Origin of the sequence: Phaeovulum sp. (assembly GCF_030684035.1) — a bacterium.
Classification (GTDB): Bacteria; Pseudomonadota; Alphaproteobacteria; order Rhodobacterales; family Rhodobacteraceae; genus UBA6213.
The window spans coordinates 1-55,561 of the sequence record NZ_JAUXPI010000058.1 but is presented as its reverse complement, the minus strand read 5'-3'; the positions used below and the strand labels follow the sequence as shown (position 1 = coordinate 55,561).

Sequence of the window (55,561 nt, the reverse complement as noted above, 5' to 3'; positions counted from 1 at the left end):
ACGAAATGCGAAAACCGGTGGCGGGAAGTCGGTCGAGGTTGGTCAGCTTTTCAAGGTGGCAATAGCCGATCTCGATGCTGGCGCGGTGGCCTTCCCAGACAATCGCCGGATCGGGGTTTTGCGCCCAGCGCTGGCGGGTGTGAAAGAACGGCGCATCCCAGCTCCAGCCATCGGTGCCGGTCACCCGCACGCCGCGCTCCAGCAGCCAGAGCGTTGCGGCGCGGCCCATGCCACAGCCACGGTTGAGGTAATCGGGCTGACCGTAAGCATCGCCCGCGGCGGTGTTGACCACGACGATTTCGAGCGGCGAAAGTGTATGCCCGATGCGGTCCAGCTCTGCCTCGACCTCGGCGGCGGTGACGACATGACCATCGGGCAGATGCCGGAAATCGAGCTTGACGCCGGGCTGAAAGCACCATTCCAGCGGCACTTCATCAATGGTGATGGCGCGCTCGCCGTGGTTCATCGTGGAATGGTGGTGATAGGGCGCGTCAAGATGGGTGCCGTTGTGGGTTTGCATCTGCAGAAGCTCGATCGCCCAGCCCTCGCCGCCGGGAAGCTCGTCGGCGGTCAGTCCGGGGAAGAACTGAAGCACCTGCCCCGGCGTGTCCTTGTGGCCGAGATAGGTGATTTTCGGCTCATAGCCCGGCGGGTCCGAGGCGATGCCGGATTCGAGCGGCACCGACAGGTCGATGATGCGCATGGATGAACCTTTCCTACAGAATTCCAACAGCAATGACGGGGAAGGCGACGACCAGCATCAGGCAGGCAAGCATGATGAGCGCGAAGGGGGCGGCACCGATGAACACATCGCCAAGCGAGATCCGCGGATCGTCGAGCGAGCTTTTGATGACGTAGACCGAAATCCCGAGCGGCGGCGTCAGCAGGCCGATTTCCACCGCCAGCACGGTGATCACCCCGAACCAGATCAGGTCGATGCCGAGTTGCTGCGCGATCGGCAGCACCAGCGGCAGGGTGATTAGCATGATCGAGGATGAATCGAGGATGGTGCCGAGCACGATCAGCACCAGCACGAACACCGCGATAAAGCCGTAGATCCCGAGATCGAGTCCGATGATCCACTGGGTCAGAAATGCAGGCAGGCCCGAGAGCGAGAGCATGCGGCTATACATCGTCGCGGCGATGATGAGAAAACAGATCGAGGCGGTGATGTGCCCGGCTTCAAGTGTCACGCGCCAGAGCGCGCCGAGGTTCATCCGCCGCTTGGCGAAAGCGATGACAATCGCCCCGAGCGCGCCAATCGCGCCTGCCTCGGTCGGGGTGAAGACGCCGCCGTAGATGCCGCCGAGCACAAGCGCTATCAGCGCCACGATCGGCAGCAATTTGGCGCTGGTATCGCCGATCGCGGCAGCGAGGCTGCGCGGTTGCACCGGCGGCGGCGTGGCGCGACCGGTGAAGCCGGGGAACAGCCGCACCATCGCGTAGATGCCAAGGCAGTAAGCCAGCGCCAGAAGCAGACCGGGGCCAATACCGGCAATGAACAGCAGGCCGACGGATTGCTCTGACAATATTCCGTAAAGGATCATCAGCAGGCTGGGCGGGATCAGCATTCCGAGCACCGACGAGCCTGCGACCACGCCGGTGGCGAAACGCGCGGTATGGCCAGCGCGCACCATTTCGGGAACGGCGACCCGGGCGAAGACCGCCGCCGAGGCTATCGAGATGCCGGTTATTGCGGCGAAGATCGCGTTGGCACCGACAGTGGCAATGCCTAGCCCGCCCTGCAACTTGCCGAAGGCGCGGTTGGCTACCTCGAAGGTGTCGCGAGCGATATCGGCACGGCTGACCACCAGCCCCATCAGCACAAAGAGCGGCACCACGCCGAAAAGGTAGCTCGATATGCCTTCGCGTGCCGCGAGCGACAGCACCCGCGCCGCGATCTGCGCATTGTCGCGCAGCATCCAGACGCCGAAAAAGCTGACCAGCGCCAGCGCGATGGCGACATGCATGCCGGTCCAGATCAGTAAAAGGATGCCGACGAGCGAGACAAGGCCGATTTCAACGCCTGTCATTGCGCGGACCACGGGTTTGCGGCGCGGTAGGCAAGCGCCAGGGCGCGCATCACGAACACCGCAAACAGCAACCCGGCCCCCAGCAGCACGATCAGATGCACTGGCCAGATCGGCGCGAGGAATTGCCCGACCGCCCCGACCATTTCGCGGCGGCCATAGCTGCGCTGAAACAGCGGCAGGAAGGCGCTGATCAGCACCCCGATCAGAAACGCCCCGGCACTGTGCAGCGCCGCATCCAGCGCATCGGCAAGGCGCGGACGGTACCGGCGGAGCAGGCTGAGCAGCGCATCCGACCGGGTCAGCTTGTCATGTGAAAGCGTGTTGGCAATTTGCAGGAACACAATCGCCAGAATCGACATCGCGACGATTTCGGGAACCCCCGCAATCGGACGGCCAAAGCCGAACCGGCCAACGATATCGGCGCTGATCAATGCCATGATCCCGAGAATGCAGAGGGTGCCAAGCGCGCTTGCCAGCATGGTCAGCTTGTCCAGAACCGAAGCGGCAAGGTCAAAGGCGCGAACGCCCGTTCGCAGATCAACGAGTCTCGACATGGATTTACCCCCGCGGATGCGCCGGGGCGGGCGCTTGCTCGCCCCGGCGGTCGGCTCAGCGTTGCGACCAGTCGCGCGGCAGCACGACACCGGCGGCCTTGAGCGCCGCGACATAGGCGTTGAGCACCTCGGTTCCGGCGAGACCCTGGGCATCGGCATCTTTCGCCCAGCCACCGGCAACATCGGGCAGTGCCGCCGCCCAGCGGGCTTTTTCAGCATCGCTCAGGTGGGTCGTTTTCGACGGGTCGGTGCCTGCGAGCGTGGTCATCGCCGCGGCCACCCGTGCGCCCTGTTCGGCAAGATAGGCGGTAGTGTAGGCTGCGGCACCCTTGCGCAGGGCATCTTGCACCACAGCGGGTTGCGCGGCGAACCAATCCTTGTTGGCCACCAGCGACCCGGCATATTGCGCGCCGAAATCGGTAATGGTCACATAGGGGGCCACCTCTTGCAGCTTGGCAGGGGCCGCGGCGGTGGGGAACACGATCAGCCCGTCAAACACGCCGGTCTGCATGTCGTTGTAATAGGTGGTCAGGTTGCCCGCCACGCCGACCGCACCGGTGCCTTCAAGCCAGTTCACCGCAGCGCCCGGGGCGGCGATGCGATGGCTCTTGAGGTCATCGAGCGTGGCGACCGGGAAGTTGGTCATCAGCACATAATTGTCGAGTGCGAATCCGCCGCCGAGATATTCCAGCCCGAATTTTTCCCAAGATCCGATCATTCCGGGTACCGAGCCGTGCAGATCGTCCATGACCTGCATGATGAGGTTCGGGTCGGAGGGGCCGAAGGGGGTGTAGTAGGTGACGTTTTGCAGCGGCAGCGAGGTTGGTTCAAACACCGTCGGCACCACGCCGACCTCGGCCAGACCATCTTCCAGCGCCTCAAGCTCGCCACCGACGGCGGCAAGCGTGCCGCCATAGGCCTCGGTCCAGTTGATCGTGTAGCCGGAACCTTGAAGCGCCGCGTTCACGGTGGGAATGTAGGTTTCGGTCAGGTGCTTGACCCAGAGGAAAATCGGCGGATGGCCGTTGATCAGGGTCACGTTGATGGTTTGCGCCTGCGACGATACCGGCAGCGCAAGCGCCACGGCGAAAGCCCCCGCCGCAAGGGTCAGTTGGTACTTCATGGTAACCTCCCGTTGGTGATGCGGGGCCTCCTCGCCCCGTTTCTTCAGTTGTCTTTTCGATGTGCGGCCAGGGCACGAATGCCCGCCGCCGCAAAAACCGTTGCCTCCTCAATGGCCGCGTCCACATCTTCGTCGTGGCAGGCACCCTCGGAAAGATCTCCGGCACGGCCGGTGCGCCCCATCAGCGAAAGCGCGATGGAGACGGCGAAAAGGTATCCGCGCACCGCATCCTTGCGCGCCAGCCCCGGCACCGCGGCACAAAAGAGCGTGATGAACTCCTGCGCGATGCCGTTGTAGTTTTGCGCCGTCAGGCGGCGCGAGCGTTCATCGGTGCCCGCCGCCACATGCACCAGCAGCCGCGCATAGCGCTGCCCGTCGCGGGTGGTGTCATGGCCGAATTCGATGGTCGGACGCAGGAAGGCCGCCAGCAGAGCCGCAAGCGACGGGGTCGGGGTTTCGGCGAGAAGTGCCGCCAGAAGGGCGCGGCGGCGGCCGTTTATCTCGGCGGCGCGGCGTTCGACCACGGTCGCGAAAAGCTGCTCCTTGCTGCCGAAGTAATAGTGCAGAAGCGCCGCGTTCACCCCGGCCGCAGCCGCGATGCCGCGGGTTGTGGTGCCATGAAAACCATTCTCGGAAAACTGCGCCTCGGCCGCGTCAAGCAGGCTTTCGGCGGCGTCTTGCGGCGTATCGAGGACGGCAGCGGTAGTTGGCATGCGGGGCCTTTGGGCAAAAGTTTAATCATGCGCTTGATTAAGACTAACGCGATGCAAAGCGATCTGTCAACAGCACCGGTTTTGCGGTGGCTGACGGGGCTGGGGCGCGCCCGGCGGGGGGGGATCGGGTGGCTGGCGCTTTCAGGTGGCGGGCGCGGTGGCGGCGGTTATGCCGCCTCGAACGCCACCCCCCGGCGCAGGAACTGCGTGGCGCGCGCCGAGACCTGCGCCGGGTCGCCGGTGGTCAGGTTCACGCTGCGGCTGCCGCTGCCCAGCATTTCGGGGCGGCGGGTGAGGTAGTCGGCGAGGCTTTCGGCGACGAGGTTGGCCTGGCTGTAAACCCGCACCTGCGGCCCCAGCGCCTCCTGGAACGTGTGTTCCATCAGCGGGTAGTGGGTACAGCCCAAAATTGCGGCCTCGGGGTGGGGCATCCGGCGTTTCAGCGCTTCGACATGGCTGCGCACCAGCGCCTCGGCAAGAATCTCGTCGCCCTGTTCGATCGCATCAACCACGCCGCCGCAGGGCTGCGCCTCGACATCGACCCCGATCGCGCGAAACGCCAGTTCGCGCTGGAAGGCGCGCGAGGAGACGGTGGCGGGGGTGGCGAAAAGCGCAACGTGTTTTACCGCGACCTCGCGGGGCGGGGAATTATCGCCCCATTGCCTTTCGGTCAGCGCCTCGATCAGCGGCACGAACACGCCAAGCGCGCGTTTGTCGGGCGGCAGCCAGGTTTCCTGCATGCGTTTGAGAGCAACCGCAGAGGCGGTATTGCAGGCGACGATGACCAGATCGCAGCCCTCGGCCCAGAGCCGCTCGACACCGCGACAGGTGAGCTGAAAGATGTCCTCGGCGTCGCGCACGCCGTAGGGGGTATGGGCGTTGTCGCCGTAATAGACGAAGGCGACATCGGGCAGGCGCTTTTGCACCGCATCGAGCACCGTGAGGCCGCCGAGGCCACTATCGAAAACACCAACCGCCATGCTGCCCCCTCTGGCCCGGCAAGCTGCGGGCCTTTGGCCCTTTCTAGGCCGCGGCGCGGCGAAAATCCATGCGCTATTCGGCAGCGCGTTGTTGCGGCGTGCCGCCCGCGCGGAAGGCCGCCAGAAGTGCCACGCGGCGGGCAGCGGCAGCCTTGGCGGCGGCTGCCTTTACCGGGCCGAAACCGCGGATCGAAAGCGGCAGTTCCGCCAGTTCGCGGGCGATGGCGAGGGTGGCGGGGGTGAGCGAAGGCAGCACCTCGGCCATGTCGGATTCGTATTGGGCGATCAGCGCGCGTTCCATGCGCCGTTCGGGGAAACGGCCGAAGGGGTCGAAGGGGGTGCCGCGCAGGGGCTTTAGGCGGGCGAGAAGGCGGAAGGCGGTGCCTATCCACGCGCCGAAGCGGCGCTTCAGCGGGCGGCCATCGGGGCCTTGGCGCGCGAGGAGCGGCGGGGCGAGGTGGTAGCTGAGGCGAAGATCGCCCTCGAATTCGGCGGCGGCCCTGGCAGCGCTGGCGAGATGGAGCCGGGCAACCTCGTATTCGTCCTTGTAGGCGAGGCACTTGTGATAGCCCTTGGCAACCGAGACCCGCAGGCCGTCGGGGGCGCGGGCGACAAGGGCGCGGAAGCGGCCGGCCAGTGCCTGGTTCTGATAGGCGACGAGATGGGCGGCACGGGCCTCGACCGGGTCTGGTTCGGGCGCTGCCGCTGCGGGGGCGATGAGGCGCGCGGCCTGATCGGGGAAAGCAACCGCCCAGCGGCCAAGCTCGAAAGCCTTCTGGTTGGCCTCGGGGCCAGCACCGTTGAGCACGATGGCGCGCGAAATGGCCTGATGGCTGAGCGGGATGAGGCCCTGCTGCCAGGCGGCACCGAGCACCGCCATGTTGGAATAGATCGAATCGCCAAGTGCGGCGCGGGTCAGCTCGGAGGCGTCGAAAAAGGCCACCGCCGCGCCCAACCGTGCCTCAAGCGAAAGCCGCAGGCGGTCGGCGGGCAGGCGGAAATCGCGGTTGCGGGTGAATTCGCCGGTGACGATCTCGTGGCTGTTGACCACCGCGCCGGTGCGCCCGGTCTGCATCAGGCCAAGGGTTTTCGACCCGGCGGTGACCACCAGATCGCCGCCGATCACGCAATCGGCCTCGCCCACCGCCACGCGGATGGCGGAGATATCTTCGGGGCGCGCGGCAAGGCGCAGGTGGATATGCACGGCACCGCCCTTTTGCGCGAGGCCGGCCATTTCCATCATTCCGGCACCCATGCCATCGACATGCGCGGCCATGGCGAGCACCGCGCCAACGGTGACAACGCCGGTGCCGCCGACGCCGGTGATGACCACGTTATGGGTGCCGTTGATGGCGGGAAGCTGCGGTTGCGGCAGATCCGGCAGCGCCACCGCAGCGGTGGCGGCTTTGCGCAACCTAGCCCCCGAAACCGTGACGAACGAGGGGCAGAAGCCCTTGAGGCAGGAGAAGTCCTTGTTGCAGCTTGACTGGTCGATGGCGCGCTTGGTGCCAAAGGGGGTTTCGACCGGCACGATGGAGACACAGTTTGATTGCACCCCGCAATCGCCACAGCCTTCGCAAATGTCGGTGTTGATGAACACCCGGCGGTCGGGGTCGGGAAACTGGCCGCGCTTGCGGCGGCGGCGCTTTTCGGCGGCGCAGGTTTGCACATAGACGATTGCCGAGACGCCGGGGGTTCTGGCGAGGCGTTCCTGCACCGACATGAGGCCCGCACGTTCCACCATTTCGATGTCCGGGGAAAAGCGGGAAAGGTCGAGCTCTTCCTTTTCGTCATAGACGACGACGATGGGGGCCACGCCCATTGCCTGAATTTCGCGGGTGATCTGCTGCGCTGTCAGCCCGCCTTCATTGGCCTGCCCGCCGGTCATGGCCACCGCATCATTGAACAGGATCTTGTAGGTGATGGTGGTTTTCGCAGCCAGCGCCGCGCGGATCGCCTGCACGCCGGAGTGGTTGTAGGTGCCGTCACCAAGGTTCTGGAAGATGTGGGGCCGGGTAGAAAACGGCGCTTCGCCGATCCAGTTCGCGCCCTCGCCGCCCATATGGGTAAAGCCCTCGGTATCGCGGCCCATCCATTGCACCATGTAATGGCAGCCGATGCCCGCATAGGCGCGCGCGCCTTCGGGCAGGCGGGTCGAGGTGTTGTGCGGGCAGCCCGAACAGAACCAGGGCGTGCGGGTGGCGATTTCGGGGGCGTTGTCGGCGCGGCGTACCTCGGCGATGCGGGCAAGGCCTGCCTGCACATCGGCTGTGGCGCGGCCTTCCTCGGTCAGCACCTGACCGATCTTTTCGGCGATCATCACCGGATCGAGCGCGTAGCGGGTGGGAAACAGTTCCTCGCCGGTCAGTGCATGTTTCCAGCCGTAAACGCGGCGTCCGCGGCGGTTGTCGAAAATGGCTTCCTTGACCTGCACCTCGATCAGCTTGCGCTTTTCCTCGACAACGACGATCAGCTCCAGCCCCTCGGCCCATTCGGCAAAGCTTTTCATGTCCATCGGGAAGGTCTGCGCGACCTTCCATGTGGTGACGCCAAGGCGGGTGAGTTCGTCCGGGTCAAGCCCCAGAAGGTCGAAGGCATGCACGAGGTCTAGCCAGTTCTTGCCCGCCGCGACAAAGCCGATTTTCGCGCCGGGTGCCCCGTGCATCCGCTTGTCGATGCGGTTGGCGCGGGCGAAGGCCTCGGCGGCGAAGCGTTTCTGGTCGATCATCCGGGCTTCTTGCGCCACCGGCGTATCGCCAAGCCGGATGTTGAGGCCACCCTCTGGCAGCGGGAAATCGGGCGCGGTAAAGCTGGTGCGGTGGGGGTTGCCATCGACCACGGCGGTCGCTTCGACGGTATCCTTCATGGTCTTGAGGCCGACCCAGACCCCGGCATAACGGGAAAGCGCGTAGCCGTAATGGCCAAGGTCAAGAATTTCCTGCACCCCGGCGGGGGAAAGCACCGGCATGTAGGCATCGACCAGCGCCCAGTCGGACTGGTGCAGCACGGTCGAGGATTCGCCGGTGTGATCATCGCCCATCGCCATCAGCACGCCGCCAAAGGCCGAGGTGCCGGCCATGTTGGCGTGGCGCATGACATCGCCCGAACGGTCAACCCCCGGACCCTTGCCATACCAGAGCGCGAACACGCCCTGATGCCGCCCCTCGCCGCGCAGTTCCGCCTGCTGGGTGCCCCAGATCGCGGTGGCGGCAAGGTCTTCGTTCAGCCCCGGCTGAAAGCGCACCTTGGCTGCGGTGAGTTCGCGCACCGCCCGCGCCATCTGGATATCGACCGCGCCCAGCGGCGAGCCGCGGTAGCCGGTGACATAGCCTGCGGTATTAAGCCCGGCCGCGCGGTCGCGGGCCGACTGTGCCAGCATGAGGCGCACCAGCGCCTGTGTGCCATTCAAGAGCACCGGCGATTTGGTCAGATCGAACCTGTCGGCCAGAGTTATTTCCTGCCTGCCCATCGGGCACCCCCTCCCAGGAAGCCTGCGTATGCCACATTATAGGTCAAAATTGCTGACCTACAAAGCGGAAAACGGATTGATACCTGTTTGTGAAGATTGGCGAAGATAAGTAAGCAATGCTGCGCTATGGTGGCACCTGATAGCAGAAAGTGACCGGAATGGATTGGGACAAGCTCAGAATCTTTCACGCGGTGGCCGATGCCGGGTCGCTGACCCATGCGGGCGACACGCTGCGGCTTTCGCAATCGGCGGTCAGCCGACAGATCCGGGCGCTGGAAGAGAGCCTCGGGACCACCCTGTTTCACCGCCACGCGCGGGGGCTGATTCTCACCGAGCAGGGCGAGTTGCTGTTTGATGCCACCTCGACCATGGCGCGCAAGCTGGAGAGCGCGGCGGCACGCATACGCGACAGCGAATCGGAGGTGTTCGGCGAGCTCAAGGTGACCACGACCATGGGCTTTGGCACGCTCTGGCTGGCACCAAGGCTGATCAAGCTCTATGACCGCTACCCGGACCTGAAGATCGACCTGATGCTGGAGGAACGGGTGCTGGACCTGCCGATGCGGGAAGCTGACGTGGCGATCCGGATGAAAGAGCCGAGCCAGGCAGACCTGATCCGCAAGCGATTGATGAACATCCGCATGCGGCTTTACGCCTCGCCGGAATACCTCGAGCGGTCGGGCACGCCGACGCGGCTGGAGGAGCTTTCGGGACATCGGCTGATCTGCCAGAACCCGGCGACACCGCAGGTGTCCGCCGGGGCCGAGCTTTCCAACAAGCTCCTGTCCTACGACATTCCCTCGTCGTTGACGGTCAACAACTACTTTGGCGTGTTGCAGGCGGTGCTGAACCATATCGGCATCGGCGTGCTACCCGATTATCTGACCGCCGATTTCCCGTTTCTGGTGCGGGTGCTGCCCGAAATCGAGTCGGTCGATGTGCCGGTGTTCCTTGCCTACCCGGAGGAATTGCGCCAATCGCGCCGGGTCGCGGCGTTCCGCGACTTCGTGCAGGAAGAGGTCATCGCCTATCGCCGCCGCCAGAGCGACGTGATCACAACTGCCGATTGAGGTGAGGCATGTTGGCAACGCATGGCCGCCATGTTGCACTCGCAGCAATTTGTGACTTGAACCCTTCGCACCGTGCCCATAAATCGGGCGATGAAGACGGTGGTTTGAGGAAACTCTCATCGGCTTCTACCTCCCTGTTGGACTTGGGCCGAGCTTTTGCTCGGCCTTTTTTTCGTGCCGGGCGCTGGCGGGCGTTGCGGCCATGCGATTCTGCGCTTTCCCGATGCCGGGCGCTCATTTATGACGCGGGCAGCATGCCGAGGGGGCCAAGATGGACGAGCCGAAGATCACGCCTGAGCTGATTGCCGCGCACGGGATGAAACCCGATGAATACGCGCGCCTGCTGGAGATCATCGAGCGGGTGCCGACATTCACCGAGCTTGGCATCTTTTCGGCGATGTGGAACGAACATTGCAGCTACAAATCCTCGAAGAAATGGCTGCGCACGCTGCCCACGACCGGGCCGCAGGTGATTTGCGGGCCGGGCGAAAACGCCGGTGTGGTCGATATCGGCGACGGCCAGGCGGTGATCTTCAAGATGGAGAGCCACAACCACCCGAGCTACATCGAGCCACATCAGGGTGCGGCCACCGGCATCGGCGGCATTCTGCGCGATGTGTTCACCATGGGGGCGCGGCCGATCGCGGCGATGGACAGCCTCAGCTTTGGCCTGCCGAGCCACCCGAAAACCGCGCATCTGGTGAAGGGCGTGGTTGAGGGCATCGGTGCCTATGGCAACGCTTTCGGCGTGCCCAATGTCGGTGGCGAGGTGCGCTTTCACCGCAGCTACAATGGCAACTGTCTGGTCAATGCCTTCGCCGCAGGGCTGGCCGATGCCGACAAGATATTCTATTCCGCCGCCTCGGGGGTCGGCATGCCGGTGGTCTATCTCGGGGCCAAGACCGGGCGCGACGGGGTGGGTGGTGCCACCATGGCCAGCGCCGAGTTCGACGACACGATCGAGGAAAAGCGCCCGACGGTGCAGGTCGGCGACCCCTTCACCGAAAAATGCCTGCTCGAAGCCTGCCTCGAGCTGATGGCCTCGGGAGCGGTCATATCGATTCAGGACATGGGCGCGGCGGGGCTGACCTGCTCGGCGGTGGAAATGGGCGACAAGGGCGGGCTTGGCATCAGGCTCGACCTCGACCGGGTGCCAGTGCGCGAGGTCGGCATGACCGCCTACGAAATGATGCTGTCGGAGTCACAGGAACGCATGCTGATGGTGCTGAAGCCCGAGCGAGAGGCAATGGCGCGGGCGATCTTCGAGAAATGGGATCTGGATTTCGCCATTGTCGGCGAAACCATTGCCGAGGACAGGTTCCTGATTTTGCATGGTAACGAGGTGAAGGCCGATCTGCCGTTGTCGAAACTGTCCTCCAGCGCCCCGGAATACGACCGGCCCTGGGTCGAAACGCCCGCCTCCGCAGCTTTGGGCGAGGTGCCCGCGATTGCACCGATTGCCGCGCTCCGCGCGCTGATCGGCAGCCCGAACTACGCCCACAAGGCCTGGGTCTGGGAACAATACGATTGCCAGGTGGGGGCCGATACCCTGCGCCGCCCAGGCATGGGCGCGGGCGTGGTGCGGGTGCATGGCTCCACCAAGGCGCTGGCCTTCACCTCGGACGTGACGCCGCGCTACGTCAAGGCAAACCCCTTTCAGGGCGGCGCGCAGGCGGTGGCCGAGGCCTGGCGCAACCTCGTCGCGGTCGGCGCGCTGCCGCTGGCCGCGACCGACAACCTCAACTTCGGCAACCCGGAAAAGCCCGCGATCATGGGGCAGCTGGTGGGCGCGGTGAAGGGCATCGGCGCGGCCTGCCGGGCGCTCGATTTCCCGATCGTTTCGGGCAATGTCTCGCTTTACAACGAAACCGACGGTGCCGGGATATTGCCGACCCCGACGATTGGCGGCGTCGGCCTGCTCGCCTCGCTTGACGATCTGATTTCGGGGCTGCCCGGTGCAGGCGATCTGGCGCTGGTGATTGGCCGCACCGAAGGCCACCTCGGGCAAACGGCGCTTTTGGCCGAGGCCTTCGGGATCGAGGCAGGCGATGCGCCGCATGTGGACCTTGTGGCCGAGCGCAAGCACGGCGAATTCCTGCTTGCTAGCCGCAAACTGGTCTCGGCGGCCAGTGACCTTGCCGATGGCGGGCTGGCGCTTGCGGCGTTCGAAATGGCCGAGGCCGCCGGAATTGGCGTCAGCCTGGAGAGCGGCGATATCGGCCAGCTTTTTGGCGAGGATCAGGCGCGCTATCTGGTTGCCTGCACCCCGGCCAATGCCGAAGCACTGGCGGCGGCGGCGGCGCAAGCCGGGGTGCCGCTGGCGCGGGTCGGGCAATTTAGCGGGGCTACGGTCAGCCTTGGCGGTGATGCGGCCCCGCTCGCCGGGCTTTCAGCGCTCTATCGCTCGGCTTTCGCCGAAGCGGTGGCCTGAAAGCGGCGGGGGGCTTTCCGCCCCCCGTTCCCCCCGAGGGTATTTGAACGTTGAAGAAGATCGGCGTCTTTAACGCCCAAATACCCCCGCCGGAGGCCAGCGCGGCAGGCGGGTGCGCGGCGGCACTTGCAGCGCGGCGTGGGTCGCCTTAAATCTGGTCGCAACAGCAAGGAGCCGCGCATGGCCATCGAAGCCCACGACATCGAGACCCTCATCCGCGCCCGCTTTCCCGAAGCGCGGATTACCATCACCGATCTGGCGGGCGACGGGCGGCACTGGTCTGCCGAAGTGGTGGACGCCAGCTTCAAGGGGATGAACCGCGTCGAGCAGCAGCGCGCGGTGTATGCCGCGTTGAAATCGCAGATGGACGGTGCGCATGGCGAGTTGCACGCGCTGGCGCTGACCACCAAGGCGCTTGAGTAGAATTTTTCGCAAAGGAACCAAGATGACCGACGCGCTGACCACGATCCGCGAGACTGTCGCAATGAATGATGTGGTGCTTTACATGAAGGGCACCAAGGAAATGCCGAAATGCGGGTTTTCGAGCCGCATTGCCGGGGTGCTCAATTTCATGGGCGTCAGCTTCAAGGATGTGGACGTGCTGGCGGATGCCGAGGTGCGGCAGGGGATCAAGGACTTTTCCGAATGGCCGACGATTCCGCAGCTATACGTCAAGGGCGAATTTGTCGGCGGCTGCGACATCGTTACCGAGATGACGCTTTCGGGCGAGCTTGACGCGCTGTTTGACGCCAAGGGCATTGCCTACAGCAAGGACGCCGCCGCGAAGATCCGCGAAGCCAACGGCTGAGTGGCGCGGCCGGGTCACTCGCCGTAGGGCACCCAGATATTCTTAACCTGCGTCGCCCGGGCAAGGAACCTTGGGCCCTGCGCGCCCGGTCCCTGCCAATCACGGTTGCGCAGGGTCCATGTGGCTTTGAGGTTTCCGGCACTTTCAGCCTCGACCATGGCACCGCCTTCAGCGCTGCCGCAATACCACATCGCCGCCACGTCATCATGCTGGGCAAGGGTCTTGGCCAGTTCGTCGCGCGCGCCGGTGATGATGTTGACGACACCGCCGGGCAGGTCCGAGGTATCGAAGACCTGATAGAGGTCGGTAGCCGCGAAGGGCATCGACTGGGCGGGAATTGCCACCACCCGGTTGCCCATGGCGATGGCCGGGGCAACGAGGCTGACAAAACCGAGAAGGGGCGCTGCGTTGGGGCAGGCGATGCCCATCACGCCGAAGGGTTCCGGCATGGCAAGGGTGACATGCGCCGACTTGGTCGCATGCACCGCGCCATCAAATTTGTCGGCCTGGGCGGCGTAGTAGAAGAGGCGGCGGATCGAGGCCTCGACCTCGGCAGCGTCGCCCCCGGCGCTTGCAAGGCGCGCGGCAAACTCCGCGGCGCGGGCCGAAAGGTTTTCGGCGATGAAATAGAGCACCTGGGCGCGGTTGTGGCCGGTGGCCTTGCCCCAGCCTGCGGCCTTGTGCGCCGCCTCGACCGCGTTGCGGATATCCTTGCGGTTCCCCAAAGGGGCGAGGCCCAGATGCGTGCTGCCTGCGTTGACCGCGTAGGAATAGCCACCATCGGGGCGCTTCTGCGCGCCGCCGATGTAGATTTTCGCGGTGCGGTCGATGCCCGGGGCAGCAGGGGTGCCCGGCAGCGGCGCGGCATCGAGCCGGGTCGGTGCCGCCTCGGGCTGCGGTTTCGGTTCGGGAAGCTTTAGGTATTCGGCCATCCCCTCGCGCCCGCCCTCGCGGCCAAAGCCGCTTTCGCGCATGCCGCCAAAGCCTGCGCCCGCGTCAAAGAGGTTGGTGGCGTTGACCCAGATCACTCCCGCCTTGACCCGTGCGGCGATATCGAGCGCCAGCGAAATATTCTCGGTCCAGATCGAGGCGGCGAGGCCGTAGCGGGTGTTGTTGGCCAGTTCCACCGCCTCATCAAGCGTGCGGAACGAGGTGAGCGTGGCCACGGGGCCAAAGATTTCCTCGACCGCGACGGGGTTGGCGGGGTGCACCCCGGTCATGAAACCGGGGGCGAAGAAGCTGCCCTTGGCAGGCAGTTGGCATTCGGCCTGGACAAGCTGCGCGCCCGCCGCCTGGCCTTGCGCCACCAGATCGCGAATGCGGGCGAGTTGCACCGGGTGCACGATGGCGCCGATGTCGGTGCATTTGTCCAAGGGGTCGCCGAGGCGGAGTTTGCCGAGCCGCGCGGTGAGGCGGGCGGTAAAATCGGCCTCGGCCGCCTCGGCCACCAATATGCGGCTGCCGGCGCAACAGACCTGGCCCTGATTGAACCAGATCGCATCGACCACGCCTTCAACGGCGGCGTCAAGATCGGCGTCGGCAAAGACGATGAAGGGCGATTTGCCGCCAAGTTCAAGCGTGAGTTTCTTGCCCGTGCCTGCGGTGGCGCGGCGGATGATGCGGCCAACCTCGGTTGAACCGGTGAAGGCGATCTTGTCGACGGGGGCTGCCACCAGCGCCGCGCCGGTTTCGCCATCGCCGGTGACGATGTTGACCACGCCGGGAGGCAGCCCGACTTCGGCACAGATTTCGGCGAAGGCGAGGGCGGAAAGCGGGGTGTATTCGGCGGGTTTGAGCACCACGGTATTGCCGGCGGCAAGCGCGGGGGCGATTTTCCAGGCGAGCATGAGCAGCGGGAAGTTCCACGGGATGATCTGGCCGCAGACACCCACGGGCACCGCATCGGGAAATTCATCGGCCAGCATTTCGGCCCATCCTGCGTGGTGGTAGAAATGCCGCGACACCAGCGGCACGTCGATATCGCGGGCTTCGCGGATTGGTTTTCCGTTATCCAGAACTTCCAGCACAGCCAGAAATCGATCCCGTTTCTGCACATGGCGGGCGAGCGCATACAGCCACTTCGCCCGTTCGTGCCCCGGCAGGGCGGCCCAAGCGGGCTGCGCCGCGCGCGCGGCGGCGACGGCTGCGGCGACATCTGCTGCGGTGCCTTGGGTTACCTCGGCCAGGTTTTCGCCAGTGGCGGGGTTGTCGATCGCAAAGGTCTTGCCCGCTGCGGTGAAGCCGCCATCGATGAAATGGCCGAACCGGCGGCGCGCCTTGAGCCATGCCAGTACCTCGGCTGCCGCCTCGGGGGCTGGGCCGTATTCCATTGTTTCGAGGATATCTTTTACCAAAGCCATGTCATCCCTCAGGCAAGCGCGTGGCGCGACGAGGACGCATAGCGCCCGGTGACGAAATGTTCGAGCTGCCGCTCGATGTCGCCCAGCATTGACGAGGCACCGAGGCGGAACAGGTCGGGGCGCAGCCAGTCGCGCCCCAGTTCCTCCATCATCAGCACCTGCCACGCAAGCGCGTCCTTTGCGGTTTTCATGCCCCCTGCGGGCTTGAAGCCGATCTTGAAGCCGGTGCGCGCGCCATAATCGCGCAGCGCGCGGGCCATGATCAGGCTGACCGGCAGGGTGGCGTTGACACCCTCCTTGCCGGTCGAGGTCTTGATGAAATCGGCACCTGCCTGCATTGCCACCACGCTGGCCTTGTAGACGTTGCGCAGGGTGCGCAATTCGCCGGTGGCGAGGATCGCCTTCATATGCGCCGCCCCCGCTGCCTCGCGCATGGCGGCGATTTCGTCGTGAAGCGCGGCCCATTCGCCGCCGAGCGCGAGGCCGCGCGAAATCACGATGTCAATCTCGGCCGCGCCTTCTTCGACCGAGTAGTGTATCTCGGCGAGGCGGAGTTTCAGCGGCATCAGGCCAGCCGGAAAGCCGGTGGCGACCGAGGCGACCGGAATGCCGGACCCGGCAAGCGCCTTTACCGCCGGGGCGACCATGGTCGGATAGACGCAGACCGCGCCGGTCTGCACCGCCTCAAGGCCGAGCCCGGCGAGAATGTGATCGGCCAGCGGTCGGCGCGCCTTGGCGCAAAGCCGGGCTACGCGGTCGGGCGTGTCGTCACCCGCCAGCGTGGTCAGGTCCATGCAGCGGATCGCGTTGACAAGCCATGCGGCCTGCCATTCCTTCTTCAGGCTGCGCCGCCCGGCAAGGCTTTCGCTGCGGCGCCCTGCCGCGGGGGTGTTTACCGCGACGCGCTCGAACCAGTCGGCTGCGAAGGCGTGGCCCGGGTTGCGCGGAAACTGCGGGGTCTTGGCATCCGGGGTCATGGGCGGGCAGGTTCCTGTTGCTGCGGCCGCTTTCGGCTGGCCATCCACCAAGGCTAGCGCCTTGATGCCGCCGCTTCAACGCATTGTGCGCAAAATCGGAGCCGGGGGTTGCGCCACGACCGCGCCGGGCGCGAGCGAGACCAATTTAGATAGAATGCGACGCATCAGGATTGCATTGCCCGCCCGGCCCGCTATCCCCTTGGTCGGGTGGGGTGCGGGTGGCAGGGGTATGGCGCGCGGTTCTGAGCACGAACCTACCGAGTTCGCGGTCGGGCGGCTGCTGGCCCAGGGCGAGGGCTGGCGCGCGCTGGTGCGCGATCTGGCCGCGCGCTGGCCCGAGGCAGACCCGCTTGATCTGGTAATGGCGCTGGTTGATGCCGCTGCCGCGATCGAGCGGATGTTTGCCCCCGGCAGCCATGCGCAGGAAGGCGCGGTGCATGGCTACCGCTGCGCCGCGCTTTTGTCGCTCGACATTCACGCCATGAACCGGCTCGGGATGCGTTGCGGCAGGGCCGCGGATCTCGCTGCCTATTGGCAGATCGACGGCTATTTCCTGCGACTTTGACTAGCGGCGCGGTCTGCCGCGAAAGGTGCCAAGCCAATCGACGAACCGGCCCCAGATGCCGCGCGCCTTTTTCGCCGCCGCCTCGCCACGGTCTTCAACCCCATCCCAGGCCTCGGCCACGTCCTGTGCCACCGGGTCGAGCATGCGCTCGCGAAATTGCAGCCACATCCGGCGCAACATCAGCGCAACGAGCAAGAGCACGGTCAGCACGACGATATTGACCCAAGGGATGATCCGCACATCGGGGCCTGCCACCGCCTTTACCGCCACCGCATTCGGATAAATCGAGAAGAACGGTATCCGCCAGCCGTAATGGGTGACCGAAACCCACTGCGGGTTGATCTTGTCGGAGCGCAGGTTGCTGGCTTCTGCCTGAAGGTTGGAACTGTCGTATTTGAAATAGGGCGGCCAGATCAGCCCGGTATCCTCGTTGCGATAGACGATCACCTTGTCGTTCGGGCGCGCCGTGGCGATAAAGCGGATGTCGCGGGTATTGGTGCCCTCGGCGGTGCCGGCATCGGGCGAGGCGTAGAACAGCGCATTCGCGCCGACCGTGGTGATGCGGTTGTAGGTTTCGGTAATGCGCACGATATCATGCTGCGGCAGCGTGTAATGCAGGAACAGGAACAGCGTGAGCACCACCGAGAGGCGGAAACCCCATTTGACATAGCGCCACATCGGCACCTCCTATTGCGCGTTCACGATGTAGATGATGACCGCCACCACCGCCATCGGAACGATGTAGACCAGCCAGATCAGCTTGTGCCGAAGGCTCTTTTCGTATTTCGCCATGCCCGCCTCAATGTAGGCCTCGCGGTCGGGTGCATCTTCGGGCGGGGCGGCATCCCATTTCTTTTCCAGCCGCTCGCGCTCGGTCGAGCGGGAATAGAGCGACAGCAGCCAGTAGAGCACCGACAGGCCGATGAGCGCGAAGAATGCCACCCGCAGAAATCCGATCATTTTCGCCCGCCTTTCACCGAGCCCCAGGGCCCGACCATTTCCACCAGATCACGCTGCGGCGCGGGCGCGGCATTGGCCATGTCGGGTTCGGGGCCGAACAGCTCTGCCCGCGCGCCAGCCTTGTCTAGCTGATATTCGCGCCCCAGAAAATCTGCCACATAGGCGCGCTTGGGTTCGGGCCAGGTGGCGTAGAGGCGGTAGAACAGTTCCTTGTGGCAGATGAAAAGCTGGCGCACATCCAGCGGCGCGAGTTCGGCCAAGAGCATGTTCACCAGGTCGCGGTTGGGCCCCTGCGTGGCGCGCATTGTGTAGAAATAGGCAGCGTGGCGGCTATCCATCTGCGGCCATGGCCCGCCCGCCTCGACCCAGCGCAGAAGCGCGGCAAGGCCCTGGAATTCATCGGGAAGCCGCGCGCCCAGGGATTGCGCCACCGCGCGCAAGGCGGCGCGCGTGGTGCCTTCGCCGGTGACAAGGCCAAGCCGGGTTGCCGCCTCGACCAGAATGAAATCCATCTTCTGCCGCAAGATCGCGCCCGAATCGGTGCCGCGCGCACGCACGATGGGTTCGGCGAGGCCGTTGATTTCCAGAAACTTCGCCACCTCGTTGCGCTGGCTGAGGTCATAAAGGTTCTTGATCGGCAGGCTGCCCAGCGCCTCGCGCGGCCCCACCGAAATCGCCGCCGGGTGTTCGACCGAGCGAAAGAGGTATAGCCCGCCGAAATGCGCGGTCCAGAAATCCGGCGTCTCGAAACTGGTAGAGCCAAGCAGCACCGGCTGGCGTGTCACATCGCCGGTTTTCTTGGCGAGACCAATCATTTGCGCGATCAGCACGTCATCCCACCAGGCGTCCGGTTCCTTGCGGAACCGCTCGATCAGGGTGGCAAGCTTCGCCGCCTCGGCCACATGCGCGCCGGTGGTATCGGCCACCACGCTGATGCGGTTGAAATCGAATAGCCGGGCGGGGGTATCAACCTCGTAGACCGAATCCTCCAGTTCCCCCGCCACCGCATCGCGCGCGGTGAGCGAGAATAGCTGCGCCTCGTTGGCCTCGATGAAGCGGGTCAGGATGGAGCGCCAGTTGGAAAACTGCGCGTTGAGCAGGGGGGCGTCCTTTTGCTCGGTCGAAAGCAGGATGAACTGCCGGTTGCAGCCCTTGGGGTTGAGATAAAGCTCATCGCCCAATTCATCGGCGATCTCGGGGGAAAAGCCGGCAAGGTCGATGTGGAATTCGGTGAGGGTGGTGGTGCGGCCGGAGAGTTGCTTCAAGGCGCGGTTGTAGCGCTCGACCAAGGCAGGCGCGTCGATGCGGATCAGGTTGCCGTACATCAGGCCGCGGGTGATGAGGCGTTTCATGGGGTTACCTTACGGTGCCGCAAAGTGCGAAGGGCAGCGCCCGAACCGAGGGGTGGGCGTAAAGCGCCCGCCCCGTGGGGGCGGTTCGGGCGCTGCCCGTGCTGGCGCACGGGCGGAAGGATGATTCGGATTGCGCACCTGCGCGACAATTGCGAGCCGCCTTTCCCAACCGACTCATTTCAATTTCCCCACCTTCGCCGCCAAATAGGAATGCACGTCGCTCAGTGTCTTATCAAACTTGGCGCGAAACTCGTCGCTATCGGAAAGCTTATCGTAAAGCACCCTCTCATCAATCAACTCTGCAAATCCACGCGCGGTGTCGGGGTCATCTTCACGCAGACTGTTGAGCAAGTTGTCGACGCCGAGCGTGAGGTCGATTTCTTGTTTGGTAATCGCCTCAAACTTTGACCTTATGGCAGGTTTCCAGAACGCATCTGTCTCAAGAAACAGGCCATCCAGTTCGTTGCGCGCCTCTCTGATCTGTTTGAGTCGAGTCACGAATGCGGCGTAGAGCCCCTTATCGCTTACGTCATCCGGAACGGTATCAGAATCCAAATCGCCGACGCTAGTTTCCCGATCCGTTACGGGCCTACGCGCCGACAGGACGGCGCTTCGATAGACACCAAGCGCAATAACGAGCCTTTGAACCAAGTCCCTGTTTGCCTGCCATTCATTCTGTTTTTTCCAAGTATTGACACCCAGACACGCCGCTATGGCACCAAGTAATGCAGCAATAGCTACAACCCAATCCGCAATGACACTCCAAATTGCACACATCACCCCCGCCCCTCCAGATACCTTCGCTTCGCCTCTTCCATCCGCCGCATGTCCCGCACCGCCCCTTCAATCGCCGCCTCGTCCGACTTGTCGGCATAGCGGAACTCGCTGTCGGCGTAGCGGTTGATTTCCTGCACCACCATTTCCACCGTGATCGGCGTGCGCAGATCGGCGATCATCGCGCGTTTGGCGTCGTAATCTCGAAACAGGAACAGCTCGGGGTCTTCCATCCAGAGATCGGGCAACTCGAAATCCATCGCCCGCACCTTGACCGCATCGGTGATGTTCTTGACCGCGCGGCCGGTAAAGCGCGGGTCGGCCTCCTGAATGGCCTTCAGATACGCCCCCAATTTGGCCAGCGTATCAAGCCGCCCCAGCCGCCCTTCCACCGCCTGCCACACCGTCACCAGCCCCGCCTCTTGCGGCCGCCCGTGCCGCTCGAAGCTTTCCGCCACCGCACGCCGGATCTCCTGAGCGCCGTAAAGATCGTGCTCGCCCAAGGGGATGGTGTGGTTGCGCCCCAGCAGCAGCGCCAGAATGTCGATGTAATCCTCGCGGCTTTGCGGCCCGTCGACCAGAAACCGCGCCCCGGCCCGCTGGCGCAAGGCATCGTCGACATTCTCGGGGTAGTTCGAGAACATCCCGAACGTGCAATTGCCGCGCACCACGGTGTTGGCCCCGGCAAAGGCCTCCATCAGCACCGCGGTTATTTCCTGCTGGCCGGTGGAGCTTTGCCGATCACCGCGCTTGCCCGCCACCTGATCGATGTCATCGACCGTGCCAAAGCCGATCACCGCCGGGTCCATCACCGAGGTGATGAAGGCCTTGGCGTTCTGCCCCGACTTGCCCTGATAGCTGTCGACATTGTCGATGCTCAGGTTCTGGTAGCGGAACGGGTAGCCCGCCACCTTGCAGTAATCGTTCAGCAATCCCGCCATCATCTGAATGAGCGTGGTCTTGCCGGTGCCCGGCTTGCCGTCGCCCATGAAGGTGAAGATGAAGCCGCCCATTTCGGCAAAAGGGTTCAGGCGGCGGTCGAAATCATAGGCCATCAGCATCTTCGCCAGCCGCATCGACTGGTATTTGGCGATGTGGTTCCCGACCACCTCATTGGGCTTCTTGAACGCCATGCTGAGCGTCGTGCCCTTGGCCTTGCGCGCCGGGGCAAACCCCGCGATCGGAAAATCATCTGCCGCCACCCGCCAGTTGGCACCGGTGAACGCCCCGAGCCGTGGCGCACTTTCGGCGCGCAGCCGCAGCTTTTCCATCAACTGCTCGGCATAGGCCAGCACCACCGCCACCAACCGCGCCTCGTCGCTGGAGAAGGCGGCGATGTCCTGATCCAGCTCCCAAAGCGCGCCGTGCAGCGCGAGGCTGGCGTTGTCGGTCAATATCTCCTCGACCGCCCCAACCTCGACCGTCACCTCGCTAGCCTGCGGTGCCAGCAGAAACGCCGTGGCATTGGCGAAAACCGAGAGCACCGCCAGCGCCTCGGCACTCAGCAACTCGCCAAACTCGCCCGCCTTCGCGCCCGGCAGCCGCGCTTCCAGATTGGCCTTTTTCAGTTCCGCGAGGCCCGTCGCCGTTGCAAATTCCTCGCCCACCGCCAGCGCAATCGCCAACGCCCGGCGCAGCCCTTGCACCACCGCGGCGCGCATCGGCCCCGGCAGATCGTCGCCGCCCACCGCCAGCACCCGCTCGGCCAGCCGCACCCCTTCGGCGCGCGCCACGGAACGCGTCACCAGCCCCGGCGTGGTCGAGCGGAACCGCGGCCGCGCGCCGATGCCGGGCGAGCGTTCCGCCACCGGCTCTATCGCTATCGCCTTCGCCAGCCGCGGCGCGTGGTCAAGCCCGGCGAGCAGTGCCGCCGCCGCGGCATAATGTGCCCGGATCGCCTCTTCCTTCAGCTCCATCTCGTCGCGCGGCATGCTCATCTCGAATTCCCTGCAATTGCTTCAGCAGAAATATCCTCCGGGGGTCCGGGGGTGGAAAACCCCCGGCCTTGCCCCGGCCTAGTTGTAAACCAGCACCCGCCCCTCGCGCCCGACCACGAACTTGCGCACCTCGCGGAACCCTTCGGGGTCCTTTTCGGCCAGCACCTGAAACGGGCGCTGCGGCAGAATGATCGACCGCGCCAGCCGGGTTGCCCCGAGGTCGGCACCGCGCCCGGAAAACGGGTCAAGCCGGAATACCTGGCGCTCGGTCTGGCTGAACCATCCCTTTTCCCATTCTACCCGCTCGCTCTCAAGCTCTTCCACCGCCCAGGCCAGCGCCCAGTCTTCGCCTTCGGGCGCATGCGCCTCTTCCAGCACCTCGCGGATCGGGCCGGTTTGCAGGGTGTAGACGCTCGAATACATCGGGCCAAGGTGGATGCGGCGCAGGCGTTTGGGGTGCAGGTCGTCAAAGTCTGCATCGAACCCGCCCGCGATGGTGACCAGCTTCAGCCCGCCCAGCGATTGCGCCAGAAGATGTGCCTGCACCTGCGGCCAGCGCCCCTGATCGAGCGGCAGCGCACGCCTGCCGCTGTCTTCGGCTTCCAGCAGATAGACCACCGGCACGTTGAGCTGGCTGTCATAAACCGCCCAGTGCAGAAGGTAGCTGCGCCGCCCTTTCGGCAGGTCGGCCAGCCATTGCGCGGTCGGGTGCATTTGCGGCCAGTAGAGCCCGCCCTTGGCCAGCGTCTCGTAATAAAGCCGCTGGCTCAATGCATATTGCAGCCTGGTGGGTATTTCGCGGGCACCGACAATCTGGCGGATCATCTCGTCCTTGATCTCGGCCACCGCCGCAATGCCGCGCAGATGCAGCGCCGCCTGCGCCGCGTCATTCGCCATGCTCGCCAGTTCCTGATAAATCGGAAAACCGCTTTCGTGCAGATCGATCGTCAGGTGCTTGGCCAGAAGCCCGTCGACACGCCCCGAAACCAGGTATTTGAGCGATAGCGCCCGGAAGCTGGCCGATATTGCGTTCACATAGCCCGCGAGCACGCCGGTATCGCGGCGGCTCAGGGATCGGTCAGCCTCCATCGCACCGGCCACCGACACCAAGAGCCGGGTGATGCGGTCGAACTTGGCAAAGTAGCGCCGCGCGGCAAGGTCATCATCCAGCCGCTTGTGGTCGCGGGTCAGGTTTGCTTCAGCCACCATAAAGGTTCTTGTCGTGTTTTTCGACGATCGCGGCGAAGCGGCGGGCAAAGCGTTCGTCGGCTTTCGCCTTTTGCTCCAGCACCTTGCGGGCGAAGACCATGTGGCCTTCGTGGGCTTCCAGCATTTCGGCCATACGCTGGTTGGTGGCGGCGCCAATGCCCGCCATCGCGGTCTGCGCCTCCTGGTCGGTCTGCACGCCGATTTCGTTGATGCGGTGTGCCACGTCCTGCTGCTGCGCGGTTTTCAGCGATTTGGTCAGCGCGTCATAGAGCACCACGCGCTGCTTGGTATCGGTGGCGAGCTTGTTGATCAGCACCATTTGCGTCGCGGCCTGATTTTGCAGGCTATCCACCCAGGTCTTGCCCTTTTCGATGTAGCGCTCCAGCGTCTGGCTTTTGGCGAGCTTCACCTGCTCGTCCTGCACCAAGGCGTTGTGGCGCACGTTGAGGTCGGCCAGTTCGCTCTCCAACCGCGTGCGCGCCGCCGCGTCCTGTTCCACCGCGATCTTGTTTTCCAATTCGATGATCTTCGGGTCGAGCGCCTCAATCTCGGCGCGCACCGATTCCAGCGCCGCCACGGTGGCCTCGCGATCGGCAAGCGTGTCGGTCAGGTTGGTTTCGACGCGTGCCTTTTGGGTGTTCAGTTCCGCAAGCTGGCCTTCCAGCAGCCGCACGATCACATCGGATTTGCCGATCAGGTCTTGCAGTTTGGCGTCGATGCTGGCGGTGCGCAGCCGCTCTTGCCGCATCGCTTCCGATTTTCCACGCGCGAAGACGCCAACGAAGCTTTCCCAACCGGTCTTGGTGCGCATCTGGTCGAAATCGCGCGAAAACCCGGCGGTCACATCGTCAAGGCCCATGATAAGCTCGGCGATATTGGCGTTCATCAGGTCGGCATGCGCCTGCACATCGGTCAGCGTGGCGTTTTCGATGTCAAGCGTGATGTCCTGCCCGGCCTCGGCCTTGACCCTTGCCGCCTCGATCCGCGCGGTCAGCGCGGCCATGCGGGCCTGGGTTTCGGCCACCTGCTTCTGGCTTTCCTCGATCTGCGCCTCAAAACTCGGCATCGGTGCCTCCAATGTTAACGACCTTCACAATCTGGTGCGCGTCGCATCGCATTTCCAGATCTGCCCGGTGAAAAGCTAGCGAAATCCGGCCCCGCCCGCTACCGCTTTCGGTTGCGGGGGGCGGGCAGCGGCGCTAGCGTTTCAACATGGACCAAACTGCCGCCATTTACGCCGAAATCGCCGCGCGCCGCGAAAGCCTGATCGCGCTGACGCAAGAACTGATCCGGATCCCGACACTCAATCCGCCGGGGCAGCACTACCGCGAGATTTGCGACTACCTCGCCGCAAGGCTGGAGCCGCAGGGCTTTGCCGTTTCGATGGTGCGCGCGGAGGGGGCACCGGGCGACAGCGAACAATTTCCCCGCTGGAACCTGATCGCGCGGCGTGAGGGCGGCGGGCCGGGCGATTGCGTGCATTTCAACAGCCATCATGATGTGGTCGAAGTGGGCCACGGCTGGAGCCGCGACCCGTTTGGCGGCGAGCTGGACGGCGGGCGCATTTACGGCCGCGGTGCCTGCGACATGAAGGGCGGGCTTGCCGCCAGCATCATCGCCGCCGAGGCGTTCCTTGCCGCCTGCCCCGGCTTTCGCGGTGCAATCGAGATATCGGCCACGGCGGATGAGGAATCGGGCGGCTTTGGCGGCGTCGCCTATCTGGCCGAGCGGGGCTGGTTCGCGCCCGAGCGGGTGCAGCATGTCATCATTCCCGAGCCCCTGCACAAGGACCGCATCTGCCTTGGCCATCGCGGCGTCTGGTGGGCCGAGATCGAGACCAAGGGGCGGATCGCGCATGGCTCGATGCCATTCCTGGGTGATTCGGCCATTCGCCACATGGGCGCGGTGCTGGAAGAGATCGAGGCGACGCTTTACCCGCTTCTGGCGGGCAAGCACACGGCAATGCCGGTGATCCCCGAAGGTGCCAGGCAATCGACGCTCAACATCAACTCGATACACGGCGGGCAGGCAGAGCCGCCCGCAGGCAATACCGGGCTGCCCGCGCCTTGCGTTGCAGACCGCTGCCGGATCATCATCGACCGCCGCTTTCTGATCGAGGAGGACGTGGCCGAGGTGAAGCGCGAGGTGACGGCACTGCTGGAGCGGGTCAAGGCGGCGCGGCCGACATTCGCCTATGAGGTGCGCGACATGTTCGAGGTGCAGCCGAGCATGACCGACCGCGAAGCGCCGATTGTGCGCAGCACCGCCGCGGCAATCGCGCGCGTGCTGGGGCGCGAGGCGCAATATGTGGTTTCCCCCGGCACCTATGACCAGAAACACATCGACCGCATCGGGCGGCTGAAAAACTGCATCGCCTATGGGCCGGGCGTGCTCGACCTTGCGCATCAGCCCGACGAATGGGTGGGGGTGGATGACATGGCCGACAGCGCGCGGGTGATGGCGCTGGTGCTGGCGGAGTTGTTGGCGCAGTGAGTGCAGCAACTGCCGTTCCGCAGGTGGAAATTTCTTTTCGAAGGCGGGCCCTTGGTGCATTGGGCTTGATTGGCGGGGGGTTCGGGGCAATCATGCGGCCGACCGAAGACGCGCCTGCGCACTCGGGTCAGACAAGGAGACATACATGAAGAGCTTGTTCAAACCGGCGTTTGCGGCGCTGCTTGTGAGCACCGGAATGGCTTGGGCCGCGCCCGATGCGATTACCGTGGGCATGGTGCTGGAGCCGCCAAACCTCGACCCGACTGCGGGGGCCGCAGCGGCGATTGATGAGGTGGTCTATGCAAACGTGTTCGAAGGCCTGACCCGATTTGGGGCTGACGGCGCGGTGCTTCCAGGGCTGGCCGAGGCCTGGGAAGTTTCGGCGGATGGCAGGATCTGGACCTTCTTTCTGCGTTCGGACGTGAAATTCCACGACGGCACCACGTTTGATGCCTATGACGTAGAGTTCAGTCTCAACCGCGCCCGCGCCGAAGACAGCACCAACGCGCAAAAGCCGCTGTTCGCCGGAATTGACCTGGTTGAAGTGTTCGAGCTGGGCAACATCGTGATTACCCTGAAAGAGCCGGATGGTGCTTTCCCGTGGAAAATGGCCTGGGGCGATGCGGTGATCGTGGCACCCGAAAGTGCCGCGACGCTGGCCACCAATCCGGTCGGCACCGGGCCCTTCGTGTTTTCCGAATGGGTGCAGGGCGATCATGTGACCTTGACCGCCAACGAAGACTACTGGGGGGGCAAGCCGGCCCTTGCGCGCGCCACATTCCGGTTCATCTCGGACCCGACGGCGGCATTTGCCGCGATGATGGCGGGCGATGTCGATGCCTTCCCGAACTTCCCCGCGCCGGAAACGCTGCCGCTTCTGGCCGCCGATCCGCGCTTCAAGGTGATCGTCGGCTCGACCGAGGGCGAAACCATTCTGGCGATGAACAACAAGGTCGCGCCGCTCGACAATGTGAAGCTGCGCGAGGCGATTGCCCATGCGATCAACCGGCAAGACATCATCGACGGCGCGATGTTCGGCTATGGCACGCCGATTGGCACGCATTTTGCCCCGCACAACCCCGACTATGTCGATCTGACCGGACTTTCGGCCTATAACCAGGAAATGGCGAAAAAGATCCTCGCCGACGCAGGCCTGAGCGGCATCAAGTTGCGGCTGGCGCTGCCGCCGCCCACCTATGCGCGGCGCGGTGGCGAAATCATCGCGGCGCAGTTGCGCGCCGTGGGGATCGAGACCGAGATCAGCAACCTCGAATGGGCGCAGTGGCTGGAACAGGTGTTCCGTGGCAAGGACTTTGACCTGACCATCGTCAGCCATACCGAGCCGATGGATATCGATATCTATTCGCGGCCTGACTATTATTTCCAATACGCGCGGCCCGAATTCGTGGCGCTCATCGACAAGCTCAAAGGCACCACTGACGCCACTGCGCGTTCGGAATTGCTGCGTCAGGCGCAGGAGATGATCGCCAAGGACTATGTCAACGGCTATCTGTTCCAGTTGGCCAAGACCGGCGTCGCCAATGCCAAGCTCGTCGGGCTTTGGGAGAATTCGCCGACCCAGGCGAATGATCTGACCGCCGTGCACTGGGTCGATTGAGCCCCGGCTTCGGAACGAAATGCGCCGCTCCCCACGCGGGGGGCGGCGTTTTCAATCGCGGTGGTTTCAGCCGCTGGTTGCCGGGGTCGGTGCCGGGGTAGCCGCGGCGGCGGCAAGGGCCGCAGCCTCTGCGGCCGCATTGGCGGCAACCATTTCAGCGTCGGCCTCGATTGCCGCAGTGTCGGAGGCAGCGACCAGATAGCCGGTGGAAAGCTCGACCACCGGACCTTCCATCGCAAGGCTTTCCGCGGGTGTGCGCACCTTCACCCGCATGCCCAGCTGCGATTCGTCGAAGAGGTCAATGATGTCCTGATTGAACAGCCGGATGCAGCCCGCCGAAGTGGCCTTGCCGATTGACGAAGGGTCCATGGTGCCGTGGATGCGATACATCGTATCCTTGCCGTCGCGGTAGAGGTAGAGGGCGCGCGCGCCCAGCGGGTTGTCGAGCCCGCCGGGCAGGCCGCCCGCAAGCGCCGCGTAGGTTTCAGGTTCCTGGCGGACCATGTTGGCGGTGGGGGTCCAGGAAGGGTATTCCTCGCGCCGCAGCACGGTTGCGCTGCCGCGAAAACCGCGCCCTTCGCGGCCCACGGCAATGCCGAAGCGCATCGCCCTGCCCGGTTCATAAATGTGGTAGAGAAACCGCGCATAGGGATCGACGACAAGCGAGCCGACCGGCTCGGTGCCTGTATAATCGACCCACTGGCGGCGGTTGCGCTGGTTCAGATAGCCGGGATTGACCGCCGGAATGACCCGTTCACCATCTTGCCGGGGGGCGTATTCGGGCGGCACCAAAGGCGCGAAAGCGGTTTCCTGCCCGGCACAGGCGGCGACAGCAAAGCCAAGGCAAAGCGAAAGCGCGCCGCGCCGGGAGATATTTTCAGGGTAGAACACACTGGCTCCTGCGATTGCGGGAATTGCACACGAATCCTGCCCCTTGCCGAGGCCGTGCGCGCATCTGGGCCTGTCGGTCGTGATCACGTCAAGCCCCCCTGCGTGGCAACGTCGGGGCGAAACGCCGGATTCAGCCTGCAACCGGGGTACGGAATGCGCATGCGCTGGCAACTGTTGCAGCTTTGCGCCACGCCGAAGGCCCGGAGCGGCTCTGGACCCCGGCGGGCGCAAGGGCTAGCCTGCGGTAAACGGGAGGGAAGATGGCGCGATACCTGCTCCGGCGACTGCTTTCGCTTGCGGCCAGTCTGGTTGCAGCGAGCCTGGTTATTTTCGCGGTCATCGAGGTGGTGCCGGGTGACCCCGCCGCCTACATGCTAGGCATGAACGCCGCCCCCGATACGGTGGCGGCGCTGCGCGAAAGCCTTGGGCTGAACGTGTCGCTGCCGGCGCGCTATGCAAACTGGCTGGGCGGCATGCTGGTGGGCGATTTCGGCATTTCCTACACCTACAAGGTGCCGGTGGCCGATCTGGTGGCGGACCGGCTGCTGATCTCATTGCCGCTGGCGGGGCTGGCGCTCGTGCTTTCCACCGCAATCGCGCTGCCGATCGGCCTTCTGGCGGCGGCGCGGCGCGGGCGCTGGCCAGATTACGCGGTGATGGGCGGCACGCAGCTGGGAATCGCGGTGCCGAACTTCTGGTTCGCGATGCTGCTGGTGCTCGCCTTCGCGCTGCATTGGCGGATTTTTCCGGCAGGCGGCTTTCCCGGCTGGGATGCACCGCTGATGGCGCTGCGCGCCCTTGCCCTTCCCGCTGTGGCGCTGGCGCTGCCGCAAGCGGCAATATTGGCGCGGGTGCTGCGTTCGGCGCTGATCGAGACGCTGGGGCAGGATTATATCCGCACCGCGCGCGCCAAGGGGCTGACCGGCGCGCAGGCGCTGACCCGCCACGCGCTGCGCAATGCGATGATCCCGGTGCTGACGATTCTGGGGATGCAGTTTTCCTTCCTGCTGGCGGGGGCGATCATCATCGAGAACGTGTTCTACATTCCCGGCCTCGGGCGGCTGATCTTTCAGGCGATTACCCAGCGCGACCTGATCGTGGTGGAATCGGTGGTGATGATTCTTGTTTTCGCGGTGATTCTTGTGACCTTTCTGACCGATCTTGCCTATGCCGCCGTGGACCCAAGGCTGAGGACGCGCGGATGAGGCCGGGGCTTGCCATCGGCATCGTTCTGGCGGGCGTCGCACTGGCCGCTGCGCTGACCTCGCTGGTCTGGACGCCCTATGACGTGACCGAGCTTGTGATCTCGCAAAAGCTGCAGGCACCGTCTGCCTTGCATTGGCTTGGCACCGACCATTTCGGCCGCGACATTGCGGCGATGCTGATGGTGGGGGCGCGCACTTCGCTGGCGGTGGCGCTGGTGGCGGTGGGCATCGGCATGGGAATTGGCGTGCCGCTGGGGCTGCTGGCGGCGTCGAAGCCCGGTTGGGCGGATGAGCTGACGATGCGCGGCAATGATCTGATCTTTGCCTTCCCTTCTCTGGTCATCGCGATTCTCATTACCGCCGTTTTCGGCCCCTCGGCGGTCAACGCCATCATCGCCATCGGCATTTTCAACATTCCGGTATTTGCCCGCGTCACCCGTGGCGGCGCGCTCAGCCTCTGGACGCTCGATTACATCCGCTCGGCGCAGGTCGCGGGCAAGGGGCGGGCGCGGATTTCGCTGGAACATGTTCTGCCCAACATCGCCAACCTGTTGATCGTGCAGGGCACGATCCAGTTTTCGCTGGGGATTCTGGCGGAAGCGGGCTTGAGCTACGTTGGCCTTGGCGCGCAGCCGCCGTTGCCAAGCTGGGGGCGGATGCTGGCCGAAGCGCAGACGATGGTGACGCTGGCCCCGCATGTTGCCATATTCCCCGGCCTTGCCATTGTCGCCACGGTGCTGGGCCTCAACCTTCTGGGCGACGGGCTGCGCGACGCGCTCGACCCAAGGCTGAGGCACGCGAGATGAGCTTGCTTTCGGTCACCGACCTTTCGGTTTCGATCAACGGCACGCCGCTTTTGGAAAAGGTGAGCTTTGCGCTGCAACCTGGCGAGATTTTCGGGCTGGTGGGCGAAAGCGGTTCGGGCAAGTCGCTGACCGCGCTGGCGTTGATGGGGCTGCTACCGGAGGGGGCAGTGACCACAGGGCACGCCGAGCTGGAAGGGCTGGACCTGCTCAACCAGACCGAAAGGGCGATGTGCGGCCTGCGCGGCAACCGCATCGGCATGATCTTTCAGGAACCGATGACGGCGCTCAACCCGCTGATGACGATCGGCGACCAGGTGGCGGAAACGCTGATGGTGCACCGTGCCCTGCCCCGCGCCGAGGCACTGGCGATTGCGCGCGAAAAGCTTGACCGCGTAGGTCTGCCCGAGCCGCGTTTTGGCTTGGGGCTTTTCCCGCACGAGCTTTCGGGCGGGCAGCGGCAACGGGTGGCAATTGCGCTTGCCATCGCGCTGAAGCCCGCGCTGTTGATTGCCGACGAGCCGACCACGGCACTTGATGTCATGACGCAGGCGCAGATTTTGGCGCTGCTGCGCGGTCTGGTCGAGGATGAGGGCATGGGCTTGTTGCTCATCACCCACGATCTGGCCGTGGTTGCGGGCCTGGCAAACACCACATCGGTCATGCAGACCGGGCGGATTGTCGAACAGGGGCCGACCGAAGCGCTGTTCCGCGCCCGCAAACACCCCTATACCGCAGCACTTTTTGCCGCCTCGGCGCATCAGCCCACGCGGATTGACATCGGCCTGTCGGTGCCGCTTCTGGAGGTGGATCGCGCCCTGCGCGCCTATACGCTCGCGCGGCCCTCGGCCTTTGCGCCGCGCCCGGTGCTGCACGCAGTCGATGGGGTTTCCTTCACCCTGCACCAGCGCGAGAGCCTTGGGCTGGTGGGTTCATCGGGTTGCGGAAAATCGACGCTGACCCGGGCGATACTGGGGCTCGACAGCCTCCAGGGCGGCGAGATCAGGCTTTCTGGCACCCGCGTCGGGCCAAAGCTGCCGAACGCGCTGCGCGCCGGGATGCAGGTGGTGTTTCAAGACCCCTATGGCAGTTTCAACCCGCGCTGGCGGGTGGACCGGCTGGTCGCCGAGCCATTCCATCTGCTGCCAAAGGCCCCCGCCGACTGGCGCGAGCGGGTGGCGGAGGCTTTGGTCGAGGTTGGCCTGCACCCCGACGACCGGCGCAAGTATATTCACGAGTTCTCCGGCGGCCAGCGCCAGCGCATTGCCATTGCCCGCGCGCTGATTACCCGACCCGATCTGATTGTGCTCGACGAGGCGGTGAGCGCACTGGATGTGCGGATCCGGGCGCAGGTGCTTGACCTTCTGGCCAGTTTGCGCAGAAGCCACGGGCTTGCCTATCTGTTCATCAGCCACGATCTGAGCGTGGTGCGCGCCATTACCGACCGGGTGCTGGTGATGGAGGCGGGCCGGATTGTCGAGGAAGGTCCGACAGAGGCGCTTTTTGCCGCGCCGCAGCACGAGGTAACCCGCCGCCTTGTCGCGGCGACGCCGCAAATACCCGCCGCATGGATGGAGCCGCAGACATGACCGTGACCGCCCTCTGGTTCGACCCGACCGAGATGCTGATCGGCGGCAGGTGGCTGAAACCGGCGGCGCATTTGCCGGTGGAGAACCCTTCGACCGGCGAACTGGTGGCCGAGATCGCGCGCGGCGGCGATTGGGAGATCGACGCGGCGGTGGCCGCCGCCGAGGCGGCGCTGGCGGGCGACTGGGGGCGGCTGAGCGCGACCGAGCGGGGGCGCATTCTGGCGCGGATCGGGCAGATGGTGCTGTCACGCGCCGACGCCCTGGCCGAAATCGAGGCGCAGGACGTGGGCAAGCCGCTCAAGCAGGCGCGCGCCGATGCGGTGGCACTGGCGCGCTACATGGAATTTTACGCCGGTGCCGCCGACAAGGTTATGGGCGAAACCATCCCCTATCTGCCCGGCTACACGGTTTATACCCTGCGCGAGCCGCATGGGGTAACCGGGCATATCGTGCCCTGGAACTACCCGATGCAGATCATCGGGCGCTCGGTCGGGGCGGCGCTGGCGATGGGCAACGCGGCGGTGTTGAAACCTGCCGAAGAGGCGAGCCTGACCGCGCTGGCTTTTGCGCGGATCGCGATGGAGGCGGGGTTGCCCGCCGGCGCGCTGAACGTGGTGCCGGGCCTTGGCGAAGAGGCGGGGGCGGCGCTGACCGCGCATCCTCGGGTGCGGCACCTTTCGTTTACCGGTTCGGTGGGGGTCGGTTCGCTGGTACAGGCGGCGGCGGCGCGCAACATCGTGCCGGTGACGCTGGAGCTGGGGGGCAAGTCTCCGCAACTGGTGTTTGCCGATGCCGATCTGGAAAAGGCGCTGCCCTTCCTCGTGAACGCGGGCATCCAGAACGCCGGGCAGACCTGTTCGGCCGCCTCGCGGATACTGGTGGAACGGTCGCGCTACGCCGAAGTGGTCGAGGCGATGGCGGCGCGCTACCGGGCCTTGCGCGTTGGCCCGGCAATGGCCGACCACGACCTCGGGCCGCTGATTTCGGCGCGGCAAAAGGCGGTGGTCGAGGGTTATTTCGCAGCGGGGTCAGACCTTACCGTAGCCGCCGAGGGGCGGATTGTGGCGGAGGCACCGGCGGGCGGGCATTATGTAGCGCCGCGGCTTCTGGCCGATGTGCGCCCCGGCCACCGGCTGGCACAGGAGGAAATATTCGGCCCGGCGCAGGTGGTGATTGCCTTCGACGACGAGGCCGAAGCGCTGGCGATTGCCAATGGCACCGAATTCGGGCTGGTGGCGAGCGTCTGGAGTGAGAACGGCGCGCGGCAGATGCGGCTGGCCAAGGGTCTGCGCGCCGGGCAGGTTTTCCTCAACAATTACGGGGCCGGGGGCGGGGTAGAACTGCCGTTCGGCGGGGTCGGCAAATCGGGGCATGGCCGCGAGAAGGGCTTCGAGGCGCTCTACGGGTTTTCGGTGCTGAAAACGGTTGCGGCGAGCCACGGCTAGGGGCCGGGACCGAGGGCCGGGGAAGCGAGGCTCCGGTGGAGCCTCGCCCGGCCCGATTGCCTGACGGCGCAAGCCGGTAGGCAAGGGGTTATCCGTCGGCTCAGGGTGCTGCCAGATCGGGCAAGAACAATCTCGCCGAAAGCCGAGAGGCTAGCCCGTTGCCCGCCATGCGCCGCGATCACACGGAGCGGGTAATTCCGCCATCCACCCGCAGGTTCTGCCCGGTGATGTAGCCCGCTGCGTCGGATGCGAGAAAGCTGATGACGCCGGCGATTTCCGCCGTGGTGCCATAGCGGCCCATCGGGATTTGCGCGCGCCTTTCGGGCTTTTCCGGCAGGCTGTCGATATAGCCCGGCAGCACGTTGTTGATGCGGATGTTTTCGGCCGCGTAACGGTCGGCGAAAAGTTTGGCAAAAGCTGCAAGCCCGGCGCGCGCCACCCCGGATGTGGGGAAAAGCGGGTCGGGCTCAAACGCCGCGAAGGTGGAAATGTTGATGATGACCCCGCCCTTTTGCGCCTGCATGATCGGGGTGACCAGCCGGATCGGGCGCACGGCGGAAAGGAAATAGACCTCTATCCCCCGGTGCCAGTCGGCATCGGTAAGATCGAGTATCGGGGCTTTCGGCCCGTGGCCCGCGCTGTTCACCAGCACATCGATACGGCCCCATTTTGCCATTGCGGCATCGACCACGCGGGCAACATCTTCGGCCGACTGGTTGGAACCGGTCACGCCAACGCCGCCAAGCGCGGTTGCCAGCGCCTCGCCCTTGCCCGACGAAGACAGGATCGCGACCCTGAAGCCGTCTGCCGCAAGGCGACGTGCCGCCGCCGCGCCCATGCCGCTGCCGCCCGCCGTGATCAGTGCTACCTTGTCCATCGCCCGCTCCTGCTGCAAACCTCTGGCATTGATGGCAGCCCGGGCGGGCGGGTGCAACATCGCGCTTGCGCTTGCCGCGCCACTGGGCAGGCTGGGGCAGCAGCAGTGAGCGGAGGAACCATGCGGCTTTCAGGCAAGACGGCGATCGTGACCGGGGCAGGCTCGGGTTTTGGCGCGGGCATCGCGCGGCGCTTTGCCGCCGAGGGCGCGCGGGTGATGCTGGCCGATATCAACCTTGCCGCTGCCGAGACGGTGGCGGCAGAATGCGGCGGGCGGGCACAGGCGGTGGACGTGAGCCTTGATGCGAGCGTGGCCGCAATGGCGCAGGCCGCAATGGCAGCCTGGGGAAAGATCGACATTCTGGTGAACAACGCCGGGATTACCCATTTGCCGCAGCCGATGGAGGCGGTGGCCGAGGCCGAGTTCGACCGGATACTGGCGGTCAACGCCAAATCGGTTTACCTCACCGCGCGCCATATCGTGCCGGCGATGAAGGCGGCGCGGGCGGGGTGCATTCTCAATGTTGCATCCACCGCAGGGGTTTCGCCGCGCCCGAGGCTGAGCTGGTACAACGCCTCGAAGGGCTGGATGATTACCGCGACCAAGGCGATGGCGGTGGAACTGGCACCCTTTGGTGTGCGGGTGAATGCGATCAACCCGGTAGCCGGCGAGACGCCGCTGCTGAAAAGCTTCATGGGCGAGGATACGCCCCAGATCAGGGCGAAGTTTCTGGCGACAATCCCCTTGGGGCGGTTTTCGACGCCCGAGGATATGGCCAATGCGGCGCTTTACCTTTGTTCGGACGAGGCGAGCATGGTGACCGGGGTGGCGATGGAAGTGGATGGCGGGCGCTGCATCTGAGGCAGCCGGGGGCTGCGCGCCCCCGGACCCCGCGGGATATTTTTCTCTGAAGCAGGGACGGGTAACATGAAACCGGGCAAGCGCAATCTGATCACCGATGTCGAGGGGCTGCTGGTGGGCAATGCCGAAAACACCCAGGTGCGGACCGGGGCTACGGTGCTTTTGGGCGCGCGGTCTTTCGTGGCGGCGGTGCAGGTGATGGGCGGCGCGCCGGGAACCCGGGAGACCGACCTTCTGGCACCCGACAAGCTGGTGCAGGAGGTCGATGCGCTGGTGCTTTCAGGCGGCTCGGCCTTTGGGCTTGATGCTGCCTCGGGGGTGGCCGACGGGCTGCGCGCGGTGGGGCGCGGGTTCGAGGTGGGCGGCATGCGCGTGCCGATCGTGCCGGGGGCGATCTTGTTCGACTTGCTCAATGGCGGCGACAAGGCCTGGGACGAAAACCCCTACAAGCGGCTGGGGCGCGAGGCTTTGGCGGCGGCGGCAGAGGAGTTTGCCCTTGGTTCGGCGGGGGCCGGGTCTGGCGCGATGACGGGAAGCTGGAAAGGCGGCCTGGGGTCCGCCTCGCTGGTGCTCGACTGCGGCATCACCGTGGGCGCGCTGGTCGCGGTGAACGCGCTGGGCAGCGTGACCGTGGGCGAGGGGCCGGAGTTCTGGGCGGCACCCTGGGAGATGGGCGCGGAGTTTGGCGGGCGGGGGCAGGCCCAGCGGTTCGATCCGGGCCATGAGCCGAGCCCGCTGAAACGGATGGGCGAGGCCACCACGATTGCCATTGTTGCCACCGATGCGGCGCTTACCCAGGCCCAGGCACAGCGCATGGCAACAGCGGCGCACGACGGCATGGCGCGGGCGATCGTGCCAAGCCACACCCCGTTTGATGGCGATCTGGTCTTTGCAGTGGCGACCGGCGCGAGGCCGCTGACCGATCCGATGGTGCAACCCTTCGTGCTTGGCCACGCGGCCGCAACCTGCCTTGCGCGGGCGATTGCGCGGGCGGTTTACGAGGCGCGCCCGATGCCGGGAGATTTGCAGCCTGCGTGGAAATCCCGCTTCGCGCACTGAAACTTCATTGCCCGAACAGACCGGAGGCTGAGGCCGAAAGGCCTCAGAGAGGCGCAGCCCCCCGGCCTCAGCCGATCAGCGCGCCGAGCAGCGGCGAGGTGCCTTCGAGCCCCTCGATCACGTCGAAGTGGTGGCGCGCGGGTTCCACCCGCAGCGGGCAGGCCCAGGCAGCAGCGAGCGCCCCGGCCTGCGCCAGAAATGCCGGGCGTTCGGCACCGCCGACCCAGATCCGCACATCGGTGTTTGCGCGGCGCGGCAGATAGACCGGGCTTTCGGCGGCAACCTCGGCGGCATCGAGCCGCAGCTCGGCCTGCATGGCGGTCAGCATCAAGGGCGCAAGGTCGGCCACGGGCGAGACCGGCACCACGCGGGCAAGGCGCGCGGCGAGGGGTGCGGGCAACACCCCTTCGCAAGCCATGCGCGCGGCAAGGTGGCCACCCGCCGAATGGCCCGCGAGGTGAATTGGTCCGGCAACCCGTGCCGCGAGCATCGCCACCGCCTGTGCCACCTCGGCGGTGATCGCCGCAATCCGGGCTTCGGGGGCAAGCGTGTAGGCAGGAAGCGCGCAGGCAAAGCCTGCCGCGAGCGCCCCGGCGGCGAGGTGCGAGAAATCTTCGGGGCCAAAACGCAGCCAGTAGCCACCGTGCACAAAGACCACGAGGCCGCGCGGAGTGCCTTTGGGCCGGTAGAGATCGGCCCAGTTTCGCGCGCCCCGGCCATAGGCCAGCCTTTCGGGCGGATGCACCGCGCGGAAGGCGGCGGCTTTGGCGGCCCAGCGCGGCGCATAGGCATCGCCACCCGGAATGAAGGCGGAATTCGTGTAGGCAGTATCCATATCCATGCCGCTTTCCCCTGCTGTCGGGTCGCCCGTTTGCTGGACAACCGCGCTTGCCCGTGCTTTTGCTCTGGCAAGCCACCGCCCCGGGAGGAAACCATGCTCGACACCGCCACCGACCTCAAGAGCCTCTTGCAAGACCCGAGCTTGCTCGCCACCCGCGCCTTTGTCGCAGGCGAGTGGATCGATGCAGACGACGGCACGACATTTCCGGTTACCAACCCGGCGCGCGGCGATGTCATTTGCCATGTGCCGAATCTGGGGCGCACCGAGACCGCCCGCGCCATTGCCGCCGCCAATCTGGCAATGAAGGAATGGGCGGCGCGCACCGGCAAGGAGCGCGCCGGAGTGATGCGCAAGTGGTTCGATCTGATGATGGCGAACCAGAACGACCTTGGGCTGATCCTGACTGCCGAAATGGGCAAGCCGCTGGCCGAGGCGAAGGGCGAGGTTGCCTATGGCGCGGGCTTCATCGAATGGTTCGGCGAGGAGGCGAAGCGGGTTTACGGCGAGACCATTCCCGGGCATCTGCGCGACAAGCGCATCACCGTCATCAAGCAGCCGATCGGGGTGGTCGGTTCGATCACGCCCTGGAACTTTCCGAACGCGATGATCACCCGCAAATGCGGCCCCGCGCTGGCGGTGGGCTGTGGCTTTGTCGCCCGGCCCGCAGCGGAAACGCCGCTGTCGGCGCTGGCATTGGCGGTTCTGGGCGAGCGGGCCGGGCTGCCAAAGGGCATCTTCGCGGTCATCACCTCGAAGCGCTCCTCGGACATTGGCAAGGAATTCTGCGAAAATCCGCTGGTGCGCAAGCTGACCTTTACCGGTTCCACCGAAGTCGGGCGGATCCTGCTGCGCCAGGCCGCCGATCAGGTGATGAAATGCTCGATGGAGCTTGGCGGCAACGCGCCCTTCATCGTGTTCGATGATGCCGATCTGGATGCGGCGGTGCTGGGTGCGATGGCGTCGAAGTTTCGCAACAACGGCCAGACTTGCGTCTGCGCCAACCGCATCTATGTGCAGGCAGGCGTCTATGACGCCTTCGCGGCAAAGCTGCGCGCGGCGGTGGCTAAAACGCGCGTTGGCGACGGGCTGCGCGATACCGTCGATTTCGGCCCGCTGGTGAACATGGCGGCGGTGGAAAAGGTCGAGGAACACATCGCCGATGCGATGGCCAAGGGTGCGCAGGTTGAGCTTGGCGGGCACCGGCACGCGCTGGGCGGCAATTTCTTCGAGCCGACGATTCTGACCGGCGTCACCGACCAGATGATAGTGACCAACGAAGAAACCTTTGGCCCGCTGGCCCCCTTGTTCCGCTTCGACACCGAAGAGGAAGTGATCGCCAAGGCGAATGCCACCATCTTCGGCCTTGCCTCCTACTTCTATGCCCGCGACATCGGGCGGGTAACGCGGGTGCAGGAGGCGCTGGAATACGGCATCGTCGGGGTCAACACCGGGATCATCTCGACCGAGGTTGCGCCGTTCGGCGGGGTCAAGCAATCGGGCCTCGGGCGCGAGGGCAGCCGCCACGGCATGGAAGACTACCTTGAAATGAAATACATCTGCCTGAGCATCTGATAGGGCACGTCTTCGCGACAGTGCCTGAACCGAATGGCCCGGGCGATGGCCCGGGCCTCTTGCATTCCTTGCTTCGCCTCAGCGGCGTTTGCCGCCCTTCTTGCCGCCCTTTTCCTCGTCGTCCTCGGCGTCGGTTTCGGCGTCGGGCAGGTTGAAGAAACTGTCGGCGTTCGAGAAATCGCGCGGTGCGGCGTATTCATCTTCGACGACACGCGTCACCGCCTCGATCCCCGCAAGGCGGGCGCTGGTGCCCATGTTCAGCGAGGTTTCGGTGGAGACAAGCTTGCGCCGCTCGTCATCGGACATGAGGCCACCCTCGGCGGCTTTCTTTTTCGCCGCTTTCTGCACTTCGGCGTCAAGCTCGGTCTGGCGGCAAAGTCCCAGCGCCACCGGGTCGATCGGGGTGATGTTGCCGATGTTCCAGTGCGAGCGGTCGCGGATGGAAGCGATCGTCGGCTTGGTGGTCCCGACCAGCCGCGCGATCTGCGCGTCAGCCAGTTCCGGGTGGAATTTCACCAGCCAATAGATTGCCGCAGGGCGGTCTTGCCTTTTGGAAAGCGGCGTGTAGCGGGGCCCACGGCGCTTTTCTTCGCCCACGGCCGAGGCGTTGAATTTCAGTTTCAGCACATGCGCGGGGTCGGCTTCGCCCCTGGCGATTTCCGCGGCATCAAGCTGGCTTGAAGAGACCGGGTCAAAGCCCTTGACGCCGGTTGCCACATCGCCATCGGCGATGCCTTGCACCTCCAGTTCGTGCATGCCGCAGAAATCGGCGATCTGCTTGAAGGTGAGCGTGGTATTGTCCACCAGCCAGACGGCGGTTGCCTTGCTCATCAGGGGCCGTGTCATCGGATCTCTCCTTTACAAATCTTTCCCGGGCCGGGAAAACGGCTGCGGCCTTGGCCGCCATTCCATTCTTCGGGGGAATTGACGCCCCTATACCCCCGATCCTGACGCGAGAAAAGCAAGAAATGCGCTACGCGATTGCCCTTCTGGCCCTGCTGGCTGCTACCCCTGGCCTTGCCGAAGGCGAGCGGGCGGGCGATTTTGACTATTATGTGCTCTCGCTTTCCTGGTCACCCAACTGGTGCGCGCTCGAGGGCGATGCGCGAGGCGATGACCAATGCGATGCGCGGCACGATTTCAGCTTCACGCTGCACGGGCTCTGGCCGCAATTTGAAACCGGCTGGCCAAGCTGGTGCCGCAGCGTGGAACGCGACCCGACGCGCAGCGAAACCGCAGCAATGGCCGACATCATGGGGGGCAGCGGCCTGGCGTGGTACCAGTGGCAAAAGCATGGCCGCTGCGCAGGTTTTTCTGCGCAGCAATTTTATGCTGTGGCGCGGCAAGCCTATGAAAGCATGGTAATTCCGGAGGTGTTCCGCAATCTGAACCGCGATGTGCGACTGCCCGCGCTGGCGGTGGAGGAGGCGTTTCTGGAGGCGAACCCGAAGCTGGAACGCAACATGATCACCATCACCTGCGACCGGGGGGCAATTCAGGAAGCGCGCATCTGCCTGACGAAAGATCTGACACCCCGCCCCTGCGTCGCCGATACCGCGCGCGATTGCCGGATGCCGAACGCGCTGATGGAAGCGGTGCGCTAGCTGCCTTCGCGGTGGGCCCCGGCGAGAAGGATCGCCATGTCGTCATCTCCGATCCGGTCGAGCATGACCGTCGTCCACCCCATGCGGCCCCAGCCGCCAGAAACCGGCGCGACGACGCTTTCGAGCCTTTCTGAATGCAATTCCTGTTCGTCTCGCGTGAGCTTGAGATTTGCGCTGCACCCGTCAGCCGCCAAAGTAGCGAAAATGATCCGCACCCGAAAGGCGTGCCGATCCATGTGCGCCCGCTCGACAACGCCGGGCAGCGCCAGAGCCATCTGGCGGAACGCCGCGGGCGTCATCCGACCTTCAGCACGATCTTGCCGATATGCGCGCCGCTTTCCATCCGCGCATGCGCCAGCGCTGCCTCGGCAAGCGGGAACTCCGAATCGTGCACCACCCGCACCGCGCCCGCTTCGATCAGGGGCCAGAGGTGAGTGCGCAGCGCGCGCGCGATCTCGGCCTTGGCGGCATCGCTTTGGGGCCGCAGCGTCGAGCCGGTCAGTGTCAGGCGGCGCAGCATGATTTGCGAAAAGTTGATCTCGGCCTTGGGGCCTTGCAGAAAGGCGATGTTCACCAGCCGCCCTTCGTCAGCCAAGGCCTTGATGTTCCGGTCAATGTAGCTGCCGCCCACCATATCGAGAATGAGGTTGGCACCACCCTGCCCACGCAGAACGCTCCCAAAATCCGCATCGCGGTAGTTGATGGCGGTGGCACCGAGCGCCTCGCAGGCCGCGCATTTCTCGGGCGATCCGGCGGTGGCGAACACCCGCGCGCCCAGTGCCCGCGCCACCTGGATCGCCATTGTGCCAATGCCGGAGCTGCCACCGTGCACCAGGAACCGCTCGCCCGCGCGCAAGCGACCGCGCATCACTACATTCGACCAGACGGTGAAGGCGGTTTCCGGCAGGCAGGCGGCATCGCGGAGCGAGGTGCCGCGCGGCACCGGCAACGCGTGCGCGGCGGGGCAGACTGCATATTCCGCGTAGCCACCGCCGGGCAGAAGGGCGCAGAGCGCATCGCCCTCGGCCCAACCGGCAACCCCCGGCCCGACCGCCGCCACATGGCCCGCGCCTTCAAGCCCCGGCAGGGTCGAGGCACCTGGCGGCGGCGCATAGGCACCGGCGCGCTGCAAGACGTCGGGGCGGTTCACCCCGGCATAGGCGAGCTTGATGACAATCTCGCCGTGCCCCGGCACGGGTGTTGGGCGCTGGCAGAGCCGCAACACCTCGGGCCCGCCCGGCGAGGCGATTTCGACGGCGCGCATCATGGCCGCTGCCTTTGCGGCGCATGGATGCCCGCAAGCAAGTCTTTCATTCCCGGCAACTCGATCACGCGGCCCTTGATCTTTTCAAACCGCAAGATGCCCTCGATTCGCCTCTCGATGAACTCGAACGTGTCGCGCTTGCCCTCCGAGGTGTCGCCCATCCAGTAAAGCACGGTGGCGGAATACACGCCCGAAAGTGTCATTCGCTTGGAATACCAGTTGAAATCGTCGCTGGCATCGCCCAGCGCCCGCCAGATCGCGTCGGCGGTGCCCCAGATCAGCGCCGCCCCGGTGGCGGCGTTCTGTGGCAGCGCAAAGACCGCCGCGGCGCGGCGCACATTCTCGGGATCGGCGACCTCAAGCCGAAGCCGGAGCGCAAGTGCCACCCGGTCGCGGTAGCGCCGCGCGGCAAGATCGGTTTCGGCCAGCCGCGCCAGCATCGCGGCATCGCCGGCGCGGTGGTAGGCAACCGCCAGATCGACCGCGCCGCGCGGGCAGATCAGCCGCGCCAAAGCCGGGTCAAACCCGACCGCTTCCACCGCGGCCTTGAACGCCGGCGCTGACCAGCCGTCAAACGGCACATAGGGCAGGATCGCCGCCAGAAGCTCGGCGGTTGCCGCACCCACATCAAGGGCAGAGTTCTTCATCGCATTCCCCGTTGCGCCCCGGCGGTGGACAAACCGCGCGCCCGCTGCTATAGGACCGCTTCCTGCAAATGCATGCAACTCAAACCTAGGAAGGTGGTGACAACCACATGCAGGTCAGCGTTCGCGACAACAACGTCGAACAGGCGCTTCGTGCTCTGAAGAAGAAACTTCAGCGCGAGGGGGTTTTTCGGGAAATGAAGCTCAAGCAACATTTCGAGAAGCCCTCGGTCAAGCGTGCCCGCGAGCAAGCCGAAGCGATTCGGCGTGCACGCAAACTGGCGCGCAAGAAGGCCCAGCGTGAAGGCGGTCTCTAGGCACCTGGAACAGCTGGCGGGGCAACCCGCAACGATCAGCCCCCGCTCCGGCGGGGGTTTTTCTTTGCCCGCTTGGGCGCGCTCCGCGGGGGATATTTCTTTCTGAAGCAGATGCTTCAGGTCAAATATCCCCGCCGGAGGCCAGCATCAGATCGGCAGCGCGGTGGTCTTGAACACCGTGCGCAACGCAAAGCTGGATTGCATCTGCGCCACGCCGGGCAGGCGGGCAAGATAGGCACGGTGGATGCGCGCGAAATCTTCGGTGTCTTCCGCGACCACCTTCAAGAGGTAGTCGGCGCTGCCCGCCATCAGGTGGCATTCGAGCACATCGGGGATTTTGCGCACCTCGCGCTCAAAAGCGTCCAGTACCTCGTCAGCCTGCCCGGAAAGGGTGATTTCCACGAAGACCGTGGTCGGAAAGCCGAGGCGGCGGGCATCGAGCAGCGCCACATAATCACGAATGTAGCCCTCGGCCTCAAGCCGCTGCACGCGGCGATGGCAGGCAGAGGCGGAGAGGTTCACCCGCTCCGAAAGCTCGGCATTGGTCATCCGGCCTTGCCTCTGCAGGGCCGCGAGGATCCGGCGGTCTGTCGCGTCAATTGTCATTTCGGCGCAGGTTTCTTCGATCAGGATGGCATTTTGGCGAAGATACCATTCAATTGCTGCGCTTGCACCACCGTTTTTTGCAAAGCAATTGCGCCGCTTCTGGCCCATCATGTCGGCAGGCGTCACATGAGGATTCTGCCATGAAGATCGGTTGCCCCAAGGAAATCAAGCCGCAGGAGTTTCGCGTTGGCATCACGCCGAACGCGGCGCACGAGGCGGTGCTGCACGGCCACGAGGTGCTGATCGAGACCGGTGCCGGAATGGGATCGGGCTTCGCCGATGCCGATTATGTCGCGGCGGGCGCGAAGATCGCGGCGAGTGCCGAGGCGGTCTTTGCCGCCGCAGAGATGATCGTGAAGGTCAAGGAACCGCAACCGGCGGAACGCGCGCGGCTCCGGCAGGGGCAGGTGCTGTTCACCTATCTGCATCTTGCGCCCGATCCGGCGCAGACCGCCGATCTGCTGAAATCGGGGGCCACCTGCATTGCCTATGAGACGGTCACCGATCGCATGGGCGGGTTGCCGCTTCTGGCACCGATGTCGGAAGTGGCGGGGCGGCTTGCGCCGCAGGTGGGCGCATGGACGCTGCAAAAAGCCAATGGCGGGCGCGGCGTGCTTTTGGGTGGCGTGCCCGGCGTGGCACCGGCAAAGGTGGTGGTGATCGGCGGCGGCGTGGTAGGAACCCACGCGGCGCGGGTGGCGGCGGGAATGGGTGCCGATGTCACCGTGCTCGACCGGTCGCTGCCGCGGCTTCGCTACCTTGACGACGTGTTCGGCCGCGATTTCAAGACCGCCTATGCCAGCGCCGGGAACATCGCCGACCTTATCGTCGAGGCCGACATGGTAATTGGCGCGGTGCTGGTACCGGGGGCCGCGGCACCGAAACTGATCAGCCGGGCGCAGTTGAAAACCATGAAGCCGGGTTCGGCGCTGGTTGATGTTGCCATCGATCAGGGTGGCTGCTTTGAAACCAGCCACGCCACCACCCACCAGGACCCGATCTACGAGGTTGACGGCGTACTGCACTATTGCGTCGCCAACATGCCGGGCGCGGTGGCGCGCACCTCGACGCTGGCGCTTGGCAACGCGACCCTGCCCTTCATGCTGGCACTGGCCGACAAGGGCTGGAAGCAAGCCTGCGCCGATGATGCGCATCTACTGGCGGGGCTGAACGTGCACGCGGGCAAGCTGACCTATGCCGCTGTCGGCGAAGCGCTGGGCCTGCCCTTCATCACGCCGCAGGCCGCGTTGGCGATGTGACGCGGAAAGGCCCGGCCGCAAGGACCGGGCCTTTTCCTTCGGCGCTACTTTTGCAGCGCGTCGCGGATTTCGATCAGCACGTCAAGCTGGCTCGGACCGCTTGGCGCAGCCGCCGCCGCGGCCTCTTTCCTTATTGCCGCGTCTTTCACCCGGTTGACCATCTTCACCAACAGGAACACCACGAAGGCGATGATCAGGAAATTGATCACTGCGGTAAGGAACGCGCCATAGGCAAAGACCGGCGCGCCGGCATCGCGTGCGGCGGCAAGGCTGCTGAATTCACCTTCGCCAAAGTTCACGAACAGGTTGGAAAAATCCATGCCGCCGGTTACCAGCCCGATGATCGGATTGATGAGATCGGCGACGAGCGACGTGACGATGGCGGTGAGAGCCGCGCCGATGATGATACCAACGGCCATATCCATGACATTGCCCTTGGCGATGAAGTCTCTGAATTCCTTGATCATGAACTGTCCCCAGCCGTTGCCGCGCCCTTCGTGGGCGCTGTGCCAAAGCTACCACAGCAATGTGCGATTTCCAGCCTTTCACAGCGGGGAATTCGTGCCTAGTTTCCCCCTGAACAACAGGAGCACCCGATGACTGACCTTTCTGCCTTTGCCATCACCCGCCGCTGGTCGCCACGCACGCCAGGCGCGATACAGCTTTATTCGCTGCCGACGCCGAACGGAGTCAAGGTGGCGATCGCGCTCGAGGAAATGGGCCTTCCCTATGACGCGCATCTGGTAAACTTCGCCACCAACGACCAGATGAGCCCGGAATTCCTCTCGCTCAACCCCAACAACAAGATCCCGGCGATTATCGACCCCGAAGGGCCAAATGGCGCGCCGCTCGCGCTGTTTGAAAGCGGTGCGATCCTGATTTATCTTGCCGAAAAGTCGGGCAAGCTCATGCCCACCGCGAACCGGTATGAGGTGCTGCAATGGCTGATGTTCCAGATGGGCGGCATCGGGCCGATGTTCGGGCAGCTGGGCTACTTCCACACCTTCGCGGGAAAGGAAATCGAGGACCCGCGCCCGAAAGAACGGTATCGGGCCGAAACCGAGCGGCTGTTGAAGGTGCTTGACGGTGCGCTTTCGGGGCGCGACTGGATTGCGGGCGACTACAGCATTGCCGATGTTTCCATTGCACCCTGGCTTCGTACGCTGCGCGATTTCTACAAGGCCACCGAAATAACCGGCTGGGACAAGCTGAAGAACGTGCCCTCCTATCTTGACCGGTTCCTTGCCCGCCCCGCCGTGCAGCGCGGGCTGGTGCAGCCGCTGCGCCCCTGAAATGCTGCGTCAATGCTGCGTCAATGCTGCGCTTCGCTGCGCAGCATTTCTGCTGCCTTCTCGGCAATCATGATGGTCGGCGCGTTGGTGTTGCCGCCGGGAACGCGCGGCATCACCGAGGCGTCGATCACCCGAAGGCCCGCAATTCCGCGCAGGCGCAGCGCCGGGTCAACCACGGCCATCTCGTCGCCGCCGATGCGGCAGGTGCCGACGGGATGGTAGATGGTATCGGAACGCGCGCGGATGTCGGCCTCCAGCGCCGCTTCGCTTCCGTCGTGCGGATAAAGCCTCGGGCCGCGCCAGGGTGCCAGGGGCGAGGCATCGAGAATTTGCTCCAGCTTGCGCGCGGCGCGCAGCAGCAGCGCCATGTCGCGCGGGTCGCTGAGATAGCCGGGGTCGATGCGCGGCGCCCGCGCCGGGTTGGCCGACTGTAGCCCGACCGTGCCGCGACTGAACGGGCGCAGCGCGCAGATATGCGCCGAATAGCCATCGGCCAGGTGCAGGCGGCGCATGTGCTGATCGACAATGCCGATGACGAAGTGAATTTGCAGATCGGGGCGCGCCAGCCCCGGCTCGGAGCAGATGAACGCCCCGCCCTCGGCCATCGGCGAGGCAAAGAGCCCCTCGCCCGAGCCGCGCCATTTCCACGCTGCCCGCGCCAGCCGCGCCAGTCCCGCCGGATTGAGCCCGACCACATCCGGGCGCAGCGAGCGGTGGCTGATGATGTAGTCGAGATGGTCCTGCAGGTTGGCACCGACGCCGGGCAACGCATGCGTGACCGGCAGGCGGTGCGCCCTGAGTTCGTCCTCGGGGCCAATGCCCGAGAGCAGCAGCAGTTGCGGCGAGCCAAAGGCTCCGGCCGAAAGGATCACCTCGCGCCGCGCCGCGATGCGGCGCTGCACAAAGGCCCGCCGCACCAGCACCCCAGTCGCGCGCCCGCCTTCAACCAGAACCTTTTCCACCCGCGCATGGGTCAGGATGGTCAAGTTCGGCCGTCGCATCACGGGGTGCAGGTACGCCGCCGCCGCTGAACAGCGTTCGCCCTTGCGCGCGCCGTGGTGAAACTGGGTCACCTGATAAAGCCCGGCACCCTCCTGCCGGGGACCGTTGAAGTCTTCGTTGCGCGGCACATGCGAGGCTTCGCAAGCATCGACAAAGGCACGGGAAATGCGGCGCGGCGCATTCTGATCGGCGACCTGCAAAGGCCCGTCGCCGCCATGCAGCGCATCGGCACCCCAGGCGTTGCCTTCGGCCTTGCGGAAATAGGGCAGGCACGAGGCCCAATCCCAGCCCTCGGCGCCAAGCTCGGCCCATTCGTCGTAATCCGCCGGGTGGCCGCGCGTGTAAAGCATGGCATTGATCGCCGAGGAACCGCCGAGCGCCTTGCCGCGCGGCTGAAACCCGCGCCGCCCTTTCAATCCAGCTTGCCGAATGGTGCGAAATGCCCAGTTGTGAATCGGCGGCCGCCCCGCAACCATTGCCGCCACCAGCGCCGGGGCGCGCACGAAGATGTCGTTCCCCTTGCCACCCGCTTCGATCAGGCAGACCGAAACCCTTGAATCTTCCGAAAGGCGGGCCGCCAGCACTGACCCCGCCGAACCGCCGCCGACAATGACGTAATCAAAAACCACCGGCCCCCTCCCAGTATGGGCGGAGCGTCGTGCTTTCGTTGCATCAAGGCAAGCGTCAGCGCGCCGCACTAGCTGCGCAGCGCGCCACCTGTGGCTTTTGTGACCTTTTCGATAATGCGCGCCGAAACCGCCTCGATCTCGGCCTCGGTCAGGGTCTTGTCGCGGGGTTGCAAGCGCACCGAAAGTGCGATCGATTTCTTGCCCGCGCCCATCTGCGCCTCGGCCTTGTCGCCGGTGAACTGGTCGAACACCCGTACCGATTCGATCAAGCCCTTGTCGGCTCCGGCGGCGGCGTTGACCGCCACCAGCGCTTCCACGCGCGCATCGACGACAAAGGCAAAATCGCGTTCGACAGCTTGCAGATCGGAAAGCTCCAACGCAGGGCGGGTGGGGGTTTTGAGTTTCGGGAAAGGCACCTTTTCAGCGTAAAGCGTGAAGGCGACCGCAGGCCCCTTTACCCCCATGTCGCGCAACACGCGCGGGTGTACCTCGCCAAAGGCACAAAGGGTGTTTGGCCCGAGTGCCATCGCGCCCGAGCGGCCAGGGTGCCACCAGACGGGCAGCTTGCGGGTGATCTGCATGCGGGTCGGCGCGCCAACCGCCGCCAGCACCGCCTCGGCATCGGCCTTGGCATCGTAAAGATCAACCGGGCGGCGCGAACCGAAGGCATCGCGCGGGGCCGAGGCACCGACCAGAAGCGCGGTGGCCTGCAACTGTTGCTCGCCCGGCTCGCCGCCGCTGAAGGCGGGACCGACCTCGAACAGCGCGAGATCGGCAAAACCGCGCGCCTGATTGCGGGCGGCGGCGGCCAGCAGGCCCGGCAGCAGGTCGGGGCGCAGATGGGTCATTTCCGACGAGATCGGGTTTTCGATCAGGCAGGCATCCTGCCCGCCGCCAAAGAGCCGCGCAGAGGCCGCATCAATGAAGCTGTAGCTGACGCATTCGTTGTAGCCCAGGGCCGCCAGCATCCGCCGCGCCGCCTTTTCGCGCATCTGCATCGGGGTCAGGATCGGCTTTGGCACGCCGGTGGTTTCGCGCGCCAGCGGACGCCCCTTGAGCTTGGTCAGCGAGGCGATGCGCGCCACTTCCTCGACCAGATCGGCCTCGCCCAGCACATCCGGGCGCCAGCTTGGGGGCGTGACCATGTTGCCTTCGATGACAAAGCCCAGCGCCTCCAGCGTGGCGCGCTGTGTTGCCTCGGGAATTTCCATCCCCACAAGGCTTTGCACCCGCGCGGGGTCAAGCTTGTAGGCGCGGCGGGTATCGGGCACCGCACCATCCATGGCAATGTCGCTGGCCTCGCCGCCGCAAAGCTCGAGCACCATTTGCGTTGCCAGTTCCAGCCCCGGCAGGGTGAAGGCGGGGTCCACGCCGCGCTCGAAACGGTAGCGCGCATCAGAGCTGATCTTCAACGCGCGACCGGTGGCGGCAATGGTGATCGGGTCCCAATAGGCGGACTCAACGAACACATCGCGCGTGGCCTCGGTGCAGCCAGAATGCTCGCCCCCCATGATCCCGGCAAGGCTTTCGGGCTGTTCGTCATCGGAAATCAGCATCATGCCGGGGCGGAGCGTGTAGGCCCTGCCATCAAGCGCCAGCAGCTCCTCGCCGCCCTTGGCGGGGGCAATGTGCAGGCCGCCCTTCACCTTGGCGGCGTCGAACACATGCAGGGGCCGGTTCAGGTCATAGGTGAAGAAGTTGGTGATATCGACCAGCGCCGAGATCGGGCGCAGGCCGATTGCCAGCAGCCGCTGTTGCAGCCATTGCGGGCTGGGGCCGTTGCTGACACCGCGGATAAGGCGGCCGGTGAACAGCGGGCAGCCCTTGGCCTTCAGCGCGGGGTCGATGGTAACCGAAATCGGGCAAGGAAAGCCGCCCGGCACGGGTTCGATTTCGAGCGGTTTCAGCAGCCCGAGGCCGCGCGCTGCCAGATCGCGCGCGATGCCGCGAATGCCAAGCGCATCGGGGCGGTTGGGGGTAATCTTGATGTCGATCACCGGGTCCACCACCTCGGGGCGGTGTTCGGCCAGCCAGTCGGTGAATTTCTGCCCGATGTGGCCGCCTTCCAGCTCGATGATGCCGGTGTGCTCGTCGGAAAGCTCAAGCTCGCGTTCCGAGGCCATCATGCCGTGGCTTTCGACGCCCCTTATCTTGCCGACGCCCAAGGTCACGTCGATGCCCGGCACATAGTCGCCGGGTTTGCAGAGCACCACGGTAATGCCCGCCCGTGCATTGGGCGCGCCGCAGACGATCTGCTTCAGCCCCTCGTCGGTTTCCACGATGCAGACCCGCAGCCTGTCCGCCTCGGGGTGCTGGATGGCCGACTGGACACGCGCGAGGGTGAAGGGGGCGAGCTTCGCGGCGGGGTTCGTGACCGCCTCGACCTCAAGGCCAAGATCGGTCAGGGCATAGGTGATTTCGTCGAGCGTGGCCTCGGTTTCGAGGTGATCGCGCAGCCAGGAGAGGGTGAGTTTCATGTCAGGCACTCCAACGGCACGGGGTGCCGGGGGGAAGAATAAGTCGCATCGCATGGCTCGGAAATGAGGGCAGCGCCCGAACCGAGGGGTGGGCGTGAAGCGCCCGCCCCGTGGGGGCGGTTCGGGCGCTGCCCGGTCTGGCGACCGGGCGGAAGGGGGGTGCGGGGGGTCATCGGGCTTCTCGCCTCGCCCAGGCGTGACATCGGCGCGCTATTTAATATAGTTCTGGGTCTCATTGTTCTTCCTGACCCTCTAACAAATTGGCAATTTCGAAGAGACGTTTCTGGTACGCCTCCGTTTTTCTGTTTAGATACCAATAGCGGGCAGCCGCGACTGAAATAACAATGAATACTCCTCTCCAATCGTTAACATAGACATTGAACAAGAAGCCCGCAACAATCACCGCGATCGTCGTAAAACCTGCGGTCAGCATTGCAGACGTAACTGCATTGGCGCCTTCGAACGAGGCTAATTCCGGATTTTCTTTCTTTAGTACTTGCCGGGCTATTTCTAATGATTTCGAGAAATCGCTCATCGACTTGACCCTACAGGCCCAGACGACAGATCGTCGACCGCAAACCAATAATGTTGTAGCCAGAAGCGCAGCATTCTCATAACTCGATCCCTGTGTGCTGAGATATCTTCTTTTTTAAGAATCCCATCGCCAAGGCCTTTACAATCTCGACAGTTGCGCTTCCGCCGGTGTCACGCACCGCATCCTTGGTCCTCGACCAGATACCGTCATCCCTGACTGCATCAAGAAAATCATGACCCTGCGATGTCATGCGAAATACACCTGCCTCGGCAATGCCGCCAGTGAAGCATACCAAGTAGCCTAAATCGCAAAGTAAATGGATATGATATTGACGGGAGTTTCTTTCGGGCGGCTCACCGGAAATTTTCGAAATTGGAAACTGCCATTCGTCAGAACTCTCGAACTCGAATAGAAGTTTGCGAATAAGATCATCATCCCGTTTCACCTGCTCAACCCCCCATGCACCGTCGGCACATCCCCTGCGGCAAACCCATAATGCCTTAGCCACCGCAGGTCGCTCTCAAAGAAAGCCCGCAAGTCGGGGATGCCGTATTTCAGCATTGCCAGCCGGTCTATCCCCATGCCAAAGGCAAAGCCCTGCCACTCAGTCGGGTCGACCCCGGCGGCGGTCAGCACCTTGGGGTGGACCATGCCCGACCCCAGCACCTCCAGCCAGCCCGACCCCTCGCCGATGCGCAACTGGCCATTCACCCAGCTGCACTGGATGTCGACCTCGGCCGAAGGTTCGGTGAAGGGGAAGTGCGAGGCGCGGAAGCGGGTGCGCACCTTGGTCTCGAAAAAGGCGCTGAAGAACTCTTCCAGCGTCCATTTGAGGTTGGCCATCGAAATGTCGCGGCCTATCGCCAGCCCCTCGATCTGGTGGAACATCGGCGCGTGGGTCTGGTCCATGTCCATGCGGTAGACGCGGCCCGGCGCGATCACCCGGATCGGCGCGCCCTGCGCCTGCATGGCGCGGATCTGCACCGGGCTGGTGTGGGTGCGCAGCACATGCGGCGGGCGCGGATCATCCGCCGCGCGCGCCATGAAGAAGGTGTCGTGTTCCTGCCGCGCCGGGTGCTCGGGCGCGATGTTGAGCGCGTCGAAGTTGAAGAAATCGGATTCCACCTGCGGCCCCTCGGCCACCGCAAAGCCCATGTCGGCGAAGATCGCGGTGACTTCCTCCATCACCTGTGAAACCGGGTGGATGGTGCCGGTGCGGCGTGGCCGCGCGGGCAAGGTGACATCGAGCCATTCGGCGCTGAGCCGCGCATCAAGCGCCGCATCGGCCAGCCCCGCCTTGCGGGCGCGCAGCGCTGCGTCGATCTCGTCCTTGAGCACATTGAGCCGCGCCCCCGCCGCCTGCCGCGCCTCGGGTGCCATGCCGCCAAGTTCGCGCATCAGAAGGCTGATCTCGCCTTTCTTGCCCAGCGCCGCCAGCCGAAGCTCCTCGAGCGCGCCCTCATCCGCCGCCGCCGCGATGCCAGCCAGATACTTGCCCTTCAGCGCCTGAAGATCGGACATGATACTCTCCTAGATTTCGCGCCTTCGTGCTAGCGGCGGGGCGGCGTGAATGCAAGCGCACCCAAATGAAAACCCCGCGCCGGGCCATTGGCCAGCGCGGGGTTCTATTCGTTCCGAAACGGGAATTACGCGGCCAGCGCGGCTTTCGCTTGCGTGACGATGGTGCCAAAAGCCTCGGGTTCGTGCACGGCCAGATCGGCCAGCACCTTGCGGTCAACCGCGATGCCCGCCTTTTCCAGCGCGTTGATGAAGCGCGAATAGGTCATTTCGGCATCGAAGGCGCGCACCCCGGCGTTGATCCGCTGAATCCACAGCGCGCGGAAACTGCGCTTGCGGGCCTTGCGGTCGCGGGTGGCGTATTGCATCGCCTTGTCAACCGCCTGGGTCGCGGTTTTGAAGTTGCGCGAGCGGGCGCTGTAGTAGCCGGCGGCGGCCTTGATGACTTTCTTGTGGCGGGCGTGCGTGACGACGCCGGATTTAACGCGAGACATGGTGCATTCTCCTCAGCGGTCGTAGGGCATGTATTTCTTGACGATCTTCGCATCGGCAGCGCACAGCAGCATGGTGCCGGTCGCGTTGCGAATGAAGTCCGTCGAGCGTTTGATCATGCCGTGACGCTTACCGGCGACGCCAGCCTTGACGCGCCCCGAGGCAGTCATGCTGAACCGCTTCTTGGCAGCGGATTTGGTCTTCATCTTGGGCATTTTCATCTCCTCTTGCGAGTGTGTGAACACGCGACTCGGCATGCCACTTGGGCCGGACGCGCGGGATTGAAGTGGGGCCTATACGCGGGCGGGCGGCGCTTGGCAAGGGGGGCTAGTTCAGAAGCCTTGCAAAAACCTGCGCGAAAACATTGGGGATCTGCGAGGCGGTGTAGCCGCCGGGTTTGGTCACGATCGCCACCAACACCAGCGCCCCGCCAAGCACCAGCCCCACGGCGGCGGCGCGGGGCGCGCGGCTGTCGCTGAAGGCGGCAACGATCGACGGGATCGAAAGGGCGGCAATCATCAGCCCGATTACCAGAAGCAGATCACTGTCCATGTGCCGCACCCCTGCAAGCAATGGGCAAACCTACTCCGGATCGGCGCTGAAAATCAATCTTTCGTCGCAAGGCGCGACCCGCAGGATGTTGGTGGTACCCTGCACGTTGAAGGGCACGCCCGCGATGACCACGATCTTGCCGGTTTCGTCGGCAAAGCCGAAATCGCGCGCGGCGCGGGCGGCGTTTACCACCGCCATCTTGAAGCGCTCGACCTTGTCGCAGCGCACCGTGTGCACACCCCAGGTCAGGCAAAGCACCCCAAGCGTGGCCGGTACCGGTGACAGCGCCACAATCGGCACGCGCGGGCGTTCGCGCGCAACCAGCGCCACGGTCTTGCCCGACTGCGTGTAGCAGCAGATTGCCTTGATGTCGGTGGTTTCGGCAATTTCGCGCGCCGCCGCCACGATCGCGTCGGCAACGGTGCGGCGGTCGGCCTTGCGGCTCGCCTCGATCACCTCGCGGTATGTCGGATCGCTTTCAACCGATATCGCCACCGCGTTCATCGTTGCCACCGCCTCGACAGGGTAGCGCCCGGCAGCGCTTTCGGCGGAAAGCATCACCGCGTCGGCACCCTCGTAAATCGCGGTTGCAACGTCGGAAACCTCGGCGCGCGTCGGCATCGGGCTTTCGATCATGCTCTCAAGCATCTGCGTTGCGACGATCACCGGCTTGGCGACGGTCCGGCAGGCGCGTACCAGCCGCTTCTGGATCGGCGGCACGGAATGCACCGGCAACTCGACCCCAAGATCGCCGCGTGCAACCATGATGCCATCGGAAACCGCGAGGATCTCGGTGAAGGCCGCGACCGCGGAAGGCTTTTCGATCTTCGAGAGGATCGCGGCGCGGCCACGCGCCAGCGCGCGCGCCTCGATAACGTCTTCTGGGCGCTGCACGAAGGAAAGCGCCAGCCAGTCCACCCCCATCTCGCAGGCGAATTCGAGATCGGAGCGGTCTTTCTCGGAAAGCGCCGCTACCGGCAGCACCACGTCGGGCACGTTCACGCCCTTGCGGTTGGAAATCGTGCCGCCGGTGGTCACGGTACAATCGGCAAAATCGGGGCCGCAGGCATTCACCCGCAGGCGGATCTTGCCATCGTTCACCAACAGGCGCGCGCCGGGGGTGAGGGCTGCGAAGATCTCGGGGTGGGGCAGGCTTACCCTGTGGCCATCGCCCTCGGCAGGGTCGAGATCAAAGCGGAAGGGGTTGCCCTCCTCCAGATCGACCGCGCCATTGGCAAACACGCCAACGCGCAGCTTTGGCCCCTGAAGGTCGGCCAGAATGGCGATCGGGCGGCCGGTATCGGCTTCGATCTGGCGGATGATATCGCGCCGCGCGCGTTGATCAGCCTGGCTGCCGTGGCTCATGTTCAGCCGGAACACATCGGCCCCGGCCTCGAACAATGCGCGGATCGTGGCATAGTCACTGGATGCGGGGCCGAGCGTGGCCACGATCTTCACATTGCGAAGGCGTCTCATGCTGCCTCGGTCTCCGGGCTTTGGGGTTCACTCTTGGGGTCGGCGGTGGTAATGGCGCAATTCGCGCGACAAGGCAACAGGGCTGGTGTTTGCGCTACCACTTGTAAGTATCGGGCAAAAAGGCAAACGGCGCATGACTGAAACCGCCTACCACATTCTCGGGGAAGAGCGCCCGGGGCGCTGGCTGGTAAGCTGCGATCATGCCTCGAACCGGGTGCCGGACTGGTTGGGCGGCGGCAGCCTTGGCATCGCGCCCGAAGACATGGCCCGCCACATCGCCTATGACGTTGGCGCAGCGGGAGTGACGCGGCGGCTCGCCGAAAGGCTTGATGCACCCGCAATTCTCTCGGATTTTTCGCGCCTGGTGATCGACCCGAACCGGGGCGAGGGCGACCCGACCCTGCTGATGCGGCTTTACGATGGCACGATCATTCCGGCCAACCGGCACGCCGACGCGGCAGAGCTTGAAAAGCGGATGGCGGCACTTTACCGCCCCTATCACGCCGCCTATGCCGAACTGGCCGCGCGGCGGCCCGACACGGTGATCTGTGCAGTGCACAGCTTTACCCCCTGCCTGCGCGGACGCGCGCGTCGGCCCTGGCCGGTCGGCATCCTCTATTCGCACCGCGACACGCGCCTTGCGCTGCCGCTGATAGCGGCACTCGCCGCCGAGGGGCTGAACGTGGGCGACAACGAACCCTACAGCGGCCATCTCGACGGCGACGCGATCGACCGCCACGCGCTGGCCCCAGGCCGCCCCAACGTGCTGATCGAGCTGCGCAACGACCTGATCGCGCATGAGGATGGCCAGATCGCCTGGGCCGAGCGGCTGGCACCGGTTCTGGAGCGGGTGCTGGCGGCAAGCGGGCTTTAGATCGCCGCCTTGCGCGCTTCCTCAAGGTAAATCTCGCGCAGGCAGGCAGCAACTGAGCGCGCATTGTGCACTCACAGTCGCGTTGGCGCTTGTGAGCTGGTTCCGGAAATCGGAACAGCCGGGATAGCTGGATTTTCCGTGCAACAGCGGCATGTTGCGGCGAGCAAGGAGAAGACCTTGGCAAGACGACCACGGCGGAACCACTGCCCGGCATTCAAGGCGAAGGTGGCGGTGGCCGCGATCAAGGGCGGGAAGACGCTGATCGAGTTGGCGCAGGATTTCGACATTCATCCGAACCAGATCAAGCAGTGGGGTAGTGCCCCATTTGGTGGTGTATGAGCGCCAACCCTCGGAGAGGCTCGGTCTCGATCAGGCGGCCACGGCGGGCAGCCTATGGTTGGGAGTATCCGTGATGCGGGCGAGGGATTCCAGCCCCATGTAGCGCCGCGCC

53 protein-coding genes and 1 pseudogene (1 of these 54 cut by a window edge) are annotated in these 55,561 nt (G+C 64.9%); 20 read left to right on the top strand and 34 right to left on the bottom strand.

Annotated features, from left to right (window positions below):
- The 7 genes from Q8J98_RS13225 to Q8J98_RS13195 form a co-directional block, all read right to left on the bottom strand.
- On the bottom strand, positions 1-703 hold the 5' portion of the coding sequence (locus tag Q8J98_RS13225) for a cyclase family protein (protein WP_305294782.1). Its footprint begins 68 nt before the window's first position; only the first 703 of its 771 coding nucleotides appear in the window; it begins with the start codon at positions 701-703; the stop codon falls past the left edge of the window.
- Positions 704-716: 13 nt separating this feature from the next.
- Positions 717-2,033 carry a TRAP transporter large permease gene (locus tag Q8J98_RS13220; RefSeq protein ID WP_305294781.1) on the bottom strand — a complete coding sequence of 439 codons (1,317 nt, stop codon included), beginning with the start codon at positions 2,031-2,033 and terminating at the stop codon, positions 717-719.
- Positions 2,030-2,587, bottom strand: a complete 558-nt coding sequence (locus Q8J98_RS13215; protein WP_305294780.1) for a TRAP transporter small permease — start codon at positions 2,585-2,587, stop codon at positions 2,030-2,032. The genes Q8J98_RS13220 and Q8J98_RS13215 overlap by 4 nt, the downstream gene beginning before the upstream one ends.
- Positions 2,588-2,642: 55 nt before the next feature.
- Positions 2,643-3,710, bottom strand: coding sequence for a C4-dicarboxylate TRAP transporter substrate-binding protein (locus tag Q8J98_RS13210; RefSeq protein WP_305183696.1), 1,068 nt, complete (start codon positions 3,708-3,710; stop codon positions 2,643-2,645).
- A 44-nt stretch (positions 3,711-3,754) separates the two neighbouring features.
- Complete coding sequence (locus Q8J98_RS13205; protein ID WP_305294778.1) at positions 3,755-4,423, bottom strand: TetR/AcrR family transcriptional regulator; 669 nt, start codon at positions 4,421-4,423, stop codon at positions 3,755-3,757.
- 167 nt (positions 4,424-4,590) lie between these two features.
- A complete protein-coding gene (locus Q8J98_RS13200; RefSeq protein WP_305294777.1) occupies positions 4,591-5,403 on the bottom strand; it encodes a glutamate racemase in 813 nt (270 codons plus the stop codon).
- Positions 5,404-5,476: 73 nt separating this feature from the next.
- Entirely contained in the window at positions 5,477-8,872 is a 3,396-nt protein-coding gene (locus Q8J98_RS13195) for an indolepyruvate ferredoxin oxidoreductase family protein (RefSeq protein ID WP_305294776.1), read from the bottom strand.
- Positions 8,873-9,030: 158 nt separating this feature from the next.
- Here Q8J98_RS13195 and Q8J98_RS13190 point away from each other — a divergent pair, with 158 nt between their 5' ends.
- The 4 genes from Q8J98_RS13190 (at position 9,031) to grxD (ending at position 13,181) form a co-directional block, all read left to right on the top strand.
- Complete coding sequence (locus Q8J98_RS13190; protein ID WP_305294775.1) at positions 9,031-9,942, top strand: LysR family transcriptional regulator; 912 nt, start codon at positions 9,031-9,033, stop codon at positions 9,940-9,942.
- 271 nt (positions 9,943-10,213) lie between these two features.
- On the top strand, positions 10,214-12,373 hold the full coding sequence (gene purL, locus Q8J98_RS13185) for a phosphoribosylformylglycinamidine synthase subunit PurL (protein ID WP_305294774.1): 2,160 nt from the start codon (positions 10,214-10,216) through the stop codon (positions 12,371-12,373).
- A 180-nt stretch (positions 12,374-12,553) separates the two neighbouring features.
- Entirely contained in the window at positions 12,554-12,796 is a 243-nt protein-coding gene (locus tag Q8J98_RS13180; protein WP_305183690.1) for a BolA/IbaG family iron-sulfur metabolism protein, read from the top strand.
- Between the two features lie 22 nt (positions 12,797-12,818).
- A complete protein-coding gene (gene grxD / locus Q8J98_RS13175; RefSeq protein WP_305294773.1) occupies positions 12,819-13,181 on the top strand; it encodes a Grx4 family monothiol glutaredoxin in 363 nt (120 codons plus the stop codon).
- A 14-nt stretch (positions 13,182-13,195) separates the two neighbouring features.
- On the opposite strand, the gene Q8J98_RS13170 is transcribed toward grxD, so the two are convergent.
- Positions 13,196-15,541 carry an aldehyde dehydrogenase family protein gene (locus Q8J98_RS13170; protein WP_305294772.1) on the bottom strand — a complete coding sequence of 782 codons (2,346 nt, stop codon included), beginning with the start codon at positions 15,539-15,541 and terminating at the stop codon, positions 13,196-13,198.
- A gap of 8 nt (positions 15,542-15,549) precedes the next feature.
- Positions 15,550-16,518, bottom strand: a complete 969-nt coding sequence (gene deoC / locus Q8J98_RS13165) for a deoxyribose-phosphate aldolase (RefSeq protein ID WP_305294770.1) — start codon at positions 16,516-16,518, stop codon at positions 15,550-15,552.
- A gap of 229 nt (positions 16,519-16,747) precedes the next feature.
- Here deoC and Q8J98_RS13160 point away from each other — a divergent pair, with 229 nt between their 5' ends.
- On the top strand, positions 16,748-17,083 hold the full coding sequence (locus Q8J98_RS13160; protein ID WP_305294768.1) for a hypothetical protein: 336 nt from the start codon (positions 16,748-16,750) through the stop codon (positions 17,081-17,083).
- Here the strand turns inward: Q8J98_RS13160 and Q8J98_RS13155 are convergent, their stop codons facing one another.
- From Q8J98_RS13155 to Q8J98_RS13125, 7 genes are all read right to left on the bottom strand, one after another.
- Positions 17,084-17,761: a DUF1523 family protein gene (locus tag Q8J98_RS13155; RefSeq protein WP_305294766.1), complete on the bottom strand. Its 678-nt coding sequence runs from the start codon at positions 17,759-17,761 to the stop codon at positions 17,084-17,086.
- A gap of 9 nt (positions 17,762-17,770) precedes the next feature.
- Complete coding sequence (locus Q8J98_RS13150; protein ID WP_305294765.1) at positions 17,771-18,043, bottom strand: hypothetical protein; 273 nt, start codon at positions 18,041-18,043, stop codon at positions 17,771-17,773.
- Entirely contained in the window at positions 18,040-19,395 is a 1,356-nt protein-coding gene (locus Q8J98_RS13145) for a DUF6638 family protein (RefSeq protein WP_305294764.1), read from the bottom strand. Before Q8J98_RS13145 ends, Q8J98_RS13150 begins: the two co-directional genes overlap by 4 nt.
- A gap of 174 nt (positions 19,396-19,569) precedes the next feature.
- Entirely contained in the window at positions 19,570-20,172 is a 603-nt protein-coding gene (locus Q8J98_RS13140) for a hypothetical protein (protein WP_305294763.1), read from the bottom strand.
- Positions 20,172-22,106 carry an ATP-binding protein gene (locus Q8J98_RS13135; protein WP_305294762.1) on the bottom strand — a complete coding sequence of 645 codons (1,935 nt, stop codon included), beginning with the start codon at positions 22,104-22,106 and terminating at the stop codon, positions 20,172-20,174. The genes Q8J98_RS13140 and Q8J98_RS13135 overlap by 1 nt, the downstream gene beginning before the upstream one ends.
- Before the next feature lie 78 nt (positions 22,107-22,184).
- Positions 22,185-23,315, bottom strand: a complete 1,131-nt coding sequence (locus Q8J98_RS13130; RefSeq protein WP_305294761.1) for a hypothetical protein — start codon at positions 23,313-23,315, stop codon at positions 22,185-22,187.
- Positions 23,305-24,381 carry a hypothetical protein gene (locus Q8J98_RS13125; protein WP_305183679.1) on the bottom strand — a complete coding sequence of 359 codons (1,077 nt, stop codon included), beginning with the start codon at positions 24,379-24,381 and terminating at the stop codon, positions 23,305-23,307. The genes Q8J98_RS13130 and Q8J98_RS13125 overlap by 11 nt, the downstream gene beginning before the upstream one ends.
- Positions 24,382-24,527: 146 nt before the next feature.
- Here Q8J98_RS13125 and Q8J98_RS13120 point away from each other — a divergent pair, with 146 nt between their 5' ends.
- Both Q8J98_RS13120 and Q8J98_RS13115 read left to right on the top strand, forming a co-directional pair.
- On the top strand, positions 24,528-25,808 hold the full coding sequence (locus Q8J98_RS13120) for an acetylornithine deacetylase/succinyl-diaminopimelate desuccinylase family protein (protein ID WP_305294759.1): 1,281 nt from the start codon (positions 24,528-24,530) through the stop codon (positions 25,806-25,808).
- A gap of 145 nt (positions 25,809-25,953) precedes the next feature.
- A complete protein-coding gene (locus Q8J98_RS13115; RefSeq protein ID WP_305294758.1) occupies positions 25,954-27,426 on the top strand; it encodes an ABC transporter substrate-binding protein in 1,473 nt (490 codons plus the stop codon).
- Positions 27,427-27,492: 66 nt separating this feature from the next.
- Here Q8J98_RS13115 and Q8J98_RS13110 read toward each other — a convergent pair whose 3' ends face one another.
- Positions 27,493-28,317, bottom strand: coding sequence for a L,D-transpeptidase (locus Q8J98_RS13110; protein ID WP_305294757.1), 825 nt, complete (start codon positions 28,315-28,317; stop codon positions 27,493-27,495).
- 260 nt (positions 28,318-28,577) lie between these two features.
- Here Q8J98_RS13110 and Q8J98_RS13105 point away from each other — a divergent pair, with 260 nt between their 5' ends.
- The 4 genes from Q8J98_RS13105 to Q8J98_RS13090 are packed head-to-tail and all read left to right on the top strand — an operon-like array spanning position 28,578 to position 33,359.
- Positions 28,578-29,522 (top strand): ABC transporter permease, encoded by a 945-nt coding sequence (locus Q8J98_RS13105; RefSeq protein WP_305183675.1) that lies wholly within the window; start codon positions 28,578-28,580, stop codon positions 29,520-29,522.
- Entirely contained in the window at positions 29,519-30,328 is an 810-nt protein-coding gene (locus Q8J98_RS13100) for an ABC transporter permease (RefSeq protein ID WP_305294756.1), read from the top strand. Before Q8J98_RS13105 ends, Q8J98_RS13100 begins: the two co-directional genes overlap by 4 nt.
- Positions 30,325-31,914 carry an ABC transporter ATP-binding protein gene (locus tag Q8J98_RS13095; RefSeq protein ID WP_305294755.1) on the top strand — a complete coding sequence of 530 codons (1,590 nt, stop codon included), beginning with the start codon at positions 30,325-30,327 and terminating at the stop codon, positions 31,912-31,914. The genes Q8J98_RS13100 and Q8J98_RS13095 overlap by 4 nt, the downstream gene beginning before the upstream one ends.
- A complete protein-coding gene (locus Q8J98_RS13090; protein WP_305294753.1) occupies positions 31,911-33,359 on the top strand; it encodes an aldehyde dehydrogenase family protein in 1,449 nt (482 codons plus the stop codon). The genes Q8J98_RS13095 and Q8J98_RS13090 overlap by 4 nt, the downstream gene beginning before the upstream one ends.
- A 178-nt stretch (positions 33,360-33,537) precedes the next feature.
- Here Q8J98_RS13090 and Q8J98_RS13085 read toward each other — a convergent pair whose 3' ends face one another.
- Positions 33,538-34,236: an SDR family oxidoreductase gene (locus Q8J98_RS13085; RefSeq protein WP_305294752.1), complete on the bottom strand. Its 699-nt coding sequence runs from the start codon at positions 34,234-34,236 to the stop codon at positions 33,538-33,540.
- 120 nt (positions 34,237-34,356) lie between these two features.
- On the opposite strand from Q8J98_RS13085, the gene Q8J98_RS13080 reads away from it, so the two are divergent.
- Together Q8J98_RS13080 and Q8J98_RS13075 are read left to right on the top strand one after the other, a co-directional pair.
- Positions 34,357-35,097 carry a glucose 1-dehydrogenase gene (locus Q8J98_RS13080; protein WP_305294832.1) on the top strand — a complete coding sequence of 247 codons (741 nt, stop codon included), beginning with the start codon at positions 34,357-34,359 and terminating at the stop codon, positions 35,095-35,097.
- Between the two features lie 66 nt (positions 35,098-35,163).
- Positions 35,164-36,156 carry a P1 family peptidase gene (locus Q8J98_RS13075; protein ID WP_305294751.1) on the top strand — a complete coding sequence of 331 codons (993 nt, stop codon included), beginning with the start codon at positions 35,164-35,166 and terminating at the stop codon, positions 36,154-36,156.
- Between the two features lie 67 nt (positions 36,157-36,223).
- Here the strand turns inward: Q8J98_RS13075 and Q8J98_RS13070 are convergent, their stop codons facing one another.
- Positions 36,224-36,997: an alpha/beta hydrolase gene (locus tag Q8J98_RS13070; protein ID WP_305294750.1), complete on the bottom strand. Its 774-nt coding sequence runs from the start codon at positions 36,995-36,997 to the stop codon at positions 36,224-36,226.
- A gap of 93 nt (positions 36,998-37,090) precedes the next feature.
- Here Q8J98_RS13070 and Q8J98_RS13065 point away from each other — a divergent pair, with 93 nt between their 5' ends.
- Entirely contained in the window at positions 37,091-38,569 is a 1,479-nt protein-coding gene (locus Q8J98_RS13065) for an NAD-dependent succinate-semialdehyde dehydrogenase (RefSeq protein ID WP_305294749.1), read from the top strand.
- A 78-nt stretch (positions 38,570-38,647) separates the two neighbouring features.
- Here Q8J98_RS13065 and Q8J98_RS13060 read toward each other — a convergent pair whose 3' ends face one another.
- Complete coding sequence (locus Q8J98_RS13060; RefSeq protein WP_305294747.1) at positions 38,648-39,415, bottom strand: DUF1013 domain-containing protein; 768 nt, start codon at positions 39,413-39,415, stop codon at positions 38,648-38,650.
- Positions 39,416-39,537: 122 nt separating this feature from the next.
- Between Q8J98_RS13060 and Q8J98_RS13055 the strand changes: the two genes are divergently transcribed.
- Positions 39,538-40,173 carry a ribonuclease T2 gene (locus tag Q8J98_RS13055; protein WP_305294746.1) on the top strand — a complete coding sequence of 212 codons (636 nt, stop codon included), beginning with the start codon at positions 39,538-39,540 and terminating at the stop codon, positions 40,171-40,173.
- Here the strand turns inward: Q8J98_RS13055 and Q8J98_RS13050 are convergent.
- From Q8J98_RS13050 to Q8J98_RS13040, 3 genes are read right to left on the bottom strand one after another with little or no spacing between them, the layout of a single operon-like run.
- Positions 40,170-40,472, bottom strand: a complete 303-nt coding sequence (locus tag Q8J98_RS13050; RefSeq protein WP_305294745.1) for an MmcQ/YjbR family DNA-binding protein — start codon at positions 40,470-40,472, stop codon at positions 40,170-40,172. The two genes, Q8J98_RS13055 and Q8J98_RS13050, sit on opposite strands and share 4 nt — an antisense overlap.
- Entirely contained in the window at positions 40,469-41,437 is a 969-nt protein-coding gene (locus Q8J98_RS13045) for an NAD(P)H-quinone oxidoreductase (RefSeq protein WP_305294831.1), read from the bottom strand. Before Q8J98_RS13045 ends, Q8J98_RS13050 begins: the two co-directional genes overlap by 4 nt.
- Positions 41,437-42,084, bottom strand: a complete 648-nt coding sequence (locus Q8J98_RS13040) for a COQ9 family protein (protein WP_305294744.1) — start codon at positions 42,082-42,084, stop codon at positions 41,437-41,439. Before Q8J98_RS13040 ends, Q8J98_RS13045 begins: the two co-directional genes overlap by 1 nt.
- A gap of 107 nt (positions 42,085-42,191) precedes the next feature.
- Here Q8J98_RS13040 and rpsU point away from each other — a divergent pair, with 107 nt between their 5' ends.
- Entirely contained in the window at positions 42,192-42,398 is a 207-nt protein-coding gene (rpsU, locus tag Q8J98_RS13035) for a 30S ribosomal protein S21 (RefSeq protein ID WP_305183662.1), read from the top strand.
- 147 nt (positions 42,399-42,545) lie between these two features.
- On the opposite strand, the gene Q8J98_RS13030 is transcribed toward rpsU, so the two are convergent.
- On the bottom strand, positions 42,546-43,004 hold the full coding sequence (locus Q8J98_RS13030; protein ID WP_305294743.1) for an Lrp/AsnC family transcriptional regulator: 459 nt from the start codon (positions 43,002-43,004) through the stop codon (positions 42,546-42,548).
- A 140-nt stretch (positions 43,005-43,144) separates the two neighbouring features.
- Between Q8J98_RS13030 and ald the strand changes: the two genes are divergently transcribed.
- Positions 43,145-44,263, top strand: coding sequence for an alanine dehydrogenase (ald, locus tag Q8J98_RS13025; RefSeq protein WP_305294742.1), 1,119 nt, complete (start codon positions 43,145-43,147; stop codon positions 44,261-44,263).
- A 44-nt stretch (positions 44,264-44,307) separates the two neighbouring features.
- Here the strand turns inward: ald and mscL are convergent, their stop codons facing one another.
- Positions 44,308-44,730 (bottom strand): large conductance mechanosensitive channel protein MscL, encoded by a 423-nt coding sequence (mscL, locus tag Q8J98_RS13020; protein WP_305294741.1) that lies wholly within the window; start codon positions 44,728-44,730, stop codon positions 44,308-44,310.
- 129 nt (positions 44,731-44,859) lie between these two features.
- On the opposite strand from mscL, the gene Q8J98_RS13015 reads away from it, so the two are divergent.
- On the top strand, positions 44,860-45,555 hold the full coding sequence (locus Q8J98_RS13015) for a glutathione S-transferase N-terminal domain-containing protein (RefSeq protein ID WP_305294740.1): 696 nt from the start codon (positions 44,860-44,862) through the stop codon (positions 45,553-45,555).
- A gap of 20 nt (positions 45,556-45,575) precedes the next feature.
- On the opposite strand, the gene Q8J98_RS13010 is transcribed toward Q8J98_RS13015, so the two are convergent.
- The 9 genes from Q8J98_RS13010 to pyk all read right to left on the bottom strand — a co-directional run bounded on the left by Q8J98_RS13010 (position 45,576) and on the right by pyk (position 54,236).
- Positions 45,576-47,186, bottom strand: a complete 1,611-nt coding sequence (locus Q8J98_RS13010) for a GMC family oxidoreductase (protein WP_305294739.1) — start codon at positions 47,184-47,186, stop codon at positions 45,576-45,578.
- Between the two features lie 68 nt (positions 47,187-47,254).
- Positions 47,255-49,663, bottom strand: coding sequence for a phenylalanine--tRNA ligase subunit beta (gene pheT / locus Q8J98_RS13005; RefSeq protein WP_305294738.1), 2,409 nt, complete (start codon positions 49,661-49,663; stop codon positions 47,255-47,257).
- A 232-nt stretch (positions 49,664-49,895) separates the two neighbouring features.
- On the bottom strand, positions 49,896-50,198 hold the full coding sequence (locus tag Q8J98_RS13000) for a hypothetical protein (RefSeq protein ID WP_305294737.1): 303 nt from the start codon (positions 50,196-50,198) through the stop codon (positions 49,896-49,898).
- A 76-nt stretch (positions 50,199-50,274) separates the two neighbouring features.
- Positions 50,275-50,643, bottom strand: coding sequence for a DUF2513 domain-containing protein (locus Q8J98_RS12995; RefSeq protein WP_305294736.1), 369 nt, complete (start codon positions 50,641-50,643; stop codon positions 50,275-50,277).
- The gene (pheS, locus tag Q8J98_RS12990; RefSeq protein WP_305294734.1) at positions 50,640-51,719 is read right to left on the bottom strand and encodes a phenylalanine--tRNA ligase subunit alpha; all 1,080 of its coding nucleotides are present in this window, start codon (positions 51,717-51,719) and stop codon (positions 50,640-50,642) included. The genes Q8J98_RS12995 and pheS overlap by 4 nt, the downstream gene beginning before the upstream one ends.
- A gap of 125 nt (positions 51,720-51,844) precedes the next feature.
- Positions 51,845-52,210 carry a 50S ribosomal protein L20 gene (gene rplT / locus Q8J98_RS12985; protein WP_305294733.1) on the bottom strand — a complete coding sequence of 122 codons (366 nt, stop codon included), beginning with the start codon at positions 52,208-52,210 and terminating at the stop codon, positions 51,845-51,847.
- Between the two features lie 12 nt (positions 52,211-52,222).
- Positions 52,223-52,423 (bottom strand): 50S ribosomal protein L35, encoded by a 201-nt coding sequence (gene rpmI / locus Q8J98_RS12980; RefSeq protein ID WP_305183652.1) that lies wholly within the window; start codon positions 52,421-52,423, stop codon positions 52,223-52,225.
- 112 nt (positions 52,424-52,535) lie between these two features.
- Positions 52,536-52,760: a hypothetical protein gene (locus tag Q8J98_RS12975; RefSeq protein ID WP_305294732.1), complete on the bottom strand. Its 225-nt coding sequence runs from the start codon at positions 52,758-52,760 to the stop codon at positions 52,536-52,538.
- A 30-nt stretch (positions 52,761-52,790) separates the two neighbouring features.
- Positions 52,791-54,236 (bottom strand): pyruvate kinase, encoded by a 1,446-nt coding sequence (gene pyk, locus Q8J98_RS12970; RefSeq protein WP_305294731.1) that lies wholly within the window; start codon positions 54,234-54,236, stop codon positions 52,791-52,793.
- Between the two features lie 133 nt (positions 54,237-54,369).
- Between pyk and Q8J98_RS12965 the strand changes: the two genes are divergently transcribed.
- On the top strand, positions 54,370-55,110 hold the full coding sequence (locus tag Q8J98_RS12965) for an N-formylglutamate amidohydrolase (protein ID WP_305294730.1): 741 nt from the start codon (positions 54,370-54,372) through the stop codon (positions 55,108-55,110).
- A 177-nt stretch (positions 55,111-55,287) separates the two neighbouring features.
- A pseudogene (locus Q8J98_RS12960) lies at positions 55,288-55,422 on the top strand (IS3 family transposase); the annotation flags it as partial.
- Between the last annotated feature and the right edge of the window lie 139 nt (positions 55,423-55,561).

Coding starts and splice junctions, on each gene's coding strand:
- Q8J98_RS12965 (WP_305294730.1), top strand. CDS start 54,370: ATGACTGAAACCGCCTACCACATTCTCGGGGAAGAGCGCCCGGGGCGC.
- Q8J98_RS13045 (WP_305294831.1), bottom strand. CDS start 41,437: ATGCGCGCCGTCGAAATCGCCTCGCCGGGCGGGCCCGAGGTGTTGCGG.
- Q8J98_RS13195 (WP_305294776.1), bottom strand. CDS start 8,872: ATGGGCAGGCAGGAAATAACTCTGGCCGACAGGTTCGATCTGACCAAA.
- purL (WP_305294774.1), top strand. CDS start 10,214: ATGGACGAGCCGAAGATCACGCCTGAGCTGATTGCCGCGCACGGGATG.
- grxD (WP_305294773.1), top strand. CDS start 12,819: ATGACCGACGCGCTGACCACGATCCGCGAGACTGTCGCAATGAATGAT.
- Q8J98_RS13210 (WP_305183696.1), bottom strand. CDS start 3,710: ATGAAGTACCAACTGACCCTTGCGGCGGGGGCTTTCGCCGTGGCGCTT.
- Q8J98_RS13160 (WP_305294768.1), top strand. CDS start 16,748: ATGGCGCGCGGTTCTGAGCACGAACCTACCGAGTTCGCGGTCGGGCGG.
- Q8J98_RS13055 (WP_305294746.1), top strand. CDS start 39,538: ATGCGCTACGCGATTGCCCTTCTGGCCCTGCTGGCTGCTACCCCTGGC.
- rpmI (WP_305183652.1), bottom strand. CDS start 52,423: ATGCCCAAGATGAAGACCAAATCCGCTGCCAAGAAGCGGTTCAGCATG.
- Q8J98_RS13060 (WP_305294747.1), bottom strand. CDS start 39,415: ATGACACGGCCCCTGATGAGCAAGGCAACCGCCGTCTGGCTGGTGGAC.
- Q8J98_RS13000 (WP_305294737.1), bottom strand. CDS start 50,198: ATGAGCGATTTCTCGAAATCATTAGAAATAGCCCGGCAAGTACTAAAG.
- mscL (WP_305294741.1), bottom strand. CDS start 44,730: ATGATCAAGGAATTCAGAGACTTCATCGCCAAGGGCAATGTCATGGAT.
- Q8J98_RS13190 (WP_305294775.1), top strand. CDS start 9,031: ATGGATTGGGACAAGCTCAGAATCTTTCACGCGGTGGCCGATGCCGGG.
- Q8J98_RS13075 (WP_305294751.1), top strand. CDS start 35,164: ATGAAACCGGGCAAGCGCAATCTGATCACCGATGTCGAGGGGCTGCTG.
- Q8J98_RS13085 (WP_305294752.1), bottom strand. CDS start 34,236: ATGGACAAGGTAGCACTGATCACGGCGGGCGGCAGCGGCATGGGCGCG.
- rpsU (WP_305183662.1), top strand. CDS start 42,192: ATGCAGGTCAGCGTTCGCGACAACAACGTCGAACAGGCGCTTCGTGCT.
- Q8J98_RS13200 (WP_305294777.1), bottom strand. CDS start 5,403: ATGGCGGTTGGTGTTTTCGATAGTGGCCTCGGCGGCCTCACGGTGCTC.
- pyk (WP_305294731.1), bottom strand. CDS start 54,236: ATGAGACGCCTTCGCAATGTGAAGATCGTGGCCACGCTCGGCCCCGCA.
- Q8J98_RS13170 (WP_305294772.1), bottom strand. CDS start 15,541: ATGGCTTTGGTAAAAGATATCCTCGAAACAATGGAATACGGCCCAGCC.
- Q8J98_RS13050 (WP_305294745.1), bottom strand. CDS start 40,472: ATGACGCCCGCGGCGTTCCGCCAGATGGCTCTGGCGCTGCCCGGCGTT.
- Q8J98_RS13150 (WP_305294765.1), bottom strand. CDS start 18,043: ATGATCGGATTTCTGCGGGTGGCATTCTTCGCGCTCATCGGCCTGTCG.
- Q8J98_RS13215 (WP_305294780.1), bottom strand. CDS start 2,587: ATGTCGAGACTCGTTGATCTGCGAACGGGCGTTCGCGCCTTTGACCTT.
- rplT (WP_305294733.1), bottom strand. CDS start 52,210: ATGTCTCGCGTTAAATCCGGCGTCGTCACGCACGCCCGCCACAAGAAA.
- Q8J98_RS13095 (WP_305294755.1), top strand. CDS start 30,325: ATGAGCTTGCTTTCGGTCACCGACCTTTCGGTTTCGATCAACGGCACG.
- Q8J98_RS13130 (WP_305294761.1), bottom strand. CDS start 23,315: ATGGTGGCTGAAGCAAACCTGACCCGCGACCACAAGCGGCTGGATGAT.
- Q8J98_RS13090 (WP_305294753.1), top strand. CDS start 31,911: ATGACCGTGACCGCCCTCTGGTTCGACCCGACCGAGATGCTGATCGGC.
- Q8J98_RS13115 (WP_305294758.1), top strand. CDS start 25,954: ATGAAGAGCTTGTTCAAACCGGCGTTTGCGGCGCTGCTTGTGAGCACC.
- Q8J98_RS13070 (WP_305294750.1), bottom strand. CDS start 36,997: ATGGATATGGATACTGCCTACACGAATTCCGCCTTCATTCCGGGTGGC.
- Q8J98_RS13040 (WP_305294744.1), bottom strand. CDS start 42,084: ATGAAGAACTCTGCCCTTGATGTGGGTGCGGCAACCGCCGAGCTTCTG.
- Q8J98_RS13120 (WP_305294759.1), top strand. CDS start 24,528: ATGGACCAAACTGCCGCCATTTACGCCGAAATCGCCGCGCGCCGCGAA.
- deoC (WP_305294770.1), bottom strand. CDS start 16,518: ATGACCCCGGATGCCAAGACCCCGCAGTTTCCGCGCAACCCGGGCCAC.
- pheS (WP_305294734.1), bottom strand. CDS start 51,719: ATGTCCGATCTTCAGGCGCTGAAGGGCAAGTATCTGGCTGGCATCGCG.
- pheT (WP_305294738.1), bottom strand. CDS start 49,663: ATGAAACTCACCCTCTCCTGGCTGCGCGATCACCTCGAAACCGAGGCC.
- Q8J98_RS13030 (WP_305294743.1), bottom strand. CDS start 43,004: ATGACAATTGACGCGACAGACCGCCGGATCCTCGCGGCCCTGCAGAGG.
- Q8J98_RS12975 (WP_305294732.1), bottom strand. CDS start 52,760: ATGGACAGTGATCTGCTTCTGGTAATCGGGCTGATGATTGCCGCCCTT.
- Q8J98_RS13100 (WP_305294756.1), top strand. CDS start 29,519: ATGAGGCCGGGGCTTGCCATCGGCATCGTTCTGGCGGGCGTCGCACTG.
- Q8J98_RS13145 (WP_305294764.1), bottom strand. CDS start 19,395: ATGAAACGCCTCATCACCCGCGGCCTGATGTACGGCAACCTGATCCGC.
- Q8J98_RS13220 (WP_305294781.1), bottom strand. CDS start 2,033: ATGACAGGCGTTGAAATCGGCCTTGTCTCGCTCGTCGGCATCCTTTTA.
- Q8J98_RS13180 (WP_305183690.1), top strand. CDS start 12,554: ATGGCCATCGAAGCCCACGACATCGAGACCCTCATCCGCGCCCGCTTT.
- Q8J98_RS13205 (WP_305294778.1), bottom strand. CDS start 4,423: ATGCCAACTACCGCTGCCGTCCTCGATACGCCGCAAGACGCCGCCGAA.
- Q8J98_RS13125 (WP_305183679.1), bottom strand. CDS start 24,381: ATGCCGAGTTTTGAGGCGCAGATCGAGGAAAGCCAGAAGCAGGTGGCC.
- Q8J98_RS13105 (WP_305183675.1), top strand. CDS start 28,578: ATGGCGCGATACCTGCTCCGGCGACTGCTTTCGCTTGCGGCCAGTCTG.
- Q8J98_RS13135 (WP_305294762.1), bottom strand. CDS start 22,106: ATGAGCATGCCGCGCGACGAGATGGAGCTGAAGGAAGAGGCGATCCGG.
- ald (WP_305294742.1), top strand. CDS start 43,145: ATGAAGATCGGTTGCCCCAAGGAAATCAAGCCGCAGGAGTTTCGCGTT.
- Q8J98_RS13015 (WP_305294740.1), top strand. CDS start 44,860: ATGACTGACCTTTCTGCCTTTGCCATCACCCGCCGCTGGTCGCCACGC.
- Q8J98_RS13155 (WP_305294766.1), bottom strand. CDS start 17,761: ATGTGGCGCTATGTCAAATGGGGTTTCCGCCTCTCGGTGGTGCTCACG.
- Q8J98_RS13065 (WP_305294749.1), top strand. CDS start 37,091: ATGCTCGACACCGCCACCGACCTCAAGAGCCTCTTGCAAGACCCGAGC.
- Q8J98_RS13140 (WP_305294763.1), bottom strand. CDS start 20,172: ATGTGTGCAATTTGGAGTGTCATTGCGGATTGGGTTGTAGCTATTGCT.
- Q8J98_RS13080 (WP_305294832.1), top strand. CDS start 34,357: ATGCGGCTTTCAGGCAAGACGGCGATCGTGACCGGGGCAGGCTCGGGT.